50 protein-coding genes and 1 pseudogene (1 of these 51 cut by a window edge) are annotated in these 51805 nt (G+C 70.7%); 36 read left to right on the top strand and 15 right to left on the bottom strand.

Annotation, left to right across the window (positions count from 1 at the left end; translation table 11 throughout):
- A pseudogene (locus tag AB0M56_RS32600) lies at positions 1-123 on the top strand (lipoyl synthase); the annotation flags it as partial.
- Between the two features lie 17 nt (positions 124-140).
- On the top strand, positions 141-1511 hold the full coding sequence (locus AB0M56_RS32595) for an L-serine ammonia-lyase (RefSeq protein ID WP_364183166.1): 1371 nt from the start codon (positions 141-143) through the stop codon (positions 1509-1511).
- Between the two features lie 356 nt (positions 1512-1867).
- Here AB0M56_RS32595 and AB0M56_RS32590 read toward each other — a convergent pair whose 3' ends face one another.
- Together AB0M56_RS32590 and AB0M56_RS32585 are read right to left on the bottom strand one after the other, a co-directional pair.
- The gene (locus AB0M56_RS32590; RefSeq protein WP_364183163.1) at positions 1868-2071 is read right to left on the bottom strand and encodes a hypothetical protein; all 204 of its coding nucleotides are present in this window, start codon (positions 2069-2071) and stop codon (positions 1868-1870) included.
- Positions 2068-2667 carry a helix-turn-helix domain-containing protein gene (locus tag AB0M56_RS32585; RefSeq protein ID WP_364183160.1) on the bottom strand — a complete coding sequence of 200 codons (600 nt, stop codon included), beginning with the start codon at positions 2665-2667 and terminating at the stop codon, positions 2068-2070. Before AB0M56_RS32585 ends, AB0M56_RS32590 begins: the two co-directional genes overlap by 4 nt.
- 72 nt (positions 2668-2739) lie before the next feature.
- Between AB0M56_RS32585 and AB0M56_RS32580 the strand changes: the two genes are divergently transcribed.
- Together AB0M56_RS32580 and AB0M56_RS32575 are read left to right on the top strand one after the other, a co-directional pair.
- Complete coding sequence (locus AB0M56_RS32580) at positions 2740-3459, top strand: GntR family transcriptional regulator (RefSeq protein ID WP_364183157.1); 720 nt, start codon at positions 2740-2742, stop codon at positions 3457-3459.
- A 163-nt stretch (positions 3460-3622) separates the two neighbouring features.
- Positions 3623-5500, top strand: coding sequence for a transglycosylase domain-containing protein (locus tag AB0M56_RS32575; RefSeq protein WP_364183192.1), 1878 nt, complete (start codon positions 3623-3625; stop codon positions 5498-5500).
- 37 nt (positions 5501-5537) lie between these two features.
- On the opposite strand, the gene AB0M56_RS32570 is transcribed toward AB0M56_RS32575, so the two are convergent.
- Together AB0M56_RS32570 and AB0M56_RS32565 are read right to left on the bottom strand one after the other, a co-directional pair.
- Positions 5538-6194 (bottom strand): O-methyltransferase, encoded by a 657-nt coding sequence (locus AB0M56_RS32570; protein ID WP_364183154.1) that lies wholly within the window; start codon positions 6192-6194, stop codon positions 5538-5540.
- 25 nt (positions 6195-6219) lie between these two features.
- Complete coding sequence (locus AB0M56_RS32565; protein WP_364183151.1) at positions 6220-7047, bottom strand: ABC transporter ATP-binding protein; 828 nt, start codon at positions 7045-7047, stop codon at positions 6220-6222.
- Between the two features lie 126 nt (positions 7048-7173).
- Here AB0M56_RS32565 and AB0M56_RS32560 point away from each other — a divergent pair, with 126 nt between their 5' ends.
- Entirely contained in the window at positions 7174-8511 is a 1338-nt protein-coding gene (locus tag AB0M56_RS32560) for a PLP-dependent aminotransferase family protein (protein WP_364183148.1), read from the top strand.
- A 3-nt stretch (positions 8512-8514) separates the two neighbouring features.
- Here AB0M56_RS32560 and AB0M56_RS32555 read toward each other — a convergent pair whose 3' ends face one another.
- Together AB0M56_RS32555 and AB0M56_RS32550 are read right to left on the bottom strand one after the other, a co-directional pair.
- On the bottom strand, positions 8515-10272 hold the full coding sequence (locus AB0M56_RS32555) for a hypothetical protein (protein WP_364183146.1): 1758 nt from the start codon (positions 10270-10272) through the stop codon (positions 8515-8517).
- An 807-nt stretch (positions 10273-11079) separates the two neighbouring features.
- Positions 11080-11283 (bottom strand): hypothetical protein, encoded by a 204-nt coding sequence (locus tag AB0M56_RS32550; protein WP_220237697.1) that lies wholly within the window; start codon positions 11281-11283, stop codon positions 11080-11082.
- Between the two features lie 202 nt (positions 11284-11485).
- Between AB0M56_RS32550 and AB0M56_RS32545 the strand changes: the two genes are divergently transcribed.
- Complete coding sequence (locus AB0M56_RS32545; RefSeq protein ID WP_364183190.1) at positions 11486-12712, top strand: FAD-dependent oxidoreductase; 1227 nt, start codon at positions 11486-11488, stop codon at positions 12710-12712.
- Between the two features lie 41 nt (positions 12713-12753).
- Complete coding sequence (locus tag AB0M56_RS32540; RefSeq protein ID WP_364183143.1) at positions 12754-13224, top strand: GNAT family N-acetyltransferase; 471 nt, start codon at positions 12754-12756, stop codon at positions 13222-13224.
- A 3-nt stretch (positions 13225-13227) separates the two neighbouring features.
- Here the strand turns inward: AB0M56_RS32540 and AB0M56_RS32535 are convergent, their stop codons facing one another.
- Positions 13228-14271: a DUF2235 domain-containing protein gene (locus AB0M56_RS32535; protein WP_364183140.1), complete on the bottom strand. Its 1044-nt coding sequence runs from the start codon at positions 14269-14271 to the stop codon at positions 13228-13230.
- Between the two features lie 357 nt (positions 14272-14628).
- Between AB0M56_RS32535 and AB0M56_RS32530 the strand changes: the two genes are divergently transcribed.
- Genes AB0M56_RS32530 through AB0M56_RS32505 form a run of 6 tightly spaced genes read left to right on the top strand, consistent with a single transcriptional unit; the run spans position 14629 to position 21154 of the window.
- Positions 14629-15489 (top strand): fumarylacetoacetate hydrolase family protein, encoded by an 861-nt coding sequence (locus AB0M56_RS32530; RefSeq protein WP_364183137.1) that lies wholly within the window; start codon positions 14629-14631, stop codon positions 15487-15489.
- 1 nt (position 15490) lies between these two features.
- Positions 15491-16792 carry an enolase C-terminal domain-like protein gene (locus tag AB0M56_RS32525; RefSeq protein ID WP_364183134.1) on the top strand — a complete coding sequence of 434 codons (1302 nt, stop codon included), beginning with the start codon at positions 15491-15493 and terminating at the stop codon, positions 16790-16792.
- Positions 16789-17547: an SDR family oxidoreductase gene (locus AB0M56_RS32520; protein WP_364183131.1), complete on the top strand. Its 759-nt coding sequence runs from the start codon at positions 16789-16791 to the stop codon at positions 17545-17547. Before AB0M56_RS32525 ends, AB0M56_RS32520 begins: the two co-directional genes overlap by 4 nt.
- A gap of 43 nt (positions 17548-17590) precedes the next feature.
- A complete protein-coding gene (locus AB0M56_RS32515; protein ID WP_364183187.1) occupies positions 17591-18625 on the top strand; it encodes a sugar ABC transporter substrate-binding protein in 1035 nt (344 codons plus the stop codon).
- Positions 18622-20145: a sugar ABC transporter ATP-binding protein gene (locus AB0M56_RS32510; protein WP_364183129.1), complete on the top strand. Its 1524-nt coding sequence runs from the start codon at positions 18622-18624 to the stop codon at positions 20143-20145. Before AB0M56_RS32515 ends, AB0M56_RS32510 begins: the two co-directional genes overlap by 4 nt.
- Positions 20138-21154, top strand: a complete 1017-nt coding sequence (locus AB0M56_RS32505; protein WP_360599787.1) for an ABC transporter permease — start codon at positions 20138-20140, stop codon at positions 21152-21154. The genes AB0M56_RS32510 and AB0M56_RS32505 overlap by 8 nt, the downstream gene beginning before the upstream one ends.
- 104 nt (positions 21155-21258) lie before the next feature.
- On the opposite strand, the gene AB0M56_RS32500 is transcribed toward AB0M56_RS32505, so the two are convergent.
- Positions 21259-21978, bottom strand: a complete 720-nt coding sequence (locus tag AB0M56_RS32500) for a FadR/GntR family transcriptional regulator (RefSeq protein WP_364183126.1) — start codon at positions 21976-21978, stop codon at positions 21259-21261.
- An 80-nt stretch (positions 21979-22058) separates the two neighbouring features.
- Here AB0M56_RS32500 and AB0M56_RS32495 point away from each other — a divergent pair, with 80 nt between their 5' ends.
- From AB0M56_RS32495 to AB0M56_RS32485, 3 genes are read left to right on the top strand one after another with little or no spacing between them, the layout of a single operon-like run.
- Positions 22059-22409 carry an L-rhamnose mutarotase gene (locus AB0M56_RS32495; protein WP_364183124.1) on the top strand — a complete coding sequence of 117 codons (351 nt, stop codon included), beginning with the start codon at positions 22059-22061 and terminating at the stop codon, positions 22407-22409.
- Entirely contained in the window at positions 22406-23386 is a 981-nt protein-coding gene (locus tag AB0M56_RS32490) for an aldo/keto reductase (protein ID WP_364183121.1), read from the top strand. Before AB0M56_RS32495 ends, AB0M56_RS32490 begins: the two co-directional genes overlap by 4 nt.
- Positions 23383-24213: an amidohydrolase family protein gene (locus AB0M56_RS32485; protein WP_364183118.1), complete on the top strand. Its 831-nt coding sequence runs from the start codon at positions 23383-23385 to the stop codon at positions 24211-24213. Before AB0M56_RS32490 ends, AB0M56_RS32485 begins: the two co-directional genes overlap by 4 nt.
- A 4-nt stretch (positions 24214-24217) precedes the next feature.
- Here AB0M56_RS32485 and shbA read toward each other — a convergent pair whose 3' ends face one another.
- The 4 genes from shbA to AB0M56_RS32465 all read right to left on the bottom strand — a co-directional run bounded on the left by shbA (position 24218) and on the right by AB0M56_RS32465 (position 26327).
- On the bottom strand, positions 24218-24889 hold the full coding sequence (gene shbA, locus AB0M56_RS32480; protein ID WP_255637632.1) for an RNA polymerase sigma factor ShbA: 672 nt from the start codon (positions 24887-24889) through the stop codon (positions 24218-24220).
- 253 nt (positions 24890-25142) lie between these two features.
- The gene (locus AB0M56_RS32475) at positions 25143-25448 is read right to left on the bottom strand and encodes a DUF202 domain-containing protein (protein ID WP_364183114.1); all 306 of its coding nucleotides are present in this window, start codon (positions 25446-25448) and stop codon (positions 25143-25145) included.
- Positions 25445-25783, bottom strand: a complete 339-nt coding sequence (locus AB0M56_RS32470; RefSeq protein ID WP_364183184.1) for a DUF202 domain-containing protein — start codon at positions 25781-25783, stop codon at positions 25445-25447. Before AB0M56_RS32470 ends, AB0M56_RS32475 begins: the two co-directional genes overlap by 4 nt.
- Before the next feature lie 55 nt (positions 25784-25838).
- On the bottom strand, positions 25839-26327 hold the full coding sequence (locus AB0M56_RS32465) for a GtrA family protein (RefSeq protein ID WP_364183111.1): 489 nt from the start codon (positions 26325-26327) through the stop codon (positions 25839-25841).
- 301 nt (positions 26328-26628) lie between these two features.
- Here AB0M56_RS32465 and AB0M56_RS32460 point away from each other — a divergent pair, with 301 nt between their 5' ends.
- Positions 26629-26925: an iron-sulfur cluster biosynthesis protein gene (locus tag AB0M56_RS32460; protein ID WP_285969590.1), complete on the top strand. Its 297-nt coding sequence runs from the start codon at positions 26629-26631 to the stop codon at positions 26923-26925.
- A gap of 489 nt (positions 26926-27414) precedes the next feature.
- Here AB0M56_RS32460 and AB0M56_RS32455 read toward each other — a convergent pair whose 3' ends face one another.
- From AB0M56_RS32455 to AB0M56_RS32445, 3 genes are read right to left on the bottom strand one after another with little or no spacing between them, the layout of a single operon-like run.
- On the bottom strand, positions 27415-28572 hold the full coding sequence (locus AB0M56_RS32455; RefSeq protein WP_364183108.1) for a glycerate kinase: 1158 nt from the start codon (positions 28570-28572) through the stop codon (positions 27415-27417).
- Positions 28569-29525, bottom strand: a complete 957-nt coding sequence (locus AB0M56_RS32450; protein ID WP_364183105.1) for a D-glycerate dehydrogenase — start codon at positions 29523-29525, stop codon at positions 28569-28571. The genes AB0M56_RS32455 and AB0M56_RS32450 overlap by 4 nt, the downstream gene beginning before the upstream one ends.
- Before the next feature lie 30 nt (positions 29526-29555).
- On the bottom strand, positions 29556-31640 hold the full coding sequence (locus AB0M56_RS32445; RefSeq protein ID WP_364183102.1) for an alpha-galactosidase: 2085 nt from the start codon (positions 31638-31640) through the stop codon (positions 29556-29558).
- Positions 31641-31716: 76 nt separating this feature from the next.
- On the opposite strand from AB0M56_RS32445, the gene AB0M56_RS32440 reads away from it, so the two are divergent.
- The 19 genes from AB0M56_RS32440 to AB0M56_RS32350 form a co-directional block, all read left to right on the top strand.
- Positions 31717-32916, top strand: a complete 1200-nt coding sequence (locus AB0M56_RS32440) for an ROK family protein (RefSeq protein ID WP_364183099.1) — start codon at positions 31717-31719, stop codon at positions 32914-32916.
- Positions 32917-32925: 9 nt separating this feature from the next.
- On the top strand, positions 32926-34212 hold the full coding sequence (locus tag AB0M56_RS32435) for an extracellular solute-binding protein (RefSeq protein WP_364183096.1): 1287 nt from the start codon (positions 32926-32928) through the stop codon (positions 34210-34212).
- A gap of 1 nt (position 34213) precedes the next feature.
- Positions 34214-35194, top strand: a complete 981-nt coding sequence (locus tag AB0M56_RS32430; protein WP_364183093.1) for a sugar ABC transporter permease — start codon at positions 34214-34216, stop codon at positions 35192-35194.
- Position 35195: 1 nt separating this feature from the next.
- Entirely contained in the window at positions 35196-36059 is an 864-nt protein-coding gene (locus AB0M56_RS32425; RefSeq protein ID WP_364183090.1) for a carbohydrate ABC transporter permease, read from the top strand.
- A gap of 28 nt (positions 36060-36087) precedes the next feature.
- On the top strand, positions 36088-37416 hold the full coding sequence (locus AB0M56_RS32420; RefSeq protein ID WP_364183088.1) for a glycoside hydrolase family 27 protein: 1329 nt from the start codon (positions 36088-36090) through the stop codon (positions 37414-37416).
- A gap of 210 nt (positions 37417-37626) precedes the next feature.
- The gene (locus AB0M56_RS32415; protein ID WP_220237714.1) at positions 37627-38436 is read left to right on the top strand and encodes a CoA transferase subunit A; all 810 of its coding nucleotides are present in this window, start codon (positions 37627-37629) and stop codon (positions 38434-38436) included.
- Positions 38433-39188: a CoA-transferase subunit beta gene (locus tag AB0M56_RS32410; RefSeq protein ID WP_364183084.1), complete on the top strand. Its 756-nt coding sequence runs from the start codon at positions 38433-38435 to the stop codon at positions 39186-39188. Before AB0M56_RS32415 ends, AB0M56_RS32410 begins: the two co-directional genes overlap by 4 nt.
- Positions 39185-40366 (top strand): thiolase family protein, encoded by a 1182-nt coding sequence (locus tag AB0M56_RS32405; protein WP_364183081.1) that lies wholly within the window; start codon positions 39185-39187, stop codon positions 40364-40366. Before AB0M56_RS32410 ends, AB0M56_RS32405 begins: the two co-directional genes overlap by 4 nt.
- Positions 40367-40418: 52 nt before the next feature.
- The gene (gene pcaH / locus AB0M56_RS32400; protein WP_364183078.1) at positions 40419-41153 is read left to right on the top strand and encodes a protocatechuate 3,4-dioxygenase subunit beta; all 735 of its coding nucleotides are present in this window, start codon (positions 40419-40421) and stop codon (positions 41151-41153) included.
- Positions 41153-41704 carry a protocatechuate 3,4-dioxygenase subunit alpha gene (gene pcaG / locus AB0M56_RS32395; RefSeq protein WP_364183075.1) on the top strand — a complete coding sequence of 184 codons (552 nt, stop codon included), beginning with the start codon at positions 41153-41155 and terminating at the stop codon, positions 41702-41704. Before pcaH ends, pcaG begins: the two co-directional genes overlap by 1 nt.
- A 31-nt stretch (positions 41705-41735) precedes the next feature.
- Positions 41736-42515, top strand: coding sequence for a 3-oxoadipate enol-lactonase (gene pcaD / locus AB0M56_RS32390; RefSeq protein WP_364183072.1), 780 nt, complete (start codon positions 41736-41738; stop codon positions 42513-42515).
- Entirely contained in the window at positions 42515-42928 is a 414-nt protein-coding gene (pcaC, locus tag AB0M56_RS32385) for a 4-carboxymuconolactone decarboxylase (RefSeq protein WP_220237720.1), read from the top strand. Before pcaD ends, pcaC begins: the two co-directional genes overlap by 1 nt.
- 10 nt (positions 42929-42938) lie before the next feature.
- Complete coding sequence (locus tag AB0M56_RS32380) at positions 42939-43745, top strand: IclR family transcriptional regulator C-terminal domain-containing protein (RefSeq protein ID WP_364183068.1); 807 nt, start codon at positions 42939-42941, stop codon at positions 43743-43745.
- Between the two features lie 997 nt (positions 43746-44742).
- Entirely contained in the window at positions 44743-45339 is a 597-nt protein-coding gene (locus tag AB0M56_RS32375; RefSeq protein ID WP_364183065.1) for a nucleotidyltransferase family protein, read from the top strand.
- Positions 45336-46256: a MoxR family ATPase gene (locus AB0M56_RS32370; protein ID WP_364183062.1), complete on the top strand. Its 921-nt coding sequence runs from the start codon at positions 45336-45338 to the stop codon at positions 46254-46256. The genes AB0M56_RS32375 and AB0M56_RS32370 overlap by 4 nt, the downstream gene beginning before the upstream one ends.
- A 991-nt stretch (positions 46257-47247) precedes the next feature.
- The gene (locus AB0M56_RS32365; RefSeq protein ID WP_364183059.1) at positions 47248-48363 is read left to right on the top strand and encodes a VWA domain-containing protein; all 1116 of its coding nucleotides are present in this window, start codon (positions 47248-47250) and stop codon (positions 48361-48363) included.
- Positions 48356-49468, top strand: a complete 1113-nt coding sequence (locus tag AB0M56_RS32360) for an XdhC/CoxI family protein (RefSeq protein ID WP_364183056.1) — start codon at positions 48356-48358, stop codon at positions 49466-49468. Before AB0M56_RS32365 ends, AB0M56_RS32360 begins: the two co-directional genes overlap by 8 nt.
- Before the next feature lie 476 nt (positions 49469-49944).
- Entirely contained in the window at positions 49945-50460 is a 516-nt protein-coding gene (locus tag AB0M56_RS32355; protein WP_364183053.1) for a (2Fe-2S)-binding protein, read from the top strand.
- Positions 50460-51805, top strand: partial view of a molybdopterin cofactor-binding domain-containing protein gene (locus AB0M56_RS32350; protein WP_364183050.1) — the 5' portion only. It continues 1093 nt past the right edge of the window; only the first 1346 of its 2439 coding nucleotides appear in the window; the start codon lies at positions 50460-50462; its stop codon lies off the right edge, out of view. Before AB0M56_RS32355 ends, AB0M56_RS32350 begins: the two co-directional genes overlap by 1 nt.

Genomic DNA, 51805 nt, shown 5'->3' with positions numbered 1-51805 from the left:
GCGGGCCGGTTGTACGCGCAGACCAAGGCCCACCGTGGTGAGGAGCTGCCGGAGAACCTGGCGCACCTGGCCGAGCAGGGCCCCGCAGCGCAAGAAGCCAGCTCGCTGCTGGCCAGACACTAGAGGGAAGGGGCGGGTCAATGGCGATCAGCGTCTTCGATCTGTTCTCCATCGGCATCGGGCCGTCGAGCTCCCACACGGTCGGCCCGATGCGGGCCGCGCGGACCTTTGTGGACGGTCTCGTTGACGAGGGCGTGCTGGACCGCGTGACGCGGGTGCAGGCGGAGCTGTTCGGCTCGCTCGGCGCGACCGGGTTCGGCCACGGCAGTGACAAGGCCGTGCTGCTGGGGCTGTCGGGCGAGCGTCCGGAGTCCGTCGACACGGAGACGGTGCCTGCGCGGGTCGCCGCGATCCGGTCCTCTGGGCGGTTGCTGCTGGGTGGCGTCCGGGAGATCTCGTTCGACGAGGATGTCGACTTGACGATGCACCGGCGCAAGTCGCTGCCGGCGCATCCGAACGGGATGGTGTTCCGGGCCTTCTCCGGTTCTTCCGAGCTGCGCACGCGGACGTACTACTCCGTGGGCGGCGGCTTCGTGCGCGACGAGTCGTACGAGACGGACGCGGTGTTCGTGGAGGACTCGACGCCGGTTCCGTACCCGTTCCGCACAGGCGCCGACCTTCTCGGCCACTGCGCGGCGACGGGGCTGCCGATCAGCGAGATCATGCTGGCGAACGAGCTTTCGTGGCGGTCGGCGGACGAGATGCGCGCGGGCCTGTTGGAGATCTGGTCGGTGATGGCCGACTGCGTTTCGGCCGGCATCGCCCACGAAGGGGTGCTGCCGGGCGGCCTGAAGGTGCCGCGGCGGGCAAAGGCGTTGCACGACAAGCTGATCGCCGAGGACGGCGTCGGGGATCCGTTGTACGCCATGGACTGGGTGAGCCTGTACGCGCTGGCGGTGAACGAGGAGAACGCCGCCGGCGGGCGCGTGGTCACGGCGCCGACGAACGGTGCCGCGGGGATCATCCCGGCTGTGCTGCACTACTACCAGCGGTTCATCCGGGGTTCTTCGGATGACGGCATTATCACTTTCCTGCTGACGGCGGGGGCGCTGGGTTCGATCCTCAAGCAGACCGGGTCCATTTCGGGTGCAGAGGTCGGGTGCCAGGGTGAGGTCGGTTCGGCCTCGGCCATGGCGGCGGCCGGGTTGACCGAGGTGCTGGGCGGGTCGCCGGCTCAGGTGGAGAACGCGGCTGAGATCGGGGTGGAGCACCACCTGGGTCTGACCTGCGACCCGGTGGGCGGGTTGGTGCAGATTCCGTGCATCGAGCGCAACGCCGTGGGCGCCTCGAAGGCGATCCACGCGGCGCGGATGGCGATGCGCGGGGATGGCAGCCACGTGGTGACCCTGGACAAGGCGATCAAGACCATGCGCGAGACCGGGGCCGACATGTCGGTGAAGTACAAGGAAACCGCGCGCGGTGGCTTGGCGGTGAACGTCATCGAGTGCTGAGGTACTCGGTGGGGTCGGGATGGGACCGTTCGCTGGGCGAATGGTCCCATCGTGCATTTCCGGGCCTTACGCGGCTCTTGCGCCGGGTGTGGGTGAGTGGTGTGGAGTGGGGACCTTCGTTGGCCGAACGGTTCTGTCGCGCCGGCGCGCGGTGGGACTGGCGCTCGCTCGCGCGCCTTTCGATGGGCGAACGGTTCTGCGGTGCCGAGATGGTCGACGGCGTGTTCGGTGGTGTGCGGCAAGGACCTTCGCTGAGCGAACGGTCCCTCCTGCGTGGAGAGGAGCGGCTGTGCGGCAGGCGCGAGGCTGGGTGTGGGGCGAAAAGCGTCCTTAGTGGACTGAAGCCCGACCGATTCTCAGGCCGGCAAAGTGATCTGCGGCCGTTGACCTCGGTCGGTGACCAACCGCAAGCCCGTGTGGACCAACAGCCAGCCGAGGCGCTGGCGGGGCGTGGCCAGGGTGCGGGGCCGGGCGGTGGTGGCGCGGTGGCGAGAAGCCGCAGCGCGGAGTTCGGACTGGCGCGCGGCGACGAAGTGCTCCGTGAAGTGGTGCGGAATCATGGCGTCCCCAGGGTGTCGGTGGGTTCTTCGGGGCGGGCCGTGCGTGGGAAGGCGGCCCAGTGGGTGACCACGGCGTCGTCGCCCGGGCGGGTGGGGCGGCGGTAGCGGTCGACAACGGCGGTGATTTCGGCGCTCATTCGGCGGGTCTCTTCGGGGGTCAGGGAGAGGTGCTCGCTGGTCAGGGTGGCGCTGTGTTCCCACCGGTCGTGCCAGCGCGGCAGCTCGGCGACGAACTGCGCCTCCTCCTGGTGGCGCTGAATGACCAGCTGGTGCAGCACCGTCGAAATCGAGCCGGCGAGTTCCGGGTCGCTGACGAAGTCGCCGGTGCGGATGGTGGTGTAGTCCTGCGCGGCCTTCCACCAGCGTTCGCGCTTCGAGCCCCGGTCGGGGTCCTCCGCGACGAGGCCGGCATCGGCGAGCTGGCGCAGGTGCCAGGACGTGGTGCCGGAGCTCTCGCCGACGCGCTTGCCCAGGCCGGTGGCGGTGGCCGGGCCGTCCTGTTCCAGCAGGTCCAGCATCCGCATCCGCAGCGGGTGGGCGAGCGCCCGCAGGGTGCGTGCGTCGAGGATCCGTTCGGTGCGGTCGGAAGAGCTCATGAAACACAAGCTACACCGCAGAGGGTCCTTTGCAAAGAGGTCTCTGCAATCGCACGGGCTTAGACTCGGGACGTGGAGACGTCGGTGGCTAGCGCGAACGAGGCGCTCTTCCGGCCGGTGCGCGCGGGCAACGCGTTCGAGGAGACCGTCGAACGCCTGCTGCAGGCCATCCGCCTCGGCGTGGTCGGCGCGGGGGAGCGGCTGCCGTCGGAGCGCGAGCTGGCGGAGCGGCTCGGGGTGAGCCGGGTGACGCTCAGGGAAGCCATCCGCGCGCTGGCCGACGCGGGTTACGTGGAGTCACGAAGAGGGCGCTACGGCGGCACGTTCGTGAACGAGAACCTGCCAGAGCCGGCACAGAGCAAACCACCTGAAATCGACGCGGCCGCCTTCGAAGACGCGCTGTGCCTGCGCCACGTGCTCGAAACCGGCGCCGCCGAGGCCGCTGCCGCGCGGACGCTCAGCCCGGCCGACCGGCAGCACCTCAAGACCACGCTCGCGGAGGCCGCGGCCGCCGACCTGGTCGACTACCGGCGCAAGGACTCCCGCCTGCACCTGGCGATCGCCGAGGTCACGGCGTCGAGCTCGCTCACCACGGCGATGGCCGACGCCCGCACGCGCGTGAACCAGCTGCTCGACCGCATTCCCCTGCTCGAGCCCAACCTGGAGCACTCCAACGCCCAGCACGCGGCGATCGTCGACGCCATCCTCGCCGGCGATCCCGTGGCCGCGCGCCACGCGATGACCGAGCACATCGAGGGCACGGCGTCGCTGCTACGTGCCTTCTTGTCGTGACCCGCCGTGAATTTCTCACCGAACCGCACAACCTTTTCACCCGTCCGGCCGTCGTCCCATCGTGCTACGCGACACGGATGCCGAGACGGATGGAGCCACCAGCAGTGTCACGAACGAGCCGCCCGATGATCCCCGCGCCCGCCGTCGCCGCCGGTGGCGCAAGATCCGGCGGGTCTGCTACTGCTGCTTCGGCGTCTTCGTCGGCCTGCCGCTGATCGCGTTCTGGATCGCCTACCTGCTGATGGACGTCCGCAGCCCGCAGGACGTGCTCGCCTCGCTCGACAAGACCGTGGAGCTGAAGTACTCCGACGGCAGCGAGCTGCTCAAGGTCCTGCCCGCCGACGGCGACCGCTCCTTCGTGCCCTACGACAAAGTGCCCTCGAAGCTGCGTGACGCGATCATCGCCACCGAGGACCCGACGTTCTGGGACAACGCGGGCTTCGACCCCACCGGCATCGGCCGCGCGTTCCTCACCGGCGTCGGCGGCGGCTCGGGGATCACCCAGCAGTACATCAAGAAGTCGACCGGCGACGACGACGCGACACTCGGGCGCAAGCTGCAGGAACTGGTGCTCGCCACGAAGATCACGCAGCAGCAGAGCAAGGAACAGATCTTCACCAGCTACGAGAACATCATTTCCTTCGGCCGCGGCACCTTCGGCCCGGCCGCGGCGACGAACGCGTTCTTCGGCCGGCCGCTCGACGACTCCATGACCTGGAGTGAAGCCGCGTTCCTGGCCGGGATGATCCAGTCGCCCTCGGTGCACGACCCCGCCGTTTCCGGCGACGCACACGCGGCCAAACGCTGGACGTACGTGCGCGACAAGCTCGTGCAGCGCGGTTACGTCAAGCCGGCCGAGGCCGCCACGATGGCCTACCCCGGCAAGGAAATCCTGCCGCCCTCGGAGACGCGCGCGAGCGTGACCTACGACGAGTACCACGTGAAGCAGCAGGTGCTCAGCGAGCTCGAACAGGACGGGTTCTCGCTTTCCCGGCTGCAGCAAGGGAATCTGGTCGTGCAGACCACGCTTGGCCGCAAGGCGCAGGCGTCCGCGCGCTCGACGCTGGCCGATCGCCTGAAGGGCGAGCCGAAGGAGTTCCGGGGCGCGCTCGTGTCCGTGGACCCGTCCACAGGGGCGGTGCGCGCGTACGACGGCGGTGACAACGGCGTGCGCGACTACGCCGGCACGGAACACGCGGTGGGCTCGGCGTTCTACCCGTTCACGCTCACCGCGGGCCTGCGTGCCGGCGCCTCGCCAGACGAACCGGTGGCCGCGCCGGGCGCGGTCGACTTCCTGGGTGAGGACTTCGAGTACCCGCAGAAATGCCCGGCGACGTGTACCTTGCGCACGGCGATGACCTCGGGCGCGGACACGCCGTACATCGGGCTGGCCAAACGCGTCGGCGCTGACGCGGTGAGCACCGCGGCCCGCGACGCGGGCATCCCGGAGGCGGTCGACGGCTCGCCGACCCTGCGTGAGAAGGACGGGTTCCTGATCGGCTCGGGCCTCGCCGTCGGGCGGTATCCGTTGCGGCCGTTGGACTTGGCCGGGGCGTACGGCACCTTCGCGGCCGACGGGATGCGCGTGACGCCGCACCTCGTGGACAAGGTGCTCGACCAGGACGGCAGCGTCGTGTGGCAGCACGACGACGAGCCGCACCCCGCGTTCTCCGACGACCCGGGGGTGAGCGCGAAGATCTCCATCGAGGTGACGAACGTGCTGCAGACGTTCTTGCCCGACGGCCGCCCCGCCGCCCTGCGCACGGGCGAGTTCCAGCACGGCAACTCGTCGGACAACCAGGACGCCTGGGCGATCGGCTACACCCCGCAGCTGGCGACGGCCGTCTGGGTTGGCTCCGACGACGAACGGCGGCTGTTCGACGCACAGGGGAAGAAGCTGATGGGCTCGACCGTCCCCGCGGACATCTGGCGGACGTTCATGGTGCAGGCGGAGCAGGGGCAGCCGATCGAGGGGAACGGCGGAGTCGAGCCGAGGTTCGCCCCTCCGCTCGCGAAGCAGACGGCGCCGCCCGGTCGCTGATCGTCTGTGAAGGGCGCCGTTCACGGGAGCGATCAGGTCAGCGCACGCGGGCGAGGACGAAACCGTCGTAACCCTTGTTTCCCACCGTCTGGATCGCGGTGGCGTCGACGCGGTCGTCGCCGGTGAGAGCCGCGAACATCTCGCGCACGCCCCGCACGGACGGGTCGGTGCCGGCGGCGTCGAGCACGGCGCCGTCGCGGACGACGTTGTCCACCACGATCGTGGTTCCCGGCCGCGAAAGCCGCACGGCTTCGGCGACGTAGGGCGCGAGGTTGGCCTTGTCGGCGTCGATGAAGACGAAGTCGAACGGTCCCGTGAGCGTGGGCAGGGTGTCGAGAGCGGCGCCGACGCGGATGTCGGCCACGTCGGGCCCGAAGCCGGCGCGGTCGAGGTTCGCGCGCGCCACGGCGGCGTGCTTCGGGTCGTATTCGCAGGTCACCAGCGTGCCGCCGGGCGGCAGGGCGCGGGCGAGCCAGATCGTGCTGTAGCCGCCTAGTGTGCCGATCTCGAGGATCGAGCGGGCGCCGGCGGTGAGGGCGAGCAGGTTGAGCAGTTTGCCTTGCGTGGGCGACACGGCGATCGCCGGCAGGCCGGCCGCGCCCGACTCGGCGAGGGCGGCGTCGAGCACCGGGTCGGCCGGGAGCAATGCTTCGGCCAGGTAGTCGTCGACTGCGGTCCAGAGTTCGCGGGTCATGGCACCTCCACGACCAATCTAACGACTACGCGGCACGCCGGCCTGCTTTCGGGATCACCAGCGGGGTGGCCGTCTCGGGGCAGGGCATGACGCGGCACGGCAGTTCGAAGATCTTCTCCACGTTCTCCTCCGTCACGACCTCCTCGGGCGTGCCGGTGGCGAGCACCTGGCCGTCGCGCATGGCGATCATGTGGGTGGCGTAGCGGGCGGCGTGGTTGAGGTCGTGGAGCACCGCGACGAGCGTGCGGCCCTGCTCGGTGTGCAGCTGCGCGCACAGGTCGAGGATGTCCATCTGGTGCGCGATGTCGAGGTAGGTCGTGGGTTCGTCGAGCAGCAGCAGGTCGGTCTGCTGGGCCAGGGCCATCGCCATCCACACGCGCTGGCGCTGCCCGCCGGACAGCTCGTCGACGAGCCGCTCGGCCAGGTCCGAGACGCCGGTGGCCGCCATGGACTCGGCGACCACGGCGGCGTCGTCGCGGGACCATTGGCGCAGCAGGCGCTGGTGGGGGTAGCGGCCGCGCGCGACGAGGTCGGCGACAGTGATGCCGTCGGGCGCGACGGAGCTCTGCGGCAGCAGGCCGAGGCGGCGCGCGACCTCCTTGGCGCCGTAGCTGGAGATCACCGAGCCGTCGAGGTAGACGGAGCCCTTGCGGGGCTTGAGCATCCGCGCGAGCGCGCGCAGGAGCGTGGTCTTGCCGCACGCGTTGGGGCCGACGATGACCGTGAACGACTTGTCCGGGATGACCACGCCGAGGTCTTCGGCGACGGTGCGCCCGTCGTACGCGAGGGTCAGTTCCTCGGCGTGGAGCCGGGGCTCGGTCCGGGCTGGTGCGTCCGTGATCGTCTGTTCCACACAGGTTAGGCTAACCTAGTGGCCCTCGTTCGGGGAGTTCCCTGGGTCGCATTCGCCGAACGTGACCAGCCGGTGTCATCATGCGGACGGGGTTCTGTGCGGTTCACGGCGTAAGCGAAGGTGGCGATGGATGACTACCGGGTCGTCGCGGACGAACTCGCTGCCGACATCGAGGCCGGCCGGCTGAGGCCGGGTGACCGCCTTCCGCCGCAACGCCGGTTCGCGCGCGACCGCGGCATCGCCGGCTCCACCGCCGCCCGCGTCTACGGCGAGCTGATCCGTCGCGGCCTGGCCGTCGGGGAGGTCGGCCGGGGCACCTTCGTCCGGGCCGCGCGCCCGGCGCCCGAGCCCGCGCTGGCCGAACCCGGCGACGCGCGCGTGGACCTCGAGCTCAACTTCGCCGTGCTGCCGAGCCAATCCGCGAAGCTTGCGTACGCGCTGGAGCCGCTGCTTCGCGCCGATGTCTTCACCGACGCGCTGCACCCCGTCGGCGCCGCCGGGACGAAAGCGGTGCGTGAAGCCGCGGCGGGACTGCTGTCTCGTGGCAGCTGGACGCCCGGCCCGGCGACGGTTCTGGTGACGGGCAACGGCCGCCAGGGCATCGCCGCGGCGATCTCCACGTTCGTGCCGCTGGGGGAGCGGCTCGCGGTCGAAGCGCTGACGTACCCCGTGGTGAAGGCCCTGGCCACGCGGCTGGGTGCCGAGCTCGTGCCCATCGAAACCGACGCCGACGGCCTCGTCCCGGCCGCGCTCGAAGCCGCCCACGCGGCGGCGCCCGTGCGCGCGCTGTACGTGCAGCCGACGCTGCACAACCCTCTCGGGCCGACCATGCCGCCCGCGCGCCGTGCCGAGCTGGCCGACACGGTGCGGCGCCTCGACCTGCCGGTGATCGAGGACGGGATCTACACGTTCCTGCGCCCGGAGGTCGAGCCGCTGGCCGCGCTCGCGCCCGAGCGCACGGTGTTCGTCGACAGCCTGTCGAAGCGGGTCGCGCCCGGCCTAACCGCCGGGTTCGTGGTGTCGCCGGCGGCCTGGACCGCGCGGCTCGCCGGCGCCGTCCGTTCGGGTGGCTGGGGTTCGACGCGGTTCGCGATGGAGGCCGCCACCCGCTGGATCACCGGCGGCGCGCTGGCCGAGGTCGAGACCGCGAAGCGCGCCGACGCTGCCGAACGCGCCACGATCCTCGACGAGCGCCTCGCCGGGTTCACCGTCATCGGCGATCCGGCCGCGTACCACCGCTGGTGGGAGCTGCCGGAGCAGTGGCGCGCGGAGACGTTCGTGGCCGCCGCCGCTCGCCACGGCATCGCGTTGTCGCCGGCGGCTTCGTTCGCCGTGCTTCCGGGTCACGCACCGAACGCCGTGCGGCTCGCGGTTTCCGCGCCACCCAAGGAAACCCTCGCGGCGGCGCTCGACGTGCTCGCGACGCTGGCGGCCGGATCGCCGGACGACACGTTGCCGGACTGAACCTCAGCGCACCCACTTGCCGACGAAGCTCCCGCACGCCACCGGTTGTCCGGTCAGCCGCGCGCGCAAGGCGTTCTCCAGCCCCAGGTAGTCGACGCTCGGGGCATCCACCGCCACGTGAGCGGGCACCGGGCCGCCCTGCGCCAGCGTCTTGTTCTGCACCGTTTCGAACAACACCAGGTAGTCGCCCTCGCGATCGAGATCCGCCGCGGTGGCGAGCATGCGCTGCGGCGCGTCACCGACGATCTCCAACGGCAGCGGCCACTCCAGCGGGAACGGGTTGCGCAGGCCGAAAGCCGGGTACGCGAACGGGTTGTCGGGCAGCACCGCGACGCGGGAGGCCGGGTAGCGCTGCAGACAGTCGCGGATCTGGGCGACGTAGGTGTAGGTCGCGGGGTTCGTGCGGATGCCGCGCATGGCCGGGCTGACCGTGCCGAGGTCGGCCGTGAGCTTGTCGTGTGAAAGGTCGAGGTACGCGGCTTCGTCGTGGTGCGCGACGACCGCCCAGCCGCACAGCGCCACCGTGACCAGGCCTGCCGTGGTGGTGAGCCAGGTGCGGCGCAGCACCGGCGCAAGGTCCGGCAGCACGAAACCCAGCAGCAGCAACGTCGTGAGCGCCAGTGAGCCGGTGAGCAGCGTCGGGGTGTCGTTGCCCCACGACAGGCTCGTCATGAACCCCGTCACGAGCACGAGCAGCCCGGCCCAGGAAACCTTGCGCCGCACGGTCGCGTGGACCACGACGGCGACGGCGAGAATCCACCACAGCACGTCGGCCCAGCGCGACGAAGCCGTGAGCCGCCCGTCGACCACCGTCCACGCCACCGCGGCCGCGCCGCCGAGCGCGAGCAGCCACGACGCCGCGCGTCCGGCCGCGCCGAGCCGTTCGCCCGCGAGCCGCAGCACCAGCAGCACCACGGCGATGGCGGCGAAGAACGTGAGCTCCCGCACCGGCGGGCGCAGCAGCACCTGCGGGTCTTGCAGCCACAGGCCGAGCAGCCGTTCGCCGTACGCGGGCACGCCGCCGGTCAGCTGCCCGACCATCTCGCCGATGCCGCCGCCGATGCTCACCCAGGCCACGTAGACGATCCCGAACGCGCCCAACGCCAGCAGGTCACCCGGCAGGCGGCGCAGCCGGTTCGGGTAGCACAAGGTCCAGACCAGCCCGATCACCGCGGCGAGCACGAAGCTCTGCTTCACGAACACTGCCGCGCCCAGCAGCGCGAGCCCACCGAGCCGCGCGTACGGGTTTCCCTTGCGCAGCCCGGAATCCAGAGCCCACGCGCCGCACGCGGTGAGCGTGATCCCGTCGACGGTGTGCCACGCCATGAGCGGGAATCCGTTGAGGTTCAGCAGGGCGGCCGCCGCGACCAGCGCCGCGCGGCCGGGTCCCCACGACAGCACCGGCCGCCGCGTCACGAGCACGGCGAACGCGATCGTCGCGAGGGTGATCTGCACCATCGCCAGGCAGCTGGACGCGAAGAACAGCGGTCCCGGCAGCGCGAAATCGACCACGTGCAGGATCGCCGAGCCGAGCGGCCGCGCGGAGATGATGTCGGCGTGCGGCACTTCGCCCTGCAGCACCCGCCACGCCTGCGCGAGGATGAAGCCCTGGTCGGACGGATGGAAGCCGAACCGGCCCACGCGCAGCTCCGTCGCCACCGCGAGCACGAGCACCCACGCGACGTGCGCGCTCCACCGCAGCAGGACGCGTCGCCGCCGGACCACCTCGGCGGCCGTGGGCAGCGCCTCGGCGACGTCCACGCTGTGTCCTTTCGCCTCGGCTGTGTTTTCTGCCTCGGCTCCGCCGAGGCGTGCGAGATCGCTTTCAGCCGGTGTTGGGATCGGGCGGTCTGATCGGCCGTGGGCCGATCGCACCGCTCGATCCCGACACCGGCGCGATTTCGCGCCGTGGTTGCCCAGGGGGCCGGGTCAGGCCCTGCGGGGTCAGAGTAGCCGGGTGATGGTGGCGGAGAGTGAGGCCGGTGCGGGGAGCGGCAGATCAGGTGGGCTACGGCGTCGGCCTGCAGGTCCCCGGTCGTCACGTTCACGATGCGCCGCAACGGCGCTCGGTCACCACGGCGGTAGCCGGGGGTTGCCGGGGTTGGGCCGTGCGGGTTGGAAGTTGTGACGGCGGGTGGGTGGTCGCACTGAGCGGATGGACTGGGCAGGTTCTGTTGGCGATCACGGCGCGAGATCGCGAACGGTGGCGGCCGGAGGTTGAGCCGCGTGGGGTCGGAGCTGTGGCGGCCGGCGGGCGGTCGCACTGAGCGGATGGATTGGGCAGGTTCTGTTGGCGTCTAAGGCGCGAGGTCGGGAACGGCGGTAACCGGAGGTTGAGTCGCGTTTGGTGGGAGTTGTGACGGCCGGTGGGCGGTCGCAGCGAGCGGCGGGCCGACCGGACAGGCCCTGGAGGCGACCACAGCGCGAGATCGCGCCGGCTTCCGGATTGGGGCGGTGCGATCGGCCCCCGGCCGATCCGACCGCCCCAATCCGGAAGCCGGCTCAAAGGCGATCTCGCACGCCCCGGCGGAGCCGGGGCCAACAACACAGCCGAGGCAAAAAACTCACTCACTCCGGGTGCTGCGCCACGGCCACCACGGCGTCGCGCAGCGCGGCCCTGAGGCGGCCCACGTCGAGGGGCCCGAGCACGGCCGCTTCGCCTGGCGGCGCCACGAGCACGATCTTGTCGTCGCTGCTCACGAACACCGTCACGTCCCTGCGCCTGCCCGCCAGATCCCGGCAGCCGATGGACCACTCGTCCCGGTCTGTCACGGCTCTCGCCCTCCCGATTCCGCGTTGCGGTCGTGCTTCGTGCCCGGGTGGGACGAGCGCCTCACGCGGCTCTTACGCGGGTTCACCCGAATTGCCTACCGACGGGTCGTCCTGGCGGGTTCACCTGGGATGTGCCGTCCGCGCGACGGGAGTAGCGTCCACGCGGCAGGTGGCGGGGACGCGGGAGGTCGGGATGTCCGGGATGGCGCAGCCGCGGAAGATCGTGATCGTCGGGGCCGGTCTCGCGGGAGCCTCGGCTGCCGCCGCCGTGCGGGAGAAGGGCTTCGGCGGCGACGTGCTGCTGATGGGTTCGGACCCGCACCGGCCCTACGAGCTGCCGCCGCTGTCGAAGGGTGTGCTGCTGGGCACCACCGACGAACCCGATTGGGTGCACGAGGCCGGGTTCTACGACGCCCAAGCCATCCGGCTCACCTCCGGCCTCACCGCCACGCGTCTGGAGCTCGGCGCGCGCCTCGTGCTCGACGACGCCGGCGGCGAGCACCGCTTCGACCGTCTCGTGCTCGCGACGGGTTCCCGTCCGCGTCCGCTGACCGCGCCCGGCGGCAACTTCCCGGGCCTCTACACGCTGCGCACGCTGGACGACTCGCTCAGCCTGCGCACGGCGTTCGTCGACGCCCGGCGCGTGGTGGTCATCGGCGCCGGCTGGATCGGCACGGAGGCCGCGGCGGCCGCGCGTTCGCACGACGCGGACGTGACCGTGGTGGCGCCCGGGCGCCTGCCGCTCGGGAAGGTCCTCGGCGCCGAGGTGGCCGGGGTTTTCTGGTCCCTGCACGAAGAACACGGCGTGCACTGGCGCCTGGGCGAACACGTCGCGGAGGTCACGGGTGACCCGAGCGGCGTGCGCGGCGTGCGGCTGCGAAGCGGTGAGGAGCTGCTCGCCGACGTGGTCCTCGTGGCCGTCGGCGCCGCGCCGCGCGTGGAACTTGCCCACACCGCGGGCCTCGAGCTTTCGGACGACGGCGGCGTCGCGGTCGACGCGGGCCTGCGCACGGCCGCCCCGGACGTCTACGCCATCGGCGACATTGCGTCGCACTTCCACCCCCGCTACGGCCACCGCGTGCGCGTCGAGCACTGGGCCGCCGCGCGCACACAGGGGGCCCACGTTGCCGGGAACCTGCTGGGGGAGAACGAGCCCTACCTGGATTCGCCCTACTTCTTCTCCGACCAGTACGACCTCGGCATGGAATACCGCGGTCTCGCCGACCTCGACCGCGACCACCTCGTCGTCCGCGGCGACCTCGCAGCGCGCGACTTCACGGCGTTCTGGGTCGGCGCCGAGGGCGAGGTGCACGCCGCGATGAACGTGAACCAGTGGGACGACGGGGATGCGTTGCAGCGCTTGGTGGATGGGCGAATGAAGGTGCGTGACGAGGACCTGAAGTCGGGCAACCTCGCCGAGATCGGGTGATGGCTTGATCGCCAGCGGCTCCGAAGGGCACAGTGAAAGGCATGCTGCTTCGCGCCGGTCAGCCCCATGAAGCCGCCGACCTCAGCGCGCTCACGCTGCGGTCGAAGGCCCACTGGGGCTACGACGAGGCGTTCCTGGAGGCATGCCGAACCGAGCTGACCCTCCGACCCGACGACCTGGTCGCGGGGAAAGCGACCGTGGCGCAGATCGGCGAGCGCGTGGTCGGCTTCTACACCCTGGCCGGTCAGGCACCCGAAGGTGAGCTCGCCTGCCTCTTCGTCGAGCCTGACCACATCGGTACCGGCGTCGGCCGCCGGTTGTGGCAGCACGCGGTGGACACGGCCCGCACGCTGGACTTTCAGCGGCTCATCATCGGCTCCGACCCGTTCGCCGAGGACTTCTACCGGAAGATGGGCGCGGTCCGGATCGGCTCCGTACTCTCGGGATCCATTCCGGGCCGGCTGCTCCCGCAGCTGGTCTACCGGCTCTCGCCTGGACCAGACCTCGGGTGAGGTTCAGGCCTCCACCGGGATGACCGGCCCGTCCAGCGCCAGGTACCCCACCAGGTTCGGCGGCGCGTAGTCCGCCGCGACCTTGTGGCGGGTGAGGGCGCTGGAGGCCACGAACTCGTGCTTCGGGTCCGTGGTGCCGATGCCGCGCGTCACCGAGGGCAGGAGGCGGTAGAAACCCGTGCGGGACGGGAACGTCGGGCCGAGCGCGTCGGGTTCGCACGGGAAGTCCGGCAGCAGTGCGAGGCCGTTGAGGGCGGCGTGGCTCGCGAGCCAGCGCAGCGGGACGTCGGAGAGGCCGCGCTGGGTCTGCCCGCCGCCGCCGACGTCGGAGTGGCAGCCGGCGAACCAGACCTGCTCGATCTGCTTCGTGCCGGGCGCGGTCGGCGGCGCCCAGATCGAGGGCACGAACGGTTTGCGGTGCTCGTCGATCGACAGCGCCTGGAACGCGGCGTCCACCGTGGAGCTCAGGGCCGTGTCGTGGAACTGGAAGCGGCGGTTGAACACGTCGATCGGCCAGAAGCCGGTGAGCGGCACGCCGAGTGCGCCCACCGTGTCCCACACGCCGATGAACCGGATCCGCGGCTCGTGCGAATAGGTGCGGCGGAAGAGCGTGGCCTCGGTGTTGCGCGGGTGGGACTTGTCGCCGCGGTCGCGGTAGAGGCTGTACGCGCGCTTGACGAGCCCGCCGTGCTCGCGGCGCAGCAGGCCGCAGTTGCGGATGAAGCCGGCCACGCTGCGCACGGTGTACGCGCCACGGCTGAAGCCCACGAAAAAGATCTCGTCGCCGGGTTCGTAGGTGTGCACGAGATAGGTGTAGACCTCGCGGACGTTGCGTGAGAGCCCGATGCCGAACGCGCCGCCGATCAGCCGCTGCCGCGTGGTGCCGATGCCCGACTGGTAGAAGACCCGTTGCTCCGTGCCGGCTTCGTCGGCCGGTGCGGTGGCCAGCGCGAGCCGCGTGACGTTGCTCGGGGCGGGCACGCTGCCGTCGGCCAGATCCGCCGAATCCCACGTGCCGTCGCAGCAGATCAGGATCCGCTTGGGCATCAGTACCTCGTTCACTGCGTCGTTGGGTCGGAAGCCATCAAGGCACGACCCGGCGGCGTTTTCAACGGGTTCGGCCGAATCGGTACCGAAGCCGAGGTGTGGCAAGGAAAACACCGGGAAACCACGGGCTGTTCACCCTTCGCCGGCTCCCGCGCGGAAAGATCCGACGAAAGCGGGCCGGCTCCGGCGTGCGCCTGCGGCCGGGCCGGGGCACGATCGGCATCGGTGCACCGTAAGGCGCCCACTTTGGTGATCCGATCAATTTTGACACCAAATCATCCAGACCTCTGGATCCCACGCCGCCCATGCGCTATACATCGGATGTCTTGATGTGGCTGTGGTGAGAGGGGAACGTCCGTGCAGCTTGTGCGTCTCGGAGCCGCGGGAGAAGAGCGACCGTTCGTGCGTGCCGGAGACGGCACCCTGTACGACCTCTCCGGCCTCACGGCCGACGTCGACGGCGCGTTCCTCGCGGCCGACGGCCTCGCCCGCGTCGCCGCCGCGCTCGAAGCCGGCGAGCTGCCCGCCGCCGGCCCGGAAACCGCGAGCCCGCGCGTCGGCCCGCCGCTGGCCTCGCCCGGCAAGGTTCTCTGCATCGGCATGAACTACCGCCGGCACGCCGAGGAAACCGGCGCCGCCGTGCCGACGGAACCGGTGCTGTTCATGAAGGCCCCTGACGTGATCGTCGGCCCGGACGACGACGTGCTCATCCCGCGCCGCTCGACCAGCACCGACTGGGAAGTCGAGCTCGGCGTCGTGATCGGCAAGCAGGCGCGTTACCTCGACAGCGTCGAGGAGGCTCTCCAACACGTCGCCGGCTACGTCGTGTCCAACGACGTCTCGGAGCGCGAGTTCCAGCTGCATCGCGGCGGCCAGTGGGACAAGGGCAAGAACTGCGAGACGTTCAACCCGCTCGGCCCGGCGCTCGTGACCGCCGACGAGGTACCCGACCCGCAGGACCTCGGCCTGCGCACGTGGGTCAACGGCAAAAAGGTGCAGGACTCCTCGACGAAGGACATGGTCTTCACCGTCGCCGAGATCGTCCACTACCTGAGCCAGTTCATGGTGCTGCGCCCCGGCGACCTGATCAACACCGGCACCCCCGAGGGCGTCGCGCTCGGGCAGCCGGAGCCGAAGCCGTACCTGCGCGAGGGCGACGTGGTCGAGCTGGAGATCGACGGCCTCGGCCGCCAGCGCCAGACGCTGAGGCAGGCCTGACATGGCGAAGATCATCGGCATGGAGGTGCTCGACGTCCGGTTCCCGACCTCCCGGGAGCTCGACGGGTCGGACGCCATGAACCCCGACCCCGACTACTCGGCCGCCTACGTCGAGCTCCACACCGACCTCGGCCCCGACGGCTACGGGCTTGCCTTCACCATCGGCCGCGGCAACGACGTGCAGGCCGCCGCGATCCGCGCGCTCGCGCCACACGTCGTCGGCCGCGAGGTGCCGGAAGACGCCGAGGCGCTTGGCCGGCTTTCCCGTGACCTGATCGGCGACTCGCAGTTCCGCTGGCTGGGCCCGGAAAAGGGCGTGGCGCACATGGCGATCGGCGCGGTCGTGAACGCCGCGTGGGACCTCGCCGCGCGCCGGGCCGACCTGCCGCTGTGGAAGTTCGCGGCCCGCATGACGCCGGAAGAGCTGGTGTCGCTCGTGGACTTCCGGTACCTGTCCGACGCGCTGACCGAACAGGAGGCGCTCGACATCCTGCGCGCCGCCGAACCCGGCCGCGAGGAGCGGATCGCGAAGCTCGAAGCCGAGGGCTACCGCGCGTACAGCACGTCGCCGGGCTGGCTCGGCTACTCCGATGCGAAGCTGGTGCGCCTGGCCGAACAGGCCGTGGCCGACGGCTTCGAGATGATCAAGCTGAAGGTCGGCGGCAACCTCGAGGACGACGTGCGCCGCATGAAGCTGGCGCGCGAGACGGTGGGCTCGGAGATCCGCGTCGCCGTGGACGCCAACCAGCGCTGGGACGTGGCCACGGCGGTGTCCTGGATGACGGAGCTCGCGCCGTTCGACCCGTACTGGATCGAAGAACCGACCTCGCCTGACGACATCCTGGGCCACGCGGCCATCGCGAAGGCACTGGCGCCGATCAAGGTCGCCACCGGCGAGCACGTGCAGAACCGCGTGGTGTTCAAGCAGCTGCTGCAGGCCGGCGCGATCGACGTGCTGCAGCTCGACGCCGCGCGCGTCGGCGGGGTGAACGAAAACCTCGCGATCCTGTTGCTGGCGGCCAAGTTCGGCGTTCCGGTGTGCCCGCACGCCGGCGGGGTCGGCCTGTGCGAGCTGGTGCGGCACCTGTCGATGTTCGACTTCGTGGCCGTCTCCGGTGAGGACACCGACCGCACCATCGAGTGGGTCGACCACCTGCACGAGCACTTCACCGACCCGGCCGTCGTGCGCGACGGCCGGTACCTGGCCCCGACCGCACCCGGGTTCTCCGCGCGGATGCACGACGCGACCCTGCGCCGCTTCCGCTTCCCGGACGGTCCAGAGTGGACGGAGGACGCCCAGTGAGCGAGTTCGACGGCCTGGTCGCCGTGGTCACCGGCGGTGCTTCGGGGATCGGCCTGGCCACGGCCACGCTGCTCGCCGAGCGCGGCGCGCGGGTGGCCGTGCTGGACCTCAAGACCGACGACGTGCCCGAGCCGCTGGCCGGCTTCCGGTGCGACGTCACGGCCGACGCCGAGGTGAAGGCCGCGATCGACGCCGTCGCCGAGCGTTTCGGGCGGATCGACGTGCTGGTCAACAACGCCGGCATCGGCGCGGCCGGCGACGTGGCGGACAACAGCGACGACGAGTGGCACCGCGTCTACGACGTGAACGTGGTCGGCATGGTCCGGGTCACGCGTGCCGCCCTGCCGCACCTCAAGGCGTCGCCTTCGGCGGCCGTGGTCAACACCTGCTCCATCGCCGCGTGGGCCGGCCTGCCGCAGCGGGCGCTGTACTCCGCGACGAAGGGCGCGGTGCTGTCGCTGACGCTCGCGATGGCCACCGACCACCTGCCCCACCGCATCCGCGTGAACTGCGTGTGTCCCGGCACCGCGGACACGCCGTGGGTCGGACGCCTGCTCGACGCGGCCGCGGACCCGGCCGCCGAACGCGCGGCCCTGGCCGCGCGCCAGCCGATGGGCCGGCTCGTGACCGCCGACGAGGTCGCGAGCGCCATCACCTACCTCGCCAGCCCGCTGTCCGCGTCGACCACCGGCACCGCGCTCGCGGTCGACGGCGGCATGCACGGCCTGCGCCCGCGGGGACCTGTGCAGAAATAGTGCCCGTTTGCATGTCATCAAGGAGGATGCGGTGCGTACGAAGGTGATCCGGCTCGCCGCCGCGGCGGCCGCGTGTGGTTTGGTCCTGACCGCGTGTGGGTCCACGAAGGACAAACCGGCGGCCGCGGCGGGCGGCGGTGGCGTCACCGGCGGCAAGGTCGGGGCCACGCTGCCGCTGCTGACGTCGCCGTTCTGGCAGGCCTACAACAACTACGTGCCGCAAATGGCCAAGGAGACCGGCCTCGACGCGTTGCCGACGGTGAACGCCGACAACGACCCGGCGAAGCTGATCACCGACATCGGCACACTGCTCAACCAGGGCGTCAAGGGCCTGGTCGTGACGCCGATCGACTCCGCCGCGGTGGTCGCCGGGCTGAAGCAGGCCGAGAACAAGGGCGTGCCCGTGGTCGCGGTCGACGTCGCGCCCGAGAGCGGCAAGGTCGCCATGGTCGTGCGTGCCGACAACAAGGCCTACGGCACGAAGGCGTGCGAGGAGATCGGCAAGCGCGTGAAGAGCGGCAAGGTCGTGCAGGTGATGGGTGACCTCGCCTCCGTCAACGGCCGCGACCGCTCGGCCGCGTTCCGCGACTGCATGAAGCAGAAGTACCCGGACATCAAGGTGCTGGAGATCGCGGCGGAGTGGAAGGCCGACAAGGCGTCTTCCGGCCTCGACAGCCTCCTCACCGCGAACCCGGACATCAAGGGCGTCTACATGCAGGCCGGCGGCGTGTACCTCGCGCCGACCGAGCAGGCGCTCAAGCGCAAGAACCTGTTCTTCCCGACGAGCGACCCGCGCCACGTGGTGCTGGTGAGCAACGACGGCATCCCGCAGGAGCTCGCGGCGATCCGCGCGGGCGAGCTCGACGCCACCGTGTCGCAGCCGGCCGACGCCTACGCCAAGTACGGCATGTACTGGCTCAAGAAGGCCATGGCGGGGGAGAAGTTCCAGCCGGGCCCGACCGACCACGGTTCCACGATCGTCGAGATCAGCCCCGGCATCCTCGAGGACCAGCTGCCGGCCCCGGTCGTGACGAAGGATAACGTGGACGACAAGGCGTTGTGGGGTAACAACCTGTGAGCGCGCCCGCCCCCGAGACGGCCGCGCCGGTGGTGAGTGCCCACGGCGTCGGCAAGCGTTACGGGCCCACCGTGGCCCTGCACGACGTGAGCCTGACCGTGCACGCCGGTGAGTCGCACGCGCTGGTCGGTCGCAACGGGGCGGGCAAGTCCACGCTCGTGTCGATCCTCACCGGATTGTCCCTTCCGGACACCGGCAGCGTCGAGTTCGGCGGCGTGCCCGCGCCGCCGCTGTCCAAACAGGACGACTGGAAGGCCCACGTGGCGTGCGTGTACCAGCACGCCATGGTGGTGCCCCAGCTGACGGTGGCCGAGAACCTGTTCCTCAACCGGCAGGCGCGCGGCGGCTTCGCCATCGGCTGGCGCAAGCTGCGCCGGCAGGCGCGGGAGCTGCTCGACTCGTGGGACGTCCGCGTGGACGTGGACACGCCCGCGGGCGAGCTTTCGGTGGAGGACCGCCAGTTCGTGGAGATCGCCCGCGCGCTGAGCTACGGCGCGCGGTTCATCGTGCTCGACGAGCCGACGGCCCAGCTCGACAGCCAGGCCATCGAGCGGCTCTTCGATCGCATGCGCCAGATGCAGCGCAGCGGCGTGACGTTCCTGTTCATCTCCCACCACCTGCACGAGGTTTACGAGGTGTGCCAGGCCGTCACGGTGCTGCGCGACGCGAAGCACGTGCTCACCGCGCCGGTCTCCGAGGTCAGCCGGCCACAGCTGGTCGACGCCATGACCGGTGAGCAGGGTGGGCTGTCCGTGCGCGACGCGGCGAGCCGCGACCCGCTGGCCGTGGACGCCGCCGAGGTGCTCACCGTCGACGCACTGTCCGGCGACGGCTTCCACGACGTGTCGGTGCGGGTGCACCGCGGCGAGGTCGTGGGGCTGGCCGGCAGCAACGCGAGCGGCAAGCACCAGGTGGCCGAGACCGTCTACGGATTGCGCTCGCCCTCGGCGGGAACCGTGGCGGTGGACGGGAAACCGTTGCCCCCGGGCGACATCCCGGCCGCGGTGCACGCCGGGATCGGCTGCGTGCCGCGTGACCGCCACCACGAGGGTCTGGTGCTGGAGCACTCGATCATGGACAACGCCACGCTGTCCGTGCTCGATCGCATGGGCCCGGCCGGGTTCGCCTCGCCCAAGGCGCGGCACGACCGCGGTGCCCGCGCGCTGGCCGCCTACGACATCGTCGCGGCCGGGCCGGAACAGCCGGTGGCTGACCTGTCGGGCGGCAACCAGCAAAAGGTCGTGCTGGCCCGGGCGCTGGAGAGCGGCCCGCGGGTGGTCGTGCTGATCAACCCCACCGCGGGTGTGGACGTGAAGTCGAAGGAGGCCCTGCTCGCGGTCGTCGACCGGGTGCGGGCCGAAGGCAAGGCGGTGCTGATCGTGAGCGACGAGCTCGACGACCTGCGCCTGGCCGACCGGGTGCTGGTGCTGCGCGCCGGTGCCGTCGTCGCCGAACACCAGGCCGGCTGGTCCGACGGAGACCTCGTGGCCGACATCGAAGGAGTCGGGCTCCATGACTGAGCTGATGAGCGATCCGCAGACGGCGCTGCCCGCGGCGCCCCCGAAACGGCGCAAGTCGCTGTGGCTGCGCGAGCTGGCGCTGCTGCCCGCGCTCGTGGTCGTGTTCGTGATCGGCGGGCTGATCAGCGACTCGTTCTTCACGTTCGACAACGTGATCAGCATCCTCTCGGCCGCCGCCGCGCTGTCGCTGGTGGTGCTGGGCGAGTCGTTGGTGCTGCTGACCGGCAAGTTCGATCTGTCGCTGGAATCGACAATGGGTATCGCGCCCGCGATCGGCGCGATGCTGGTGATCCCGGCGACGTCCTCGGGCTTCGGCACGGGCTGGCCGGCGGCGCTGGGCCTGCTCGCGATCCCCGTGGTGGGTGCGCTGATCGGGCTCGTGAACGGCTTCCTCATCGTGAAGCTCAAGCTCAACGCGTTCATCGTCACGCTGGCGATGCTCACGGTGCTGCGCGGCACGCAGATCGGCTCCACCAACGGCAAGACGCTGTTCGACCAGCTCGACGCGTTCACGGCCCTGGCGACCACGACGTTCGCCGGGCTGCCGATGTCGGTGTGGCTCGCGGCGGTGCTGTTCCTGCTGTTCGGGCTCGGCCTGCGCTACCACCGCGTCGGCCGCTCGCTGTATGCGATCGGCGGCAACCGCGAGGCGGCACGCGCGGCCGGCATCCGGGTGGACCGGATCTCGTGGGCGGTGTTCATCGTCGCGGGTGTGCTGGCCGCGATCGGCGGCCTCGCTTACACCGGCTACGTCGGCGCGCTCGGCGCCGACCAGGGTGACGGCCTGATCCTGCAGGTCTTCGCCGCGGCGGTGATCGGCGGTGTCTCGCTCGACGGCGGCAAGGGCACGCTCGTCGGCGCCCTGACCGGGGTGTTGCTCCTGCAGTCGGTGGACAGCCTGCTGCGCATCGCGCAGGTGCCGGCGGAATGGCTGAAGGCGATCTACGGCGGCATCATCCTGATCGCCCTGATCATCAGCCGTTACGCCGGCGGAAAGCCGCAGACCTGATCGGCGCCTGGGCCGTGATCATCCGACCTTCTCGCCGTTCCGTGAAGGGCCCCTTCAGGGATTCAGCGTCCCTCGGGGAGCCCTTCACGGACCTTCGACGTCGCTCAGGACGCAGCGGCCTCGGGATTGTCGTCCGCGTCCGTGCCGGTCTGGGTGAGCGTGCTGCGCAGCCACTGCTCGACCCCCGCGACGTGCACGGTCGCCCACGACCGGGCCAGCTCCGGCTCACGGGCGGCGATGGCCTCGTAGATGGCGGTGTGCTGCTCACGCGTGCGGGCGACCGCGCCCTCCTGCGTGAGGCCGCGCCAGATCCGCGCCCGCGCCGTGGGCCCCGACAGGCTGTCGAGCAGCGAGCAGAGCACGGAGTTGCCCGAGCCGTCGGCGATCTTGCGGTGGAACTGCAGGTCGTTGGCCACGAGCGCCTCCACCGTCGGCGCGTCGGCCAGTTCGTCGAGCAGCGCGCCGAGCTCGGTGATGTCGTCCTCGCTCATGTGCAGCGCGGCCAGCGCCGTGGCGGCCGGTTCGAGGATCCGGCGCACGGCCAGGAAGTCGAGCACGGTGTCGTCGCGGTGGAAGTCGACCACGAACGTCATGGCGTCGAGCAGCAGGTTCGGCTCGAGACTGGTCACGTACGTGCCGTCGCCCTGGCGCACGTCGAGCACCCTGATCAGGCACAACGCCTTCACGGCCTCGCGCAGGGAGCTGCGCGAGAGCCCCAGCCGCTGGGCGAGCTCGGCTTCCTTGGGCAGCCGGTCGCCCGGTGCGAGCTCCCCGGAGATGATCATGTCCTTGATCTTGTCGATCGCGACATCGGTGACGGGCATCGAGACCGCCCTCCCTCAAGAGACCTCGGATGTTTCGGTGTTCTGAACACAGAGTGCCACGTAACTCGTCAGGAGGGACCATGACCCACGGCTCCGCCCCGGACTCTGCCCCTGAAAGCGTTGCCCTGCGTACCCGACTCAAGCCGGGTATGGAGGCGACCTACGAGTCCGTGCATGCGGTGATCCCGCCCGAACTCGACGCGGCGCTGCGGCGCGCCGGCGTGCGCACGTGGCGGATCTGGCGCAGCGGGCTCGACTTGTTCCACTTCGTGGAGGTCGACGACTTCGACGCGATGAAGGCCGCGCTCGCCGACGATCCCGCCGACATCGAGTGGCAGATCCGCATCAACCGGCTGCTCGACACGGACGACGACCGGTCCGATACTTCGACGGCCCTGGGGCTCGTCTGGGAACTTCCGGTGAAGGAGTGAACGTGAAGCTCTCCCCGCTCGGGCTCGGTGGCGCGCAGCTCGGCAACCTCTACCAGGCGATCGACGACGACACGGCGACCGCGACCGTGCGGCGTGCGTGGGACGAGGGCATCCGCTACTTCGACACTGCCCCGCACTACGGGCTCGGGCTCTCCGAACGGCGCCTCGGCGCGGCACTGGCCGCGTACCCGCGTGAGGAGTACGTGCTCTCCACCAAGGTCGGCCGGGTGCTCGAACCCCACGCCGCGGCGCCGGGCGAGCGCGACGACCAAGGCTTCGACGTGCCGGCCATCTACCTCCGGCGCTGGGACTTCAGCCGTGACGGCGTGTTGCGGTCATTGGAGTCGAGCCTCGACCGGCTCGGCCTCGACCGCGTCGACATCGCGTACGTGCACGACCCGGACGACCACTTCGCCGAAGCGGTGAGCGGCGCGTTTCCCGCGTTGCTGGAGCTGCGCGAGCAGGGCGTGATCGGTGCGGTCGGCGCAGGGATGAACCAGACGCCGATGCTCACCGAGTTCGTCCGCCGCTTCGACCTCGACCACGTGCTCATGGCCGGGCGCTACACCCTGCTCAACCAGCCGGCGCTCGACGACCTGCTGCCGCTGTGCCTCGAACGCGGCGTCGGCGTGGTCGCGGGCGGCGTGTTCAACGCGGGCATCCTCGCCACCGTGGAACCGGGAACGATCTACGACTACGCGGCCGCGCCGGCGGAACTCGTCGAGAAGGCGCGGCGGATCGCGGAGATCTGCGCCCGCCACGGCGTCGAGCTGCCGGAGGCCGCGCTCGCGCTGCCGGCTTCGCACCCGGCCGTGGTGTCGGTGGTCGTCGGCGCGCACGACGCCGGGCAGGTGGCGGTGAACGCGCGCCGCGCGGCCAAGGTCGTGCCCGCCGTACTGTGGACCGACCTCGTCGACGCCGGCCTGCTGCACGCGGACGCCGTCGGCCGGCCCGTGACGTCTGGAGGACCGCAGTGATCGACGCCCACCACCACCTGTGGGACCCGACCCGCCGCGACTACCCGTGGCTCGCCGGCGCGGCGATGGACCCGATCCGGCGTCCGTACACAGTGGACGATCTGCGCACGGTGACGCACGCGGCCGGGGTGCACGCCACCGTGCTGGTGCAGACGCTGCCCGACCAGGGCGAGACGGAGGACTTCCTGGCCACGGCGGCGGCCGAACCGGTGATCGCCGGTGTGGTGGGCTGGGTGGACCTGACGGCGCCCGACGTCGCCGACCGGCTCGCGCGGCTGAAGGAGCTGGGCCCGCTCGTGGGCATCCGCCACCAGGTGGAGAACGAGGACGACCCGGAGTGGCTGCTGCGCCCGGACGTGCTGCGCGGCCTGGCGGCCGTCGGCGCGGCGGGGCTGGTGTACGACCTGCTGGTGGCACCCGCGCAGGTCGCGGCGGCGCGGAAGGTGGCCGAGCAGCTGCCGGAGCTGCGGCTCGTGCTCGACCACGCGGCGAAGCCTGCCATCGCGGCGGGGGAGTGGCAGCCGTGGGCCGACGGGATCGCGTCGCTCGGCGCGCGGGACAACGTGGCGTGCAAGCTCTCCGGGCTCGTCACGGAGGCCGACTGGCAGCAGTGGCGGATCGGGCACCTGCGCCGCTACGCCGACCACGTCTTCACCTCGTTCGGCGCCGACCGAGTGCTCTTCGGCACGGACTGGCCGGTGTGCGAGCTGGCGGCCGCCTACGAGGTCGTGCTCGACGCGGCCATGTCCCTCACGGGTCCGCTCACGGACCCGGAACGGCTCGACGTCTTCGAGTACACGGCGAAACGCGTGTACGGACTCGGTTGACGCGTCAGAAGTCTTCGCCCTGGACCATGTCGCGCAGCTTGGTGAGGGCGCGGTGCTGGGTGACGCGGACGTTGCCGGCGGAGATGCCGAGCGTCTCGGCGGTCTCGTTGGCGCTCAGGCCCACGATGATGCGCAGCGTCAGGATCTCCTGCTGCAGCGGCGCGAGGCGGGTGAGCATCTCCTGCAGGCGGGAACCGAGGTCGAGCCGCAGCGCATACGACTCGGGCTCGTTACCGGTGCCCGACAGCGGCCGCTCCGGCAGCTCGGGCACCGGCTCGGACCGGTCCCGCGCGACGGCGCGGTAGGCGTCGGCGACCTTGTTGGCCGCGATGGCGTGCACGAGGTACAGGAACGAGCCGCCGCGGTCCTGGTAGTCGGGCAAGGCCTTGAGGACGGCCATGCTCACGTCCTGGGCCACGTCGTCGGCGGAGAGGTAGGACAGGTCGCGTCCGCCCATGCGCGCCCGGCAATAGCGGGCCACCACGGGCCGCAGCACGTGGAGCAGCTCGGTGATCGCGCGCTGGTCTCCCCGGCCGGCGGCGACCACGAGCGGGTCGAGGTCTTCCTTGGTCAACCGGCCCGCAGGCCTCGGCAGCGTTTCCGGCGTGACGTAGCCTGGCACGTCGGCTTCGTCGGCGGCTGCTTCGGTATGGGACGTCTTCGACGGTGCTGTCATGGTCGTCTCCCCGGCGACCCTGCGACCGTCGCTGGTCTTGGGGTCAACACTCTGTGATGTTGCGGTCGCAGCTACTCCGGATGATCAGGATGTTGCCGCTCCCGTTGCGACGCTCCGTAACCCTATGCGGCTCGCGGGCCGACAGTCCAGATTTCAACTACGAATACCCCGTTAGCAGCAGTGGTCTTGATAAAATCGAGACCAGTCAACGCACAGTACGATTCGCTGCTCGCAGGATGTGCGGACTGTCCACTCAGTACGTCACCAAGAGCGACACGGCCGTTGCACAACAGAGGGTGGCCACCACCGCGGGTAGAACGGGTTTCAGTGCGGGCGGCTCGGGGTCCGTGCGGAGTGATCGCTCCCGGTGCCGGCCGACCCCCGCGAGCGCCAGCGCGGTGAGGGTTGCGAACGCCGCCGGGACGATGTCCCATGCGCCTTCGTTGCGCACCGCGGCACCCAGCAGCAGCACCGCGCACGCGGCGGCCGACAGCGCGGTGCGGCGCCACGCGAGGCCGGTGCGTTCGGGCTGGGCACCGTTGGCGAAGGGCCGGCTCACGACACGATCACCAGCACGACGGCGGCCGCCATCAGCAGGAACACACCCACGGTGAGCACCAGGATCATCGAGCTGCGGGCCAGTGGCTGCCCGGCGCGCATGGCGATCTGCACGCGCCGCCAGCGCGGGTAAGCGCCGGCCGCGAGGATCGCCGCGAGCACCACGCAAAGCCCGGCGAGCACGGAGCTCATCGCCACGGGACTTGGGACCAGTTGGTGGACCGCGACGCCGCCCGCGAGCAGACCCAGGGCCGTGCGCAGCCACGCGAGGAACGTCCGCTCGTTGGCGAGGGTGAACCGGTAGTCCGGTTCGGTGCCACCGCTGTGGGGGCCGATGCTGGGTGGTTCGCCATGGGGCGGGTCGAGCTTCTCTTCCGACACTGTCCGGACGTTAGTCGTGGTCCGCGGCGGGCGCTTCGGGCTTGGCGTGGGCGAAGACCCACCACCGCAGCACGGCGAACCGGACGACCCCGCCGATGAAGCTGGCGGCCAGCAGGCTGGCCGTTTCCTCCCACGCCGTCGGGTGGCTGACCACAGCGTCGAGGGTGGCCAGGACGATCGAGCCGTACCCGGCGTAGAAGACGAACGTGAGGAAGTCCTGCAGGTGGCGCTGGCCGGCTTTGCTCGCGCGCCCGGCGAACGTGACGCGGCGGTGGAACTCGGTGTTGCCGACCGTGGTGAGCGCGATGGCCACCAGATTCGCCCACTGCGAGCCGAGTTCGGGGCGCAGGACCAGGAAGAGCACGGCCTGCAGGCCCGTGGTGACACCGCCGGCGACGAGGTACCAGGCGGCGTGTCCGCCGAGCTCGTGGTCCTCGTGGTGACGCTGCGGGTCCCGGTGGAAAAGCGGCGGCCGGGGCGTCCACCTGGTGGTGGTCATGATCCTGACGCTACCTCTGCTTCACAAACTTGTGAACCTGATGAAGCCGATGAACACTTGTGATCCCGCCGACAGGGACCCCGCTCCTTTGGTTCAGCCCACCCGGCGCGCCGGCTATTCCGTGTTCTCGGGTGTTCGCGCGCACCCGCGCCCGCGTGTGGGCAGAACGCCCGGTTTTCAAACGTGTTTGTGACCGGTCCCACGGCTGCCCGGTGTGGGCGCCGCTCACGCTGCGCTGCCGAACGGGCGCCCCTAGCGTGAAAACCCATCGCATCCGACCGCGACGAAGGGAAGGCCGAAGATGCTGACCGTGACCGAAGCCGCCGCCGAGGCGATCTCCGCGCTGACGGCTCAACAGGGCGCTGAGGAGAGCGGGCTGCGCTTCGCCCTCCAGAGCGTGCAGGAGGGCGAGGGCGCTCAGCTCGCGCTTTCCGTCGCCCCCTCTCCCCAGGACGGCGACCGCGTAGTGGGCACCGACGCCGGCGCGAAGGTCTTCCTCGAACCCCAGGCCGCCGCCCTCCTGGACGACAAGGTCCTCGACGTCCAGCAGGACGAAACCGGCGACGTGGCCTTTGCTGTGCTTCCTCAGCAGAGCTGAATCTTTGGCGTCGGCTCCGCCGCCGCGTGCGAGATCGCCTTTGAGCCGGCTCCTTCCCGGTCGACACGGTCGGCCCGGGGGGCCGCCCATGTCGACCGGGAAGAAACCGGCGCGATCTCGCGCTGTGGTCGGCCGGGTGACTGGCCCGGTTAGCGTTTTTGGGCTCGGTTTCGCCGGGGCGACGAGATCGCCTCAAGCCCTGCGCGATCTCGCGCTGCGGTCGGCCGGGTAGGTGGCCCGGTTGGCATTTTGGCTCCGGCTTCGTCGGGGCGGCGAGATCGCGCCAGCGTTGCGAGCGAGCGAGCGGCGCGACCGACCTCCTGAGCGACTCAGCTACGTACCCGAACCGGCACGCGGGTGACCACAGCGCGAGATCGCGCCGGCTTCCGGATGGGGCGGTGCGATCGGCCCCCGGCCGATCCGACCGCCCCATCCGGAAGCCGGCTCAAAGGCGATCTCGCACGCCCCGGCGAAGCCGGGGCCAAAGACTCAGCGATCTCGCCGCACCGGCGGAGCCGGTGCCGAAGACACAGCCCAGGTGCGGACGAGGTCGCCGGCCCGGGCGCGCAGGAGTTCGGCGGCGTGGGTGCGCGCGTGGTCGAGGGACGGGGCGTGGTCGATGAGCGCGCTGCTGCCGATCACGCCCAGGCCGGCGAGGTCGGCGGCGTCGAGCTGGATGCGGCCGGCCAGGACCATCAGCGGCACGCCCGCGCGTCCGGCTCGGGCGGCGATGCCGGCCGGGGCCTTGCCGGAGAGGCTCTGCGAGTCGAGTGAGCCTTCGCCTGTGATGACGAGGTCGGCGCCGGCCAGGGCCGTGTCGACGCCGGTGAGGCCGGCGATGAGGTCGAAGCCCGAGGCGACCGTGGCGCCGAGACCCGCGATGGCGCCGCCCGCGACACCGCCGCCGGCGCCCGCGCCGGCGATCGCCGAAACGTCCGGGGCGCCCGCGTTGACCAGGGCCTGAGCCCAGCGGCCGAGCGCCGTGTCCAGCTCCGTCACCTCGTGCGGCCGCGCGCCCTTCTGCGGGCCGAAGACCGCCGCGGCGCCGGACGGGCCGACGAGCGGGTTCGTCACGTCTGTCGCGACCGTGATTCCGACCGTACCCAGCCGTTCGCGCGCCGGGCCCAATTCGACCTTCGCGACGCGCGAGAGCGTGCCGCCGCCGAGGCCGATGGGGGCGTCGAACGCGTCGAAGACCCCGGCGCCCAAGGCGGCCAGCATGCCGGCGCCGCCGTCGGTGCTCGCGGTGCCGCCGACCGTCAGCACGAGCCGGGAAGCACCGCGGGACAGCGCGTCGCCGAGCAGTTCGCCGACGCCCCACGTGTGCGCGGCCAGCGCGGTCTCCGGCGTCGGGTCCACGAACTCGATGCCGCACGCGCGGGCCGACTCGATGTAGGCCGTGCCGTCGAGCACCACGTACCGCGCGTCGACATGGTCCTCCAGCGGACCGCGCACCGACAGCCGCACGAGCTCGCCGCCCGCGTTTTCCAGGACCTCGAGCGTCCCTTCGCCACCGTCGGCGACGGGGCAGGCCGCGATGTCGGCGTCGGGCAGCGCGTCGCGCACTCCGAGGGCGATGGCCTCGGCCGCGGCGACCGCGGTGAGGCTGCCCTTGAACTTGTCCGGGGCGATGACGACACGAGTCACGCTCTTACCTCCGTCAGCGGTGCTTCTCCGGCGAGTACCGAGGTCACGTTTCGGGCCGCCAGCACGGCCATCGCGGTGCGCGTCTCCACGGTCGCCGACCCAAGGTGCGGCGTGACCACGACGTCGTCGCGCTCCAGCAGCCGCGGCTCGACCTCGGGCTCGCGCTCGAACACGTCCAGCGCGGCGCCCGCGATCTCGCCGGCCTCCAGCGCGTCGGCCAGCGCCGCCTCGTCGACGACCGGGCCGCGCGTGGTGTTCACCAGGTACGCGGTGCGTTTCATGGCCCGTAGCGCGGCGGCGTCGATCAGGTGGCGCGTCTGCGGCGTGAGCGGGCAGTGCAGCGAGACGAAGTCCGAACGGCGCAGCAGCTCGTCGAACGGCACGAACTCGCCGTCGAAGTCGGGTTTCGCCGACCGTCCCGAGTAGACGATCCGCAGCCCGAAAGCCGCTGCTCGCGTGGCCATCGCGCGGCCGATCTGCCCGAGCCCGACGATGCCGAGCGTCTTGCCCTGCAAGCCCGAACCGAGCAGGAACCCCAGGTGGAACGACCACGGCTGCCGCGCCCGCAGCAGCCGTTCGCCCTCACCGAGCCGGCGCGTGACGGCCAGCAGCAGCCCAAACGCCAGGTCCGCCGTCGCGTCGGTGAGCACGCCGGGGGTGTTGGTCACGGTCACCTCGCGCTCGGCCAGCGCCGGCACGTCGACGTTGTCGTATCCCACCGCCACGTTCGCCACCACGGCCAGCTGTGGCCCGGCGGCTTCGACCACGGACGCGTCGATCCGGTCGTGCAGCATCGAGACGATCGCCGACGCCCCGGCCACGAACGACCGCAGCTCCTCGGGCGTGAGCGGACGGTCGAGTTCGGATATCCGCACTTCTCCCGCGTCGGCGAGCACCTTCACCGCGTCGTCGGGAATCCAGCGCGTCACGGCGATGAGGGGGCGATCGGGCACGTCGGGCAGCCTAATGGGTGCAGTGGCCCGTTAGCGAGGTTCGCGCCGCAGCCGCACGAGCACGCTCGCTGAGGAAGTGCCGGCCAGGTCGATGAGCAGGCCGTGGGTCGTCAGCACGGCACCGTGGTGCGTGGTTCCGGTTCCCACATCGTGGTAGACCGCATCCGGGTCGAGCCCCTGGAGCACCGGTGTGACGATCGGCCGGCCGTGGTCGTGCGGGCGCCGCGCGAAGAGCACCACGACGTCGTCGCCGAGCACGAACTGCACCGCGGTGAGCGGGGAGACGGCGGGATCGGCCAGCCGGTAGGCCTCGCCGTGCTGCACGACGGGCCGGATCTCCTTGTACAGCGCCACGAGCTCGGCGGTGCGGCGCAGTTCGTCGTCGGTCCACTTCGTGAGATCGCCGCCGAGGCCGAGCACGCCCGCCATCGCGATGTGGAAACGGAACTCGAGCGGTGCCTCGCGACCGGTCAGCGGGTTCGGGCTGTCAGTGACCCACGCGGCCATCGCGCCCGCGGGCAGCAGCTGCGAGAAGCCGTGCTGGATCTTCACGCGATCGGCCGCGTCGGTGTTGTCCGAGGCCCAGATCTCGTCGGTGCGCGCGAGGATCCCCAGGTCGGTGCGCCCGCCGCCGCCCGCGCAGGCCTGGATCCGCAGCGCCGGGTGGTCGGCGCGCAGCCGGTCGAGCACGCCGTAGACCGCGCGCACGTGATCGACCCAGACGCGGCCGGGGCCCGCCTCGGTGAACGCGCGGTTCATGTCCCACTTGAGGTAGTCGATGCCGTGCTCGGCGACCAGCCGGTGCAGCCACTTGTACGCCCAGTCGGCGACCTCGGGCCGGCAGAAGTCGAGCACGAGCTGGTTGCGCAGCGTGGTCCGCGCGCGGTTCGGCATGTGCAGCACCCAGTCCGGGTGCGCGCGGTAGAGGTCGCTGTCGGGGTTGACCATCTCCGGCTCGACCCACAGCCCGAAGCCCATGCCGAGCCGGTGCACCTCCGTCACGAGCGGGCCGAGCCCCTCGGGGAAGCGTTCGCGGTTCACGGTCCAGTCGCCGAGGCCGGCGGCGTCGCCGGTGCGCGCGCCGAACCAGCCGTCGTCGACCACGAACAGCTCCGCGCCCACCTCGGCGGCGATGGCGGCGAGCTTGAGTTGGCCGGGCTCGTCGACGTCCCAGCCCGTGGCCTCCCACGAGTTGTAGACGACCGGGCGCAGCTCCTCGGGGTGCGGCTGGACGAACGTGCGCACGTACGAGTGCCACCGCCGGCTCGCCCCGCCGAAGCCGCCGGCCGCGTACAACCCGGCGAACACGGGCGTTTCCCAGGTCTCGCCCGGGTCCAGCGACCACTGCACGCCCTCGTGCCCGAACCCGCCGGTCCACGTGACGCGGCCGGTGTGCGAGCGCTCGACGGTGATCCGCCAGCTGCCGCTCCACGTCAGCGCGGTGCTCCAGACTTCGCCGCGCGTTTCGGTGGCGGTGCCGTCGTCGAGCATCACCCAGGGCTGGGCCTGGTGACTGGAAACTCCGCGCCGGCTCGTCAGAGTCGTCTCGCCGACGGGCAGGATTTCCCGCAGCAGCCCGGCTTCCGCGCTCCACGCGCCCGTCGTGTGGGAGACGCGGTAGGCGTCGCGACGGGGGAGCGTCCAGGCCGCGGAATCCGTGCGCAGCAAGGAGATCGGCTCGGTTCCGGTGTTGCGCAGCACCACGTGCCGCTCGACGACGTCACCACGGAGGCCGTAGTGCAATTCCGCTACGAGGCCATAGTGCCGATCCTTCAGCCGCACGACCAGCCCGTCCCCAGCATCGTGCCCCGTGTCGTGTCCGGCGTACGCCCACTCCACGGCCTGCGTCCCGTCCGCGAACCGTACCGACAGGCCGGCCACGCCGAAGAACGCGCCGCCTTCGGCCGCCAGCTCGGGCCGGTCGTCGCCCGGCTCGTCGAAGCTCGATTCCACGGGATTGCGCCGGCTCGCGATCTGCGCCGCCTGCTCCAGCGTGAGCGGCGGGCCCCAGTGCACGTGCCGCGGCTGATCGGCTTCGTCGAGCCGGAAGGCGTACGCCGACTCAGGGGTTCGCAGCAGCCACAGCCGGTGATCGACGTCGAATTCCACGGACATGGGTCAGAGCGTAGGGATGACCAGCGGAAAAATAAATTCTTGACGAAGTTAATTTATCCGTCGTACGGTTCCGCGCATGCCACGCAGTGCACCGGCAAGGGCGCCGATCACGAGTCCCGCCGCGGCCACCGTGTTCACCACGGTGCTGACCCAGGGTCCGGTCAGCCGCGTGGACGTCGCCCGCCGCACGGGCCTCTCCTCGGCCGCCGTCACGAAGGCCGCGCGCCCGTTCATCGAAGCCGGTTACCTCGAAGAGCTCGCCTCCGCCGAACGCACCGCGCCCGGCGCCGGCCGGCCCGCCAGCCCGCTCGCCATCCGCCCCGACCGCGAGTACTTCATCGGCGTCAAGATCACCGGCGACGACCTGATCGGCGTGGTCACCGACCTGCAGGCCCAGATCCGCGTGGCCAAGCACCACCCGCTGACCAGCCACGACGTGGACCACGTGGTGCGCGCGCTCGTCGACCTCGTCGCCGAGCTGCTGGCCGGCTCGGCGCCCGACGGCGCCACCAGCTTCCGCGACCGGGCCTACTGCCTGGGCGTCGCGATTTCCGGCGACGTCGACCGCGACACCGGTGTTGTGCGCTACTCACCCTTCCTCGGCTGGCGGGACGTGCCGCTGGCCGAGCTGCTGGAGGAAAGCACGGGCTTGGCGACGACGCTCGAGAACGACGTCAAGGCGCTCACCGTGGCCGAGCAGTGGTTCGGTGAAGGCGTCGGCGCCTCGTCGTTCGCGCTGGTCACCGTGGGTACCGGCATAGGAAGCGCCCTCGTGCTCGACGGCCGGCTCGTCGGCGGCGCGCACGGGGTGGCCGGCGAGATCGGGCACGTCCCGGTCGCCGGCATGGGAGCCGACGGCCCGGCCTGTCACTGCGGTGGCACGGGCTGTGTGGAGGCGATCGCGTCGACCGAGGCGATCGTCGCGAGTGCGCGCCGGGTCGCGGGGGATCCGGCGCTGACGCTGGACGAGGCCGTCGCGAGGGCGCGGGCGGGGGACGAGCCGTTGCGGGCCGTCTTCGCGACCGCGGGCCATGCGATCGGGCTCGGTCTCGGTGCGCTGGTCAACCTCTTCGGTCCTGAACGGGTCGTCGTCTCGGGTGAGGGCGTGGCCACCTACGACCTGTTCGAGGACCAGATCCGCCGCACGTTCGCGGAGCAGGCCTTCGGCAGTGCCGCGCGGTGCGGCCTGGTGATCCGGCCGCTGCCGTTCGAGGAATGGGCACGGGGCGCCGCCGCTGTCGCCGTTCAGAGTCTTTTCGTGTCCGACCGTTTGTGAGGAGAAGTCATGGCCCCGTCCCCAAACCTGTCGCGCAGGAGCTTCCTCGTCGGCTCCGTGCTGTTCGCCGGGGGAGCCGCCCTGGCGGGCTGCACCTCCGACCCGTTGAACAAGAACTCCGGTGCCGCGGGCGGGGCGAAGGTCACGCTCAACCAGTGGTACCACGCGTACGGCGAATCGGGTACGCAGCAGGCGGTGCAGCGCTACGCGCAGGAGTTCACCAAGGCCAACCCGGACATCGCGATCAAGGTCAGCTGGATCGCCGGTGACTACGAGACCAAGCTCAACTCCGCCATGCTCACCGCCGACGCGCCCGACCTGTTCGAGATCGGCGACTTCCGCTACCAGAACGTGAAGAACGGCTTGCTGGCCCCGCTCGACGACATCGTCGACCCGGTCAAGGGCGACTTCTCCAAGGCCGCGCTGGACACCGCGACCGTCGAGGGCAAGATCTACGGCGTCAAGACGATCGACGACGTCATGATGCTGTACTACCGCAAGAGCGTGCTGGCCGCGGCCGGGGTCAAGCCGCCGACGACGTTCGCCGAGCTCCTCGACGCGACGCGCAAGCTCACCACGAGCAAGCAGAAGGGCCTCTACGTCGGCACCGACGGCGTGGGCGAGGCCGCCACCCTGCTGCTGTGGTCCTCGGGCGCCGACTTCTTCGACGCCAGTGGGAAGAAGATCGCGTTCGCCACCCCCGAGGCCGTCGCCGCGATCGCGGGCCTCAAGCAGCTGCACGACACGGGCGGCCTGCTGCAGGGTTACCCCACCGACTGGTCCGACCCCGGCGCGTTCTCCGACAACGCCACCGCGATGCAGTGGGGCGGCCTGTGGTCGCTACCGGACATCAAGAAGGCACTCGGCGACGACTTCGGCGTGGTGCCGTGGCCGAAGTTCGGCGACGCGGGCCGCCAGGTCGCGCGCGTCGGCGGCTGGTACCAGCTGGCCAACGCGAAGAGCAAGAACCTCGACGCCGCCAAGAAGTTCATCAACTGGCTGTGGGTCCAGCAGGCCGACCTGCAGAAGGACTGGTGCGTCAAGTACGGCTTCCACATCCCGGCGCGCAAGGAGGTCGCGGCGCAGACGACCGAGTTCTCGTCCGGCGCGGCGAAGGACGCCGTGACGATCTCGCAGCAGAACGGGCTGTCGTACTCGGGGCTGTGGAACAAGGCGTCGGCGACGTTGTTCCTGCAGGCCGCCACGAAGATCGCCAACGGCCAGGCCGACCCCGCCGCCGAGCTCGGCGACGCCGCGAAGCGCGCACAGTCCGAAGTCGACAAGCAGCTCGCCTGACATGGCCGTCTCGTCCCCGTCGTCGGCTTCGGTTCTGTCGCCCTCGACCCGTACCCCGGCGGCGCCCGCCAAGCGGCGCCGCCGGAAGGTGGACTGGCGCGCGGTCGGCGCGTTCACGGTGCTCACCGCCCCGGTGGTGATCGGGCTCGGCGTGTTCAAGTACGTCGCGATCGCGTGGAGCTTCCTGCTCTCGTTCAACGACGCGCGCGGCACGATCTCGCTGGGCAAGTGGATCGGCTTCGACAACTACACGTTCCTGTTGTCCGACCCCGCGTTCCGCCACTCGCTGCTGATCATCGCGCTGTTCACGGTGTTCATCGTGCCGGTCACGTTCGTCGCGTCGCTCGGGCTGGCGGTGCTGGTCAACAGCATCCGCCGCGGCAGGGCGTTCTTCCGCACGGTGTTCCTCATCCCCGGCGCGGTGTCCTACGTGGTCGCCGCGCTCGTGTGGAAGATGGCGCTGTTCAACGGCCTGCCCTCCGGGGTCGCGAACGTGATCGGCGGCCTGTTCGGCGCCGACCCCGTGGCGTGGCTGTCGGAGACGAGCCCGCCGGTGTACTGGGTCGCGGTGGTCACGCTGCGGCTGTGGCTGCAGGTCGGGCTGTACATGATCCTGTTCCTCGCGGGCCTGCAGGCGATCTCGCCTTCGCTCTACGAAGCCGGTGAGCTCGACGGCACGTCGAAGTGGCAGGCCTTCCGCTACATCACGTTGCCGCAGCTGCGGAACACGTCGGTGGCGGTGCTGCTGCTCATCCTCATCGCGGCGTTCCAGGCGTTCGACGAGTTCTACAACCTGTTCGGCACCGGCCTTTCGGGCACGGCGACCGCGCCCGTGAAGCCGCCGCTGGTGTACCTCTACGACTCCGCGCTGGGCGACCAGAACTACGGCGTCGGTTCCGCGGGCGCGTTCCTGCTGACGGTGATCATCGTGGCGATCACGTTGCTGCAGGGGAAGTTCGTGGGCTTCGGGAAGAAGGACTGACATGGCCGTGCTGACCGCCAAGGCACCGGCGAAGGCCCGCTCGGGCGGCTGGGGCCGCGTGCCGAAGTACGCGCTGGCCACCGTGCTCGTGCTGATCTTCCTGCTGCCGTTCTACATCATGGTGCGCAACGCGTTGATGACGCGCGCGCAGGTCGCCTCGCCCGAGTGGTCGTGGCTGCCCGACCCGCTGTCGTGGGTGAACTTCGGCGACCTGTTCGCCGACGCGTCGGTGCCGATGGCCCATGCGCTGCTCAACTCGTTCGTCATCGCCATCATCACGGCGCCGGTGGGCACGATGTTCGGCTCGATGGCGGGCTACGCGCTGGCGCGCATCAACGTGCCGGGCCGGCGCGCGGTGTTCACCTACGTGCTGGTGACGCTGATGATCCCGCAGTCGGTCACGTTCGTGCCGACGTTCGTGGTGGTCGGCGCCATGGGCGGGGTGAGCACGGAGTGGGGCATCATCGCGCCGAACCTGTTCAGCGCGTTCACGGTGATCCTCTTCCGCAACTTCTACCTGCGGTTCCCGGCGGAGATCGAGGAGGCGGGCCGGCTCGACGGGCTCGGCTACCTCGGCGTCTACCGCCGGCTCGTGCTGCCCAACTCCGGCAGCATGATCGCCTCCCTCGGCGCGCTGATGTTCATCGAGAGCTGGAACTCCTTCCTGTGGCCGCTGGTCATCGGGCAGGACCCGTCGTCGTGGACGGCCCAGATCGCGCTCTCGACGTTCCTCACCGCGCAGACGATCAACCTGCCCGCTCTGTTCGCCGGCGCGCTCGTGACCATCGCCCCGCTCGTGGCGATGTTCCTGGTGGCGCAACGGTTCATCGTCCGCGGCATCGCGGCGAGCGGGATGAAGGAGTAATCCCCCCACCCCACCGGGAGCGTGACCGATGAAGTCCACACTCCGTCGACCGTGGACGGTAGCCGCCGTCCTCGTCCTGACCGGGACCCTCGCCGTGCCCGCGGCGCAGGCCAAGACCACGTTCGTGACGCCGTTCATGGGCTGGAGCAGCTGGAGCGTCCAGTCGTCCACCCGGCCGACGTACGGCACGAGCTGGCTGGTCGACTCGCACATCCGCGACGCGGCCGACGCCGTGTCGGCGAAGCTCAAATCCGCCGGGTACACGAACATCAACCTCGACGCGGGCTGGAACGCGAACTTCGACTGGGTGTTCCACAGCGACGCCAACGGGATCGCCGACCCCGATCCGGGGCGGTTCCCGAACGGCATCGCGCCGCTGGCGTCCTACGTGCACGGCAAGGGGCTGAAGATCGGCCTGTACGCGGCGACCGGGCTCGACAAGGAGGTCTACGACAAGAACGCGCCCATCGTCGGCACGACGTGTCACACGCGCGACATCGTGGTGCTGCCGCTCACTCCGTCGAACATGTGGGGTGGCAACTGGAAGGTCGACTACAGCAACCCGTGCGCGCAGAAGTACTACGACTCCGTGGTCGCGAAGTTCGCTTCGTGGGGCGTGGACTTCCTGAAGGTGGACGGCACGACGGCGGACAACGTGCCCGACATCGCCGCGTGGTCGAAGGCGATCGACCACTCCGGGCACGCGATGTGGCTGACGGCCAGCGCTTGGCCGGTGCCGCGCGAAGCCGGGCCGGAGCTGGCGCAGTACGCGAACAGCGTGCGGGTTGACACCGACGTGGAGTGCTACTGCGAGACGGTGTCTTCGTGGGACAGCTCGGTGAAGAAACGCTGGGACGACCTGCCGGCGTGGCAGGGCGTGTTCAACGCCGGCTACCGGCCGGACCTGGATTCGATGCCGATCTCGAACAACACCGGGAGCGGGATCCAGGACGGGCTGAACGACGCCGAGCGGCAGAGCGTGATGACGTTCTGGTCGATGGCGTCTTCGCCGCTGTACGTGGGTGGTGACGTGTACTTCCTGGACGATTCGGCTGTGCGGATCCTCACGAACCCCGAGGTGATCTCCGTCGACCAGTCGGGCACGTACCCGGCGCAGGTCGCGGGCGGGACGCTGCAGGTGTGGAAGAAGCAGCTGGCCGGCGGGAAGCAGGCGGTGGCGGTCTACAACCTGGGTTCTTCGGCGGCGAACATCGTGGTGAGCTGGTCATCGCTGGGGCTGTCGGGTTCGCGCGCGGTGCGCGACCTGGTGGCGCGGGCGGATCTGGGCTCGTTCTCGGGTTCGTGGACGGCGACCGCGGTGCCCGCCCACGGGTCGCGGTTGATCACGGTCGGCTGAATTTCCTGAGAAAGGCTCCTCCCCTGAGGTCGTTGGGGGAGGAGCCTTTCTGCGTTTCCGGGTGTTCTCGGGCGGGTTTCGGGGCCTCGCGTCGGGGCGTTAGTTCGTGCTATGTTCATATCAAGAACTTGTGTGCGCGATGCGAACACCGAGGTGTACACTTTTCGGTGTTGGCATGAGCGGTCGAGATCCAGGACGGAAAGGCTCGCGATGGCTAGGGTGCTGTCGCTCGGCGAGGCAGTCGCCGAGCTGGTGCACGACGGGGACACCGTCGCGCTCGAGGGGTTCACGCACCTCATCCCGGTCGAGGCCGGGCACGAGATCATCCGGCAGGGGCGCAAGAACCTCACGCTGGTGCGGATGACCCCCGACATCGTCTACGACCAGCTGATCGGCGCGGGCTGCGCGAGCAAGCTGATCTTCTCCTGGGGCGGCAACCCCGGGGTTGGGTCGCTGCACCGGTTCCGCGATGCCGTGCAGCACAGCTGGCCGGTGCCGCTGGAGATCGAAGAGCACAGCCACGCGGGCATGGCCAACCGCTACGTCGCCGGCGCGTCCGGCCTGCCGTTCGCGGTGCTGCGCGGCTACACGGGCACCGACCTGCCGGCACAGACGGACACGATCAAGCCGATCACCTGCCCGTTCACCGGTGAGCAGCTCACCGCGGTCCCGGCGCTGAACCCCGACGTCACGATCGTGCACGCGCAGCGCGCCGACCGCGCGGGCAACGTGCAGCTGTGGGGCATCGCCGGCGTGCAGAAGGAAGCGGTGCTGGCGGCGAAGCGGTCGCTGGTCACCGTGGAAGAGGTCGTCGACGAGCTGGAGCCGAAGCCGGGCGCGCTCGTGCTGCCCACGTGGGCCGTCACCGCCGTGGCCGAGGTGCCGGGCGGTGCGAAGCCGTCGTACGCCGCGGGCTACTACGAGCGCGACAACTCCGCCTACCAGGCGTGGGACCTGATCGGACGCGACCGCGACGAGTTCACCAAGTGGCTGAACGAGCTGACCGGGGTGAAGGCATGAGCGAGTACACCGCCGACGAGATGATGAGCATCGCCGCGGCGCGCGCGCTCGGCGAGGGCATGTCCTGCTTCGTGGGCATCGGCCTGCCGAGCACCGCCGCCAACCTGGCGCGGCGCACGCACGCGCCGAACCTCACGCTGATCTACGAATCCGGCTGCCTGGGCGCGAAGCCGACCCGGCTGCCGCTGTCGATCGGCGACGGCGAGCTGGCCGACACTGCCGACGCCGTGGTGAGCGTGCCCGAGGTCTTCAACTACTGGCTGCAGCCCGGGCGCATCGACGTCGGCTTCCTCGGCGCGGCGCAGCTCGACAAGTTCGGCAACATCAACACCACCGTGATCGGGTCCGACTACCACGATCCGAAGGTCCGCCTCCCCGGCGCGGGTGGCGCGCCCGAGATCGCCGCCTCCTGCAAGGAGGTGTTCATCGTGCTGCGGCAGAGCCCGCGCGCGTTCGTGGAGAAGGTCGACTTCATCACCTCGTTCGGCCACGGCACGGGCAAGGGCGACCGCGAGAAGCTCGGCCTGCCCGGCGCGGGCCCGACGCTGGTGGTCACCGACCTCGGCCTCATGCGGCCCGACCCGGCGACCGCCGAGCTCACGCTCACCGAACTGCACCCCGGCATCGAGGTCGAGCAGGCGATCGCGGCCACCGGGTGGAAACTGAAGGTGGCGGCGGACCTCAAGACCACCCCGGCGCCGACGGACGAAGAACTGACCCTGCTCCGATCCCTGAAGAAGGCCGGCGAATGAGCGACGTATTCCTGTTCGACGCGATCCGCACCCCCTTCGGCCGCCACGGCGGCGCGCTGGCGAAGGTGCGTCCCGACGACCTCGCCGCCACCGTGCTGAAGTCGCTCGCCGAGCGCAACGACCTCGATCCGTCCACTGTGGACGAGGTGCTGCTCGGCGACGCCAACGGCGCCGGTGAGGACAACCGCAACGTGGCGCGCATGGCCACGCTGCTCGCGGGCTGGCCGGTGACCGTGCCGGGCGGCACGCTCAACCGCCTGTGCGGCTCGGGTCTCGACGCCGTGATGCAGGCCAGCCGCACGATCCAGGTGGGCGACGCGTCGCTGATCGCCGCCGGTGGCGTGGAGTCCATGAGCCGCGCGCCGCTGGTGATGGCGAAGCCGGACAAGGCGTTCCCGGCCGCCAACCAGACGCTGTACAACTCGGCGCTGGGCTGGCGCATGGTCAACCCGGCCATGCCGAAGGAGTACGTGATCTCCAACGGCGACTCCACCGAGTACCTCGCCGAGCGCTACGGCATCACGCGCGAGGAGCAGGACGAGTTCGCGGTGCGCAGCCACGTCAACGCGGCCCGCGCGTGGGACGAGGGCTTCTACGACAACCACGTGGTGCCGGTCGAGGGCGTCGAGCTGACGCGCGACGAGGGCATCCGCCCCGATTCCACCATGGAGAAGCTGGCGAAGCTGAAGCCCGCGTTCAAGCGCGACGGCGGCACGGTCACGGCCGGCAACTCGTCGCCGATCAACGACGGCGCATCGGCGCTGCTGCTGGGCGACGAGGCCGCCGGCAAGCGGCTCGGCAAGGCGCCGCTGGCCCGGATCGCCGGACGGGGTGCGGCGGGCGTCGAGCCCAACATCTTCGGCGTCGGCCCGGTCCGGGCGGCCGAGATCGCGCTGGAGCGCGCCGGCATCGGGTGGGGCGACGTCGCGGCGGTGGAACTCAACGAGGCGTTCGCCGCGCAGTCGCTGGCGTGCCTCAAGGAGTGGAAGGAGCTCGACCCCGAGCTCATGAACGTCCACGGCGGGGCCATCGCGATTGGGCATCCCCTCGGCGCGTCGGGCGGCCGGATCCTCGGCACGCTCGCCTACCGGCTGCAGCAGACGGGCGGGCGCTACGGCGTCGCCGCGATCTGCATCGGCGTGGGCCAGGGGCTCGCCGTCGTCCTCGAACGCCAGTGACACCCCTGTTCTGACAACTGATCCGACACCACCGACCGGATACGGAGGAACTGTGGCCGCTCCCACCGATCTCCGCCTGCCCCGCTACCCGCGGGAGCCGGAGGGGACGAACGCTCCGCTGGACTTCGCGGGATACCGCTCCACGAAGCTGCGCCACCCGTCGCAGCCGCTCGTGCTGCTCCCGCAGATGCTCACCGAGGTCACCGGGCCGCTGCTCGGCCCTGGCCGCCTCGGCGAACTCGACAACGACCTCACCCGCCAGCACGACGGCGAGCCGCAGGGCCAGCGCATCATCGTCACCGGCCGGCTGCTCGACGGCGACGGCCGCCCGATCCGCAACTCGCTGGTCGAGATCTGGCAGGCCAACGCAGGTGGGCGCTACCGCCACACCGGCGACCGCTGGCCGTCGCCGATCGACCCGAACTTCTCCGGGCTCGGCCGCGCGCTGACCGACGACGACGGCCGCTACGAGTTCACCACCATCAAGCCCGGTGCGTACCCGTGGAAGAACCACGACAACGCCTGGCGCCCCGCGCACATCCACTTCTCCGTGTTCGGCTCGGCGTTCACGCAGCGGCTGGTCACGCAGATGTACTTCCCGGAAGACCCGCTGTTCTCGCAGGACCCGATCTTCAACTCGATCCCCGACGAGAAGGCGCGGCAGCGGATGGTCTCGCGCTTCAACCTGGAGCGCACGGTGCCGGAGTGGGCGCTGGCGTTCGACTTCGACATCGTCGTGCGCGGCAGCGAGCAGTCGGTGTTCGAGGACGAGGAGGACGAGGACTGATGGGCGAGCTGCTCACGACGCCGTCGCAGACCGTCGGCCCGTACCTGTCGATCGGGTTGCCGTGGGAAGACGGGCCGTTCGTGGTGCCCGAAGGCACCGAAGGCGCGTTCTGGATCCGCGGCACCGTCACCGACGGCGCGGGCGAGGTCGTACCCGACGCCATGATCGAGACCTGGCAGGCCGACCCGCAGGGCGGGTTCGACCACCCGGACGACCCGCGGGGCCGCAGCGAATCGGGCTTCCGCGCGTTCGGCCGGTGCCCCACCGACGAGAACGGCGAGTACCGCGTCCTCACGCTGCTGCCGGGTGTCCTGCCCGGTGAGCAGGGCCAGCAGGCGCGGCACATCGACGTGTCGGTGTTCGCGCGCGGGCTGCTCAACCGGGTCGTCACGCGGATCTACTTCGAAGACCAGGACAACTCGGGCGACGCGGTGCTGGCGAGCGTGCCGGCCGAGCGCCGGGACACGCTCGTGGCGAAGAAGACCGAAGACGGTTACCGCTTCGACGTGCGGCTGCAGGGCGAGGGTGAGACGGTCTTCTTCGCGTTCTGATCGGTTCACTGTCCACTTTGGAGGTAAAGGCGTGAGCGGCGTGGCGGTACACCGGGTCGTCGAGGGTCGTGGCGACGGCCCGGTGGTGGTGTTCTCCAACTCGATCGGCAGCGACCACCGCATGTGGGAGCCGCAGGTGGCGCCGCTCGTCGAGCGCGGCTACCGGGTCGTGCGGTACGACACGCGCGGCCACGGCGCTTCGCCCGTGCCGGACGGTCCGTACGACCTGGCCGATCTGGGCGGCGACGTGCTGGCGCTGCTGGACGACCTGGGTGCGGAGCGGGCGCACCTCGTCGGGCTTTCGCTCGGCGGGATGACCGGGATGTGGCTGGGTGTGCACGCGCCCGAGCGGCTGCGGAGCCTGACGTTGTGCTGCACGTCGGCGAAGCTCGGCCCGGCGCAGATGTGGGCGGACCGCGCGAAGCTGGTGCGGGCCGAGGGCACCGGCGTCGTCGCGGAGGCCGGCGTGGGGCGCTGGGTCACGCCGGCGTACGCGCAGTCGCACCCGGACGAGATGGCGTTCCTGCGCGGGATGATGACCGACTGCCCGGACGAGGGCTACGCGGCCTGCTGCGGCGTGATCGAGCGGATGGACCAGCTGGCCGACCTCCCGAAGATCACCACGCCGACCCTGGTGATCTCCGGCGCCGACGACCCCGCGACCCCGCCGGAAACCCACGGGAAGCTCATCGCCGAAGGCATTCCGGGCGCGCGGTTCGAGGTCGTCGCCTCGGCCGCGCACCTGGGCAACTACGAGCAGCCGGCGGAGTTCACGCGGCTGATCCTCGAGCAGATCACGGAGGCAGCGTGATGGTCGACGTTCCGGGCGAGCGTTACGACGCGGGCATGAAGGTGCGCCGCGAGGTGCTGGGCGACGAGCACGTGGACGGGTCGGTGGCCCGGACCACGGAGTTCAGCAAGCCGTTCCAGGAGTACATCACCGAGGCGGCGTGGGGCTCGATCTGGACGCGCGACGGCCTGGACCGCAAGACGCGCAGCTGCATCACGCTGGCCACGCTCACCGCGTTGCACTGCCACGACGAGCTGGCCATGCACGTGCGCGCGGCCGTCCGCAACGGCCTCACCGCCGCGGAGATCCGTGAGGTCCTGATGCACACCGGCGTGTACGCCGGCGTGCCCGCGGCGAACACCGCGATGGGCATCGCCCAGCGCACGCTGGCCGAACTGGGCGAGCCCACCGCGCAGGTCCCCGACGCCGGATAGGGTTCGCTCCATGGACTCCGACGAACCGGCCGAACGCGGCGCGCACCACGTGCAGTCGCTGGAGCGCGGGCTGGCGGTGATCAAGGCCTTCAGCGCCCAGGCACCGCACCCGACGCTCAGCGACGTCGCGCGGATCACGGGCCTCACGCGCGCCGCCGCGCGCCGGTTCCTGCTCACGCTCGTGGATCTCGGTTACGTCCGCACCGACGGCAAGTACTTCTCACTGACCGCGCGCGTGCTCGATCTGGGATACGCGTACCTGTCGAGCCTGTCGCTTTCGGAGGTCGCGCAGCCACACTTGGAGCGGCTTTCCGCGCAGGTGCGGGAATCCAGCTCCGTGTCGGTGCTGGAGCCGCCGGACATCGTCTACGTCGCACGCGTGGCGGTGTCGCGCATCATGACGGTGAGCATCAACGTCGGCACGCGGTTCCCGGCCTACGCCACGTCCATGGGTCACGTGCTGCTCGCCGACATGACGCCGGTGGAGCTCGAGGCGTACTTCATGATCACCGAGCTCGACCGCCTCACCTCCCACACCCTCACCGACCGCGCCGCCCTCGAGGTCGAGCTCGCGCAGGTCGCCAAGCAGGGCTGGGCGATGGTCGACCAGGAGCTCGAGGAGGGGCTGCGCTCGGTCGCCGCGCCGATCCGCAACCGCCAGGGCCGCGCGATCGCCGCCGTGAACATCTCCACGCACGCCAGCCGCACCCCTGCCCACTCCGTCCGCGAAGACCTGGTGCCACCCCTGCTCGACACGGCCCACGCCATCGCCGCCGACCTCGCCGACTCGAGCCCCGCGCAGGCCGCCCGTGGCTGACCCGCTCACCACCGCCCCCGACGCCTCACCGACCGACTCCCCTCTCGGCCGGCCGGGCGCCTCCACCCCCAAGCAGGCCGACTCTGCGCGAAGCGCCCCGGCAGCCTCGATCGCTGCGAGCGGCGCCCCGGAGGCCGCACCGGCCGGACCACGAACCGGCGCGGCGCCGGCACTCATGACCGCGCGGCCTGCAGCGGCCACCACGAATGCGGAGATGGCGAAGTTCGCCGCGGGCCGATCCTGCGCCGGCGCGGCTGCGAGCGGCGAGAAGACGACCTCGGTGGCTCGCCGGCGGACTGCGGACTTGGTTGCGGTGGTTGGTGGATCGTCCGAGTCGGTGGCAGGCCGGCCAATCGATCGGGCAACTGTTGCGAGCGGTGAGAAGGCGACTTCGGTGGCTCGCCGGCCGGCTGCGGACTTGGTTGCGGTGGTTGGTGGGTCGCCCGATTCGGTGGCAGGCCTGCTCGGCGACCGGGCCGATGCTTTGAGCGGTGAGAAGGCGACTTCAGTGGTTCGCCGGCCGGCTGCGGACTTGGTTGCGGCGGTCGATGGATCCACCGAGTCGGTGGCAGGCCGGCCAATCGATCGGGCAACTGTTGCGAGCGGCGAGAAGACGACCTCGGTGGCTCGCCGGCGGACTGCGGACTCGGTTGCGGCGGTTGGTGGATCGTCCGAGTCGGTGGCAGGCGGGCCAATCGATCGGGCAACTGTGGCGAGCGGTGAGAAGGCGACTTCGGTGGCTCGCGGGCCGGCTGCGGACTCGGTTGCGGTGGTCGGGGGATTGCCCGAGTCGGTGGCAGGCCGGCCAACCGACCGGGCAACTGTTGCGAGCGGTGAGAAGACGACCTCAGTGGCTCGCCGGCCGGCTGCGGACTCGGTTGCGGTGGTTGGTGGATCCACCGAGTCGTTGGCAGGCCGGCCAACCGACCGGGCAACTGTTGCGAGCGGTGACCCGGAAGCCGCACCGGCCGGACCACGAACCGGTGCGGCGCCGCGCGTGGCCGGGCTGCTGCTCGCCGCCGGGGCGGGGCGGCGGTTCGGCGGGCCGAAGGCGCTGGTCGAGCTGGACGGGGAGCCGTTGGTGCGGCGGGCGTTGCGGACGTTGACCGGGGCTGGCTGCAGCCCGGTGCGGGTGGCGGTGGGCGCGGCGGCGGAGGACGTGACGAAGCTGCTGCCCGACCCGAGCCAGGCGATCTACGCCGAAGGCTGGGAAGGCGGCATGGGTGCGTCGCTGAAGGCGGCGCTGGCGGCGCTCGCCGAGCAGTTCCCGGATGGTGCCGACACGCCCGTGGCGGTGCTCGTGCATCTGGTGGACCTGCCGTGGGTGCCGGCGGCGGCGTTGGCGCGCGTGGTCGCGAAAGCTTCGCCGACGGCGGTTGTCCGGGCCGCCTACGACGGCGTACCCGGACACCCTGTGCTTTTCGGGCGGCGGTGGTGGGGCGAGGTCGCCGAGTCGGCGCAGGGGGACCGCGGGGCGCGGGACTGGTTGCGGGGCCGGGGGGATGTCGTGCTCGTCGAGTGCGGGGATCTGGGCAGCGGCCAGGACGTCGACCGGCCCGCTGACCTGGGGCGAACGCCGAAGACGGCGGGATGACCGGCGCAACCGCGGCTGGGAGCCCTACGATCAGGAGTGTGACCGAGTCCCTCGCCTCGCCCGAAGAGCTCACCGCCGCGCTCGACGCCACCGGGTACCTCGCCGACGAGGGACTGGCGACAGCCGGGTTCCTCGCTCTGCGCATGCGCCGCCCGTTGTTCTGCGAAGGCGAACCGGGGACGGGCAAGACGTCGCTGGCGCTGGCGCTCTCGGCCGCGCTGGACCTGCCGCTCATCCGCTTGCAGTGCCACGAGGGCATCGATGCCGCGCAGGCCCTGTACGAATGGGACTTCCCCCGCCAGCTCCTGCACCTGCGCGCCCTCGAAGCCGCCGACGGGGGCCGCCTCGACGCCGAGACGGCCGAGCGTTCGCTCTACACCGAGCGGTTCCTGCTCGCGCGCCCGCTGCTGCAGGCCCTGACCACCGCGCCGTGCGTGCTGCTCGTCGACGAGATCGACCGCGCCGACGACGAGTTCGAAGCGTTCCTGCTGCAGCTGCTCGACGAGTACACCGTCACGATCCCCGAGTACGGCGAGGTCCGCGCCGAGCAGCCGCCGCTCGTCGTGCTCACCTCCAACCGCACGCGCGAGGTCCACGACGCCCTCAAGCGCCGCTGCCTCTACCACTGGCTCGAGCACCCCGACCTCGCCCGCGAGATCACCATCCTGCGCCGCCGCATCCCCGGCATCGGCGAAACCCTCGCCCGCCAGGTCGCCGACGCCGTCCACCGCCTCCGCGCCATGGACCTGCTCAAACCCCCGGGCGTTGCCGAATCCCTCGACTGGGCCCGTGCCCTCCTCGCCCTCGACCGCGACGAGCTCGACGCCGCCACCGCCGCCCGCACCCTCGGCGCGGTCCTCAAGTACAGCGAGGACATGGACCGCGTGCGCGCCAAACTGGACACGCTCTTCTCCTGACACCGCACGCCCGCTCGCCTCGGTGCTCGGCGACGGTGACCCCCGCGCACGGCCCCATCCGGACGCCGCCCACCAGGCAGTACGCACTGGCGCCGGTGACCCCGCACGGCGCAAGGTCCGCGATTCTCCTGCCCCGCCCGTGCCGGCGGCTTCGGTGCAGCGCTTGACCAGTGCCGAGGGTGCTTGCCATGTCGGGTGGCGCCGCGTGGTGATGCCCGTGCGGAAGCGGTTGGCGTTGTTTTGCGTGAGCGGCGTTGTTGTTCTGCCGTGCCCGAAGGTCGGCGGCTTCGGTGCAGCGCTTGACCAGTACCGAGGGTGCTTGCCATGTCGGGTGGCGCCGCGTGGTGATGCCCGTGCGGAAGCGGTTGGCGTTGTTTTGTGAGAGCGGCGTTGTTGTTCTGCCCTGCCCGAACGTCGGCTGCCTCGGCGCAGCGCTTGCCAGCGCCGAGGCCGCTAGCCACGTTGAGTGGCGCCGCGCGGCGGTGCTCCGCGAGGCGAGCAGCGGCTTTCCGTGGCGCCGCCGTTCCGGGAACGTGGAGTGGCACTTGCCCGGTCCGTCTACTGTGGACTCAGGGTTAATTGCGTTGACCGGACCACTACCCGCAAGTCATGCTTTTCCCATCACCGCGACAGAAGCAGCCGAGAGGAGGAAGACCGTGCGGATGACCGAGATCGATCGCGCAGCCGCGGTCTTCCCCGTGCTCTGACCTGGCGGTCGACCCGGTACCGAACTCCGGCACCGAACCGGCCCTGCCCCTCGCCAACCGCGCCGACCGCGGCACCGAAGCGCGAAACCGCGCCCCAGAAGCACCAGCACCCGAAGCTCTCGATCTTTCCCCAAAAGCCTCCGCGCGCCCGCCCTCCCGCTACCTTGGGTGGTCGCTGCGCGGAGCCGCCGAGCGCGCGCGTCGTCCCGGGGGAGGGGCGGCGTGCGCGCCCGCGCGTGACGGGCGAAAACCCGCCGCGGGCGAAACCGTTGCACAATGGGGGCATGGACACCGAGGTCGCCGATCCGCTGGCCGGGTTCGCCGGGTTCGCGGCGGCCCTGCGCGAAGCGGGCGTGGCGTGCGATGCGCGCCGCGTGCAGGCGTACTTGGCGGCCGTCGCGGAGGTGGACATCGCGGAGCCCACGCAGCTGTACTGGGCCGGCCGGCTCACGCTGTGCTCCGATCCCGACGACCTGCCGCGCTACGAAGAAGCCTTCGCGCGCTGGTTCGACGGCGACGAGACTCGCCGCGGCACCCAGGCCGCCCCCGCGCAGAAGCGCGCCCGCATCGCGCCGCTCACCTCCGACACCGGCGGCAGCGGCGAAAGCGAAGAAGAGCCCGACAGCCTCAAAGTCGCCGCCAGTGAACACGAAGTGCTGCGCCACCGCGACCTCGCCGAGCTCACCAAGGCCGAGCGCGAGCACCTGCGCGAGCTTCTGGCCACCCTCAAACCGGTTCCGCCGCAACGCCGGGCGGCGCGCCGCCGCCCCGCCCACCGCGGCCGGCTGGACCCCGCCCGCACGCTGCGCGCCATGCTCGCCGACGGCGGCGAACCCATCCGCCTCATCCACAGCCGCCGCGGCACTCGCCCGCGGAAAACGGTGCTGCTCATCGACGTCTCCGGTTCGATGAGCCCCTACGCCGACGCGTTGCTTCGCTTCGCCCACGTGCTCACCAGGTCCGCACCGGCCAGCGTCGAGGTCTTCACGCTCGGCACGCGCATGACCCGGGTGTCGCGCCAGCTGCGGCAGCGCGACCCGGAGCAGGCCATGCTCGCCGCCGGCAACGCGGTGCCCGATTTCGCCGGTGGCACGCGCCTCGGCGAGACGCTTCGGGTGTTCCTCGACCGCTGGGGACAGCGCGGCATCGCACGACGCTCCGTGGTCACCGTGTTCTCCGACGGCTGGGAACGCGGCGACGTGATGCTGCTGTCCGAGCAACTCGGCAGACTGCGCCGGCTCGCGCACGCCGTATTCTGGGTTAATCCGCACGCGGGGCGGGAAGGGTACGCTCCGGTCCAGTCCGGAATCGTGGCCGCCCTGCCCCACATCGACCGGTTGCTGGCCGGGCACAGCCTGGCGACGTTGGAACGATTGCTCGGGGAGATTGCCGATGCGTGACGTACTGGACGACGTGTACCGCCGCTGGCTGGCGGGCGAGACGGTGGGCCTGGGCACGGTGGTGGCCACGTTCTCGTCGGCGCCGCGGTCACCGGGCGCGTCGATGGTGGTGGCGCCGGACGGCACCGTGGCCGGCAGCGTGTCCGGCGGGTGCGTCGAGGGTGCCGTGTACGAGCTGGCCCAGGACGTGGTCACCGACCGCAAGCCCGTGCTGCAGCGCTACGGCGTGACCGACGACGACGCCTTCGCCGTGGGCCTGACCTGCGGCGGGATCATCGACATCTACGTGGAGCACCTCGACCGCGAGTCGATGCCGGAGCTGGACCAGGTCGTGGCCTCGGTGCGCAGCGGTGAACCCGTCGCCATCGTCACGATCGTCGAGCACGAGACGCCCGGCCTGGTCGGCGAGCGCATGATCGTGTGGCCGGACCGCGTCGAGGGTTCGCTCGGCTCTTCGCGCATGGACGACGCGGTGGCCGACGACGCGCGCGGCCTGCTGGCCAGCGGCCGCACCGGCACCCTGCGCTACGGGCCGGACGGCCAGCGTCGCGGTGAGGGCATGGCCGTGTTCGTGAACTCGTTCGAACCGCCGCCGCGGCTGCTCGTGTTCGGCGCCATCGACTTCGCCGCCGCCATGGCGCGTATGGGCGCCTACCTCGGCTACCAGGTCACGGTGTGCGACGCGCGGCCCGTGTTCGCCACCAGCAGCCGCTTCCCCGACGCGCACGAGGTCGTGGTCGACTGGCCCCACCGCTACCTCGCCGCCGAGGCCGAGGCCGGCCGCATCGACAGTCGCACCGCGATCGCGGTGCTCACGCACGACCCGAAGTTCGACGTGCCGCTGCTGGAGATCGCGCTGCGGCTCGACGTCGGCTACGTCGGCGCCATGGGCTCGCGCAAGACCCACGACGACCGGTTCGCCCGGCTGCGCGAAGCCGGCATCACCGAGCCGGAGCTGGAGCGGCTCTCGTCGCCGATCGGCCTGGACCTGGGCGCACGCACGCCCGAGGAGACCGCGGTGTCGATTGCGGCGGAGATCATTTCGCTGCGCTGGAGCGGAACCGGACGACGATTGGCCGCCTTGTCCGGCCGGATTCACAACTGAGCGTTTTTCAGAAAGTCCCGCACGCCGTGGTGTGCGGGACTTTCTCATGAGCCCGCATCTGCGGAGACCATAAGTCAGAAAACCCGCATCTACGGTAATAAATCTACCATGGACCCGAGTTCGCGGTGCAGCGGTGCTCACTTCTCAAGCGACTCGACGCACAGTGGGCGAATGACCGGAAATCCCCACGCCCAGGCGGAAGTCGACCATGTCGCAACCGTCCACCTGAGACTCGGGTGAGTTTTGCCGCCGGGCGGAAAAATCACTCTAACGGAGGTCCGCATCTGCGGAATGTTCCTGCATATAGACGTGCAAATGCGGGAGCACGGCCCGGATGTACGACATCAGGACTTGTCCGCGCGCGAGAGGAGTAGCAGGCTCGCCTGTGAGGCCGATCACGATCGACCTTGGCCGTTCCCGAACCGGCCCGCCGGCCCTACCCGGGTCAGGCGGGCATTTGCTCTTGGAGGCCTTTGATGCGCATCACCGTCACCGTCGACGGCACGAAGTACACCGATGAGGTGGAGCCCCGCACACTTCTTGTCCATTACCTGCGGGAACGCGTCGGGAAGGTGGGCACGGTCGTCGGCTGCGACACGAGCAACTGCGGCGCGTGCACCGTCCACCTCGACGGTCACAGCGTGAAGTCCTGCTCCGTGCTCGCCGTCCAGGCCGACGGCAGCGAGGTCACCACCGTCGAAGGGCTCGCCCGCGACGGGCGGCTCCACCCCGTGCAGCAGGCGTTCCGCGACAACCACGCCCTGCAGTGCGGCTTCTGCACGCCCGGCATGATCATGGCGTCGATCGACCTGCTGGCCGACAATCCCGATCCCGACGAGAAGGCGGTGCGCGAAGGTCTCGAGGGGAACCTCTGCCGCTGCACCGGTTACCAGAACATCGTGCGCGCCGTCCGCGACGCCGCGCAGCACATGAGCCCGGGCGCCGGACCCGAGGCCGAACAGATCAAGCACGTCGGCGTGGGTGGTGAGTGATGACCGCGACCATCGAGCCCGAGGTCGGAAAGGCCCGGCTCCGCAAAGAGGACGAGCGGCTGATCACCGGCCGTACGCGCTGGACCGACAACATCACGCTGCCGGGCATGCTGCACCTCGCCGTGCTGCGCAGCCCCATGGCGCACGCGAAGATCACGTCGCTGGACGTTTCGGCGGCCAAGGACGCACCAGGCGTCGTCGCGGTCTACACCGCGAGGGACCTGGACCCGGACGGGTCGATCGGCATGCCGTGCGCGTGGCCGATCACCCCCGACATGAAGTCGCCGCGCCGCCCGGTGCTGGCGGACGGCCAGGTCAACTTCGCCGGTGAAGGCATCGCCGTGGTCGTGGCGCGCAGCGCCGGTGAAGCCCACGACGCGCTCGAAGCCATCGAGGTCGAGTACGACGAGCTGCCCGTGGTGCTCGACATGGAGGCCGCGCTCGCCGAGGGCGCGCCGCTCGTGCACGAGGACCTGGGCACCAACAAGAACGCGCTGTGGATCTTCGACTCGGCCGAGGCGGGCACCGGCGGCAACGTCGAGGACGCCATCGCGTCGTCGGAGATCGTGGTCAAGCGCCGCTTCCGCCAGCAGCGGCTCATTCCCGCGTTCATGGAGCCGCGGGCGTGTGTCGTCGACCCGACGAGCGCGCAGATGACGATGTGGTCGGCCACGCAGATCCCGCACATCCTGCGAGTGATGACGGCGCTGACGCTGGGGCTGCCGGAGCACAAGGTGCGCGTGATCGCGCCCGACGTCGGCGGCGGCTTCGGCGGCAAGATCGCCGTGCTGCCCGAAGAGATGATGACGGTCCTGGTGGCCAACAAGCTCGGAAAACCGGTGAAGTGGAACGAATCGCGTTCCGAGTCGATCCTCACCGCCCACCACGGCCGCGACCAGATCCAGGACATCACGATCTCCGCGAACGCCGACGGCACGGTCACCGGCCTGAAGGTCGAGCTGATCGCGAACCTGGGTGCCTACAACGGGCTCGTCGGCCCGGGCGTGCCGATCCTCGGCGCGTTCATGTTCAACGCGATCTACAAGTTCCCCGCCTACCACTTCGCTTGCACCAACGTGTTCACCACGACCACGCTCACCGACGCCTACCGCGGCGCCGGGCGGCCGGAGGCGACGTTCGCGGTCGAGCGGATCATGGACGAGCTCGCCGACGAGCTCGGCATGGATCCGATGGAGCTGCGCGAGAAGAACTGGATCAAGCACGAGGAGTTCCCGTTCACCACCGTGGCGGGCCTGACCTACGACTCGGGCAACTACGAGGCCGCCACCGCGAAGGCCAAGGAGCTGTTCGACTACGACGGGCTGCGGCGCGAGCAGCAGCAGCG

The organism is Amycolatopsis sp. NPDC051372 (genome assembly GCF_040682095.1).
Taxonomy (GTDB): Bacteria; Actinomycetota; Actinomycetes; order Mycobacteriales; family Pseudonocardiaceae; genus Amycolatopsis.
The sequence above is the reverse complement of the archived record's forward strand: the minus strand, read 5'-3'. Positions and strand labels throughout refer to the sequence as shown.

What these genes read in the sequence shown, in the direction of transcription:
- AB0M56_RS32595 (WP_364183166.1), top strand. Translation starts at nt 141, where the DNA reads ATGGCGATCAGCGTCTTCGATCTGTTCTCCATCGGCATCGGGCCGTCG.
- AB0M56_RS32590 (WP_364183163.1), bottom strand. Translation starts at nt 2,071, where the DNA reads ATGATTCCGCACCACTTCACGGAGCACTTCGTCGCCGCGCGCCAGTCC.
- AB0M56_RS32585 (WP_364183160.1), bottom strand. Translation starts at nt 2,667, where the DNA reads ATGAGCTCTTCCGACCGCACCGAACGGATCCTCGACGCACGCACCCTG.
- AB0M56_RS32570 (WP_364183154.1), bottom strand. Translation starts at nt 6,194, where the DNA reads ATGACCCGCGAACTCTGGACCGCAGTCGACGACTACCTGGCCGAAGCA.
- AB0M56_RS32560 (WP_364183148.1), top strand. Translation starts at nt 7,174, where the DNA reads ATGGATGACTACCGGGTCGTCGCGGACGAACTCGCTGCCGACATCGAG.
- AB0M56_RS32545 (WP_364183190.1), top strand. Translation starts at nt 11,486, where the DNA reads ATGGCGCAGCCGCGGAAGATCGTGATCGTCGGGGCCGGTCTCGCGGGA.
- AB0M56_RS32540 (WP_364183143.1), top strand. Translation starts at nt 12,754, where the DNA reads ATGCTGCTTCGCGCCGGTCAGCCCCATGAAGCCGCCGACCTCAGCGCG.
- AB0M56_RS32535 (WP_364183140.1), bottom strand. Translation starts at nt 14,271, where the DNA reads ATGCCCAAGCGGATCCTGATCTGCTGCGACGGCACGTGGGATTCGGCG.
- AB0M56_RS32525 (WP_364183134.1), top strand. Translation starts at nt 15,491, where the DNA reads ATGGCGAAGATCATCGGCATGGAGGTGCTCGACGTCCGGTTCCCGACC.
- AB0M56_RS32505 (WP_360599787.1), top strand. Translation starts at nt 20,138, where the DNA reads ATGACTGAGCTGATGAGCGATCCGCAGACGGCGCTGCCCGCGGCGCCC.
- AB0M56_RS32500 (WP_364183126.1), bottom strand. Translation starts at nt 21,978, where the DNA reads ATGCCCGTCACCGATGTCGCGATCGACAAGATCAAGGACATGATCATC.
- AB0M56_RS32495 (WP_364183124.1), top strand. Translation starts at nt 22,059, where the DNA reads ATGACCCACGGCTCCGCCCCGGACTCTGCCCCTGAAAGCGTTGCCCTG.
- shbA (WP_255637632.1), bottom strand. Translation starts at nt 24,889, where the DNA reads ATGACAGCACCGTCGAAGACGTCCCATACCGAAGCAGCCGCCGACGAA.
- AB0M56_RS32465 (WP_364183111.1), bottom strand. Translation starts at nt 26,327, where the DNA reads ATGACCACCACCAGGTGGACGCCCCGGCCGCCGCTTTTCCACCGGGAC.
- AB0M56_RS32460 (WP_285969590.1), top strand. Translation starts at nt 26,629, where the DNA reads ATGCTGACCGTGACCGAAGCCGCCGCCGAGGCGATCTCCGCGCTGACG.
- AB0M56_RS32445 (WP_364183102.1), bottom strand. Translation starts at nt 31,640, where the DNA reads ATGTCCGTGGAATTCGACGTCGATCACCGGCTGTGGCTGCTGCGAACC.
- AB0M56_RS32440 (WP_364183099.1), top strand. Translation starts at nt 31,717, where the DNA reads ATGCCACGCAGTGCACCGGCAAGGGCGCCGATCACGAGTCCCGCCGCG.
- AB0M56_RS32435 (WP_364183096.1), top strand. Translation starts at nt 32,926, where the DNA reads ATGGCCCCGTCCCCAAACCTGTCGCGCAGGAGCTTCCTCGTCGGCTCC.
- AB0M56_RS32430 (WP_364183093.1), top strand. Translation starts at nt 34,214, where the DNA reads ATGGCCGTCTCGTCCCCGTCGTCGGCTTCGGTTCTGTCGCCCTCGACC.
- AB0M56_RS32425 (WP_364183090.1), top strand. Translation starts at nt 35,196, where the DNA reads ATGGCCGTGCTGACCGCCAAGGCACCGGCGAAGGCCCGCTCGGGCGGC.
- AB0M56_RS32420 (WP_364183088.1), top strand. Translation starts at nt 36,088, where the DNA reads ATGAAGTCCACACTCCGTCGACCGTGGACGGTAGCCGCCGTCCTCGTC.
- AB0M56_RS32415 (WP_220237714.1), top strand. Translation starts at nt 37,627, where the DNA reads ATGGCTAGGGTGCTGTCGCTCGGCGAGGCAGTCGCCGAGCTGGTGCAC.
- AB0M56_RS32410 (WP_364183084.1), top strand. Translation starts at nt 38,433, where the DNA reads ATGAGCGAGTACACCGCCGACGAGATGATGAGCATCGCCGCGGCGCGC.
- AB0M56_RS32405 (WP_364183081.1), top strand. Translation starts at nt 39,185, where the DNA reads ATGAGCGACGTATTCCTGTTCGACGCGATCCGCACCCCCTTCGGCCGC.
- pcaG (WP_364183075.1), top strand. Translation starts at nt 41,153, where the DNA reads ATGGGCGAGCTGCTCACGACGCCGTCGCAGACCGTCGGCCCGTACCTG.
- pcaC (WP_220237720.1), top strand. Translation starts at nt 42,515, where the DNA reads ATGGTCGACGTTCCGGGCGAGCGTTACGACGCGGGCATGAAGGTGCGC.
- AB0M56_RS32380 (WP_364183068.1), top strand. Translation starts at nt 42,939, where the DNA reads ATGGACTCCGACGAACCGGCCGAACGCGGCGCGCACCACGTGCAGTCG.
- AB0M56_RS32370 (WP_364183062.1), top strand. Translation starts at nt 45,336, where the DNA reads ATGACCGGCGCAACCGCGGCTGGGAGCCCTACGATCAGGAGTGTGACC.
- AB0M56_RS32365 (WP_364183059.1), top strand. Translation starts at nt 47,248, where the DNA reads ATGGACACCGAGGTCGCCGATCCGCTGGCCGGGTTCGCCGGGTTCGCG.
- AB0M56_RS32360 (WP_364183056.1), top strand. Translation starts at nt 48,356, where the DNA reads ATGCGTGACGTACTGGACGACGTGTACCGCCGCTGGCTGGCGGGCGAG.
- AB0M56_RS32355 (WP_364183053.1), top strand. Translation starts at nt 49,945, where the DNA reads ATGCGCATCACCGTCACCGTCGACGGCACGAAGTACACCGATGAGGTG.